The following is a 57671-nucleotide window of genomic DNA, read 5'->3' as shown; positions in this document are numbered from 1 at the left end:
TCCTCCGACCGAGGTGGAGCCGAACTGCCGCTGCACCGTGGTCTCTCCGGGCGTGGCCACGAAGAGACCCGCCTGGGCGGTCTCCCGCAGTCCGGCGAGCCGCGCCGTGCCGACCTTCGTCCACGTCGAGCCGTCGGCCGACTCGTACGCGGTGAACTCCTCGCCCGAGCGGGTCAGTCGCACCCAGTGCGGCCGGTCACGGGAGACGGTGCCACCCGCGGTGTCGTGGGTGAAGTTGGACTGGAGCCGGACCCCGTGCTCCGGTGTGATCATGGCGGCCGCGTAGGGCGATCCCGGTTTCGTGCTCTCCTTGATCACCACTCCGGCCTTGGCCCACGGCTCGGCCGCCCGTCCTTCCCGGCCGCTGAGCGGGGACACCCGGGCGGTGATGCTGCCGTCGCCGGTCAGCGGCCGGTGGACGAAGGGAAAACCGTCGGAGACGACACCACCGTCCGGTCCCACCGGGGGTGGGGGGCGGTCGCCGCCGACGTCGCTGCCGCCGCTGAAGGCGGAGAGCAGCGAGACCAGCACCGTGATGACCACGGCGGCGAGGAGGGTGAAACCCCACCTGCGCACGGTGCGCAGCTTGGTCCACTCGGCGTGCAGCAGTTGCGGGAACCCGTCGCGCGCGGGGGGGAGTTCGGAACGGTAGGGGGTGACGGTGGGCGTGGTCATGAGCGGGTCCCCTCCGTCTCGTTCGGCGCGGCCGTGTCCGTGCCGGCCTCGACCGTGCGGAACTCGGCCGCGTCACGCGTCAGTTCCATATACGCCTCCTCAAGCGTCGCCCGGTGGGCGCCGACCTCCGAGAACGGCACCTGGCCCGCCGTCAGCAGCGCGACGATCCGCTCCGCCGGCATGCCGGTGACGGTGAGCGACCGCGGCCCGTCCGCCGCGACCGTCGCGCCCGCACGGGCCAGCAGCCCCATCGCCTCCGTACGCGCGGACGTACGCAACGCGACCCGGTCGCCCGAAGCGGCCGTCAGCAGCTCGGCGACGGAGGTGTCCGCGATGAGCCGGCCCCGCCCGACGACGACGAGATGATCGGCGGAGTCCTCCAGCTCGCTCATCAGATGGCTGGAGACCAGCACCGCGCGTCCCTCGCGCGCCAGCCCGCGCAGAAAGCCACGGATCCACCGGATCCCTTCCGGATCAAGGCCGTTGACCGGCTCGTCCAGCAGCAGCACCGGTGGGTCGCCGAGCAGCGCGGCCGCTATTCCCAGCCGCTGCCGCATGCCCAGCGAATAACCCCCCGCCCGGCGCCGGCCCGCCGACGCGAGGCCGACGCGCTCCAGCAGCTCGTCGACGCGCGAGGCCGGGAATCCGTGCGAGTGCGCGAGCCACAGCAGATGGTCCCGGCCGCGCCGACTCGGGTGCACGGCCGCCGCGTCCAGCAGCGCCCCCACCTCGGTCAGGGGCCGGCGCAGCGTCGCGTACCGCCGCCCGCCGATCAACGCCTTCCCGGAATCCGGCGCGTCGAGGCCCAGGAGCATACGCATGGTGGTGGACTTTCCCGCGCCGTTGGGTCCGACGAATCCCGTGACCTGACCCGGCCGCACGGTGAAGGACAGACCGTCGACCGCGACGGTCTGCCCGAACTGCTTGCGCAGCTCCTGAACTTCGATGGTTGCCTGCATGCTCAAAAGGCTAGGGAGCGGGGGTGCCCCGGGTCGTCACGCGACAGAGCGCACTTCGGCACCCCTGGCACGGGGGAGGAACCGCCGCCGGTATCGCTCGCGTGGGGGATGCGAAGAGGGCTGGTCAGGGGGACGCCAACGAGCCCTGGCGCCGGGAGAATGGTGGACGTGAGGCAAGAGATCAAGCGCGTGGCGAAGAGGATCGCCGGGTCGCCCGACCGACAGGTGGCGACCGGGGCGGGGCTCGCGCTGCTCGCGTGCGGGGAGACCGCGGTGCGCGGGGGAAGTATCGACACCGATCTCTCGTTCGCGCTCACGCTCGCGATCAGCACCACGACTCCGGCCGGGCTGCTGCGCACGCCGCTGGCGACCGCCGCCACCGTCGGCCTCACGGCCGCGGGTGTGGTGTCGCTCGTGAGTTTCCACCTGTTGACCGTCGGCGGGCTCGTCGCGCAGTTGCTCGCCCTGCACTGGCTGGCCCGCCGCGGCTCCCGCCGCCTCGCCGTGCTGCTGGTGCTCCCCTATGTCGCTACGGCCCTCGCGGGCCCGCAGATCAACGGGATACGGGTGTACGGGGTGGTGACGGCCGTGCTCGCGGCGGCGACGGTCGCGGACGGCACAGGCCGTCGTGCGCGCGCCGAGGAGGTGGCGCGTGACGCGAGCGAGCGGGCCGTCGCCGACACGCTCCACGAGCATGTGGCGCGGGGTGAACGGGCGCGTATCGCACGCGAATTGCACGACGTCGTCGCGCACCACATCTCGATGATCTCCGTGCAGGCGGAGACGGCCCGGCTGACCACGCCCGGTATGCCCGAGGCCGGGGCCAAGCGGCTGCGGGACATAGGTGACACGGCTCGCGCCGCGCTGACGGAGATGCGGCGGCTGCTCGGCGTGCTCCGTGAGGACGCGGGCACCCCGCCCGTCACCCGTCGGCCACAGCCGGGGCTCACCCAGCTCAACGAGCTGCTGGACGAGGCGCGTGAGGCGACCGGCGCCGCCACGCGGCTGATCGTCAGCGGACCGGTGGCACTGCTCGACCCGGGCATCGAGCTCACGACGTACCGCATAGTCCAGGAAGCCCTCACCAATGCCCGCCGGCACGCTCCGGGGGCGGCCGTCGATGTCGAACTGCGTTACCACCGGGAGGTGCTTGAGGTGCGGATCAGGGACAACGGCCCGGGACCACCGCCGGGATCTGGAGAGCGGTCCCCGGGGCACGGGTTGTTGGGCATGCGTGAGCGTGTCGCCGCGGTCGGCGGCGAGCTGCGCGCGGGTCCGGCACCCGGTGGCGGCTTCCTGGTGGAGGCGAGGCTGCCCCTCGCGGCGCCGGAGGCCGTCCGATGAGCACGCGCATCGTCATCGTGGACGATCACGAGCTGGTGCGGGCCGGCTTCGCCGGACTGCTCGCCACACAGGACGACTTCACGGTGTCCGGCACCGCGTCCGACGGCGCCGAGGGAGTGCGGGTCTGCCGCGAGCAGCGCCCCGACGTCGTGCTCATGGACGTCAGAATGCCGGTCATGGACGGCATCGAGGCGACCGAACGGATCTGCGCGGCGGCGGAGGACGGCGACGGTCCGCGCATCATCATCCTGACCACCTTCGACCTGGACGAGCATGTCTACGACGCCCTTGGCGCGGGGGCCAGCGGCTTCCTGCTCAAGGACGTCGCGGCCGAGCGGCTGTTCGACGCAGTGCGGGTGGTCGCCGCAGGGGAGGCGCTGCTCGCGCCGACGATCACCCGCCGCCTCATCGGCGAGTTCGCCCGGCTGCGCCGAAAGCCGGCCGCCGCGCCTGCCGCGTCGCTCGACGCGCTCACCCCGCGCGAGACGGAGGTGCTGCGGCTGATCGCCGAGGGCCTGTCCAACCCGGAGATCGCGGCCCGGCTGTTCGTCAGCGAGGAGACGGTGAAGTCGCACGTCAGCCGTGTGCTCAACAAACTCGGCCTGCGCGACCGCACGCAGGCGGTGGTCGCGGCGTACGAATCGGGCCTGATCGTGCCGGGCGTCGGCGGACAGGAGGGGTGAGGGATGGGCGGGAGGAGCGGACCGGGCAGCGGCCGGGACGTCGCGCCGCCGGACCGTGGACGGGTCAGGCCGGCAGGGGAGCGCCGAATACCTCCGGCTCGGCGGCGTAGGGCAGGGCTTCCAGCGGGCGGTCGGTACAGAAGCGCGCCATCAGGTCCGCGAAGTCGGCGATGCGTTCCACCGGGGCGAGGTGGTCCGTCTCCTCGATGGTCATGAACCGGGCCGCCGGCAGGCACGCGGCCATCGTGCGGCCCATGGCGGGTGTGGTCAGGGTGTCGTGCTCACCGGTGACGACCAGGCTGGGGACGGCGGGGGTCGGTTCGGGGCGGTACCACTCGTGGCGCATCAGCCGGGAGTTGTGCTCCGCGGACATGCGCAGCTGCTCGGGGTTCTGCGCCGCGATCTGCTGGTAGACGAGGCGGGCGACGGCGGCCTTCTTGCGTACGTGCCCGGTGCCGGGAGGCGACATGAAGCGGTCGGCGAGCTCACGGGCGATGGGCTCCGTCTCACCGCGTCGGATCATGCCGTCCCAACGCTCCATGGCCACCGCGTAGTCGGCCGGAATGACGGTGGTCATCCCGACGAGCATCATCCGTGCGAGGAGGTGGGGATAGTGCTGGGCGAACCGTACGCCGATGGCTCCGCCGTAGCAGGCGGCCACCAGGTTGACGCGGGGGATGCGGAGTTCCTGGACGACGTGGCGTACGGCGGCGGCGAGGAAGTCGACGCCGTACTTCGCGGGCAGGAAGTCGGCGGTCCCGTAGCCGGGGAGGTCGATGGTGATGACCGAGCTGAGGGGGGTGAGCCACTTCTCGTGCCGTTGCCACGAATGACGGTCCTGGGAAGACCCGCCCAGGATCACGATGGGCTCGGTGTCGAGCCGGCCCTGGCGGGCGACGCGGCAGGTGTAGCGGAACCCGCCGAAGGTCAGATCGTGTTCGACGATTTCCGCGTGCTGCCCGGCCCCGTCGGCCGTTCCGTCGGTGGACTGGGTCGGGAAGGAGAGGGCGGCGTCGGCGGTGGGGGTGCGTGAGCTGGTGATCGCGTCGGTGGGCACAGGCACAGGGTGGCTCCAAGGACTGAGGTGGGGGTCTCGCCGTCCGGCAAGTGCCCCTGCACGTCCCGCAGTGGCGGCACACCGGATCCGGACGCGAGCGAGCAGGAGCATTTCCGCTTCACTGCTCCTACCAACGACCAGAATTCGCCACGAAATCATCTGGGGACGGGTCTTGGGCAGAAAGTGGAACGGGATTCCCTCGTACGAGTTCCAGGAATTCGCGCACACCTGCGCCTTGCGGCCGGGTGCCCCACCGTTGGCCGGCTGTGACGGGCGCCAGTTCGACGGCGGAACGCGGGAGCGGAAAGAAAGGGGTGGATTGCCGGGTGACCTGGCGACGTAGGTTGACGGGCGTGGACGGACGGGGGCGGGGCTATCGGTATGTGGGGCCGGCGGATCTCGCGGCGGCGGTGAGGCGGCCGGGTCGCGAGGGCCGGGCGATCCGTTCGGCGGACGACCTCGACGACTGGCTGTCCGAACAGCCGGCGCCGGAGCGGCTGGAGCCGTTCACCTTCGTCGTCGACCTGGCCGGTGGGCTGCGGCTGGCGCCGCGCCGTAGCGAGCATGTGGCCTGCGCGGGCGGCGGCGACGAGGGGGACGAGGGGGACGGCGGGGGCACCGCGCGGGTTCTGGGCGCGGGGGAGATGACCTTCGGCCGCGAGGCGGGTCGTTGGGTGGTCACGGAGGTGAGCAACCAGTCGACGGGGTACTGCCCGGACGTCAGTTCGTGGCCTGCGGTCGCGGCGGCGGTCGAACGGGCGGAGGTCGCGCACCCGGGCGGGTACACGTACGAGGTGGTGTTCCGGCGCTGTCCGGGGTGTGGGGAGATCGGCATCGTTCGAGAGGGCGACTTCGTGTGCGTCTTCTGCGGCGGTGATCTGCCGAAGGTGTGGAACGTGGGGTAGTCGTTCGGCGGAGCTGGCCGGGTGGTGGCTGTTCTGTACATGTCGATGCGTGATAGGCAGCGAACACCGGAGGGCGGTGGCCTGCGGCTCCGTCCGTGGACGGAGCCGGTACGGCGACCAGTGCGTGACGACCGTGAGGAGTGGCCTCTCGTGCGGGAACAGGCGTGGGAGCGAGGATTGACGTCCGCGCTGTCCGGGGCCGGGCAGGAGCCGGCGCTGGTGTTGGTCGAGGGCGACGCCGGTATGGGGAAGAGCAGACTGGTGCACCGGCTGCTGGAGTTGCCACAGGCGCGGGCGGTGGCGCGGCTGGTGGTGGCCTTCCGGGCCTCGGGCGGCTTCGTGGTCGCCGATCCGCTAGGCCCGGACCCGCGGCTCACGCCGCACCAGGCACTGGAGGCGCTGCTCGCCTCCGCCCGCCCCGCCCTCCTCGTCGCCGAGGATCTCCATCACGCCGACGACGACTGTCTGGCTCTGCTGCGCGGTCTGCTGAGGGAGCCGCCCGCGCCCTTCGCGGCGGTGCTGACCTACCGGCCCGAGCAACTGCCGTGCCCCGGGCTGCCGTTGGGCCGGGCGGTGGACTATCCGGCGCGGCTGTCGGTCGTGCGGTGGCGGCTGGAGCCGATGGACGAGGGGCGTGTGCGGTGTGTGGCGGGGGAGTTGCTGGGGGCGCGGAGATGTCCGCAGGAGTTCGTGGGGCGGCTGCGGCAGCGTTCCGGCGGGGTGCCGCAGGTCGTCGTGGACCTGTTGCGGATGCTGCGGGACACCGCTGCCGACCAGCCGACCGGGCGGGAGTGCTTCTCCGCGCGGGACGTGGACGAGGCCGGGGTGCCGGTCCGGCTGGCGGAGTTGGTGTTGGACAGGACCGCCGCGTTGCCGGAGGCGTACCGCCCGATCGTCTGGGCGGCGGCGGTGCTGGACGAGCCGGCCGGGGCCGAGGACCTGGCGGCGGTCGCGGGCTGTCGCGGGGACGCTGGCCGTACGGCGCTGATCGCGGCGCTGGAGGGCTCGGCCCTGCGGGAGACGAGCGAGGGGCGGTACGGATTCGCGGTGCCGCTGGCGGCGTCGGCGCTCTACGCGGAGCTGCCCGGCCCGGTGCGGGAGCGGCTGCACCACCGGGCGGCGGCGATCCTCGCCGCGCACGAGCCGGTGCCGTGGGCGCGTATCGCACGCCACTGGCGCGGCGGCGGTCGCACGGAGGACTGGCTGCGGGCCGCGGAGCATCTCGTGAACGACGACGAGGCGGCGGTCACGCTGCTGGAAGAGGCGCTGGACGTGGGCGGCCTCCCGCCGGACAAGCGGGGGCGGTTGGCGCTGACGCTCGCCCGTGGCGCCGTGTTCGGCTGCCGTTCGGAGGGGACGGCCCGCGTCTTGCGCGGGATCGTCGAGGACCCGGCGCTGCCCGCCGCCGACCGGGGCGAGATACGGCTCGAACTGGGCCTGCTCCTGCACAACCGCAAGAGACGCTTCGAGGAGGGGCGTACGGAACTGCGCCGGGCGGCACACGAGTTGGCCGAGGCCGAGCGGCCCGCGCTCGCCGCGCGGGCGATGGCGGCGCTGGCGAACCCGTTCTTCCCCGGCGCCTCCCTGGCCGAGAACGTGACCTGGCTGGAGCGCGCGGAGGCGGCGGCCGACGCGTCGGGGGACCGCGCGGCACGCACGGCGACCGGCGCCTGCCGGGCGACCGTACTGATGAACACCGGCGACCTGGAAGCCTGGCGACTGATCGCGCGGCTGCCCCGCGACAGCGCGGACCGGGCCAGCCGTCGGCAGGTGGCGCGGGGCCTGTGCAACACGGCGAACGGCGCGGTGTATCTGGGCCACTACCGGCGCGCGGACGAACTGCTGACGGAGGGCATCGAACTGGCGGCGCGCAGCGGCGCGCCGTTCCTGGAGCGGGTCGGACGTGGGACGGCCCTGTTCCGTGACTGGTTGACCGGCCGCTGGGAGGGCCTGGCCGAACGGTGCACGGGCCTGGTCGCCGAGGACGGCAGTGCGAGCGACGCCCGCGTGGTGCTGGCCCTGCTGGCGCTGGCGAAGGGGGACTGGGCGGCGGTGCGGGACTGGCTCCCCCGAGGCGACCCGCCGTCGCCGCGCGCGCCGTGCGGCACCGGCACCGGGGCCGGGACGGGGGCCGGGACCACGACGGACGACGCGTACCAGACCTACCAGGCCTACCGCGCGTACGAGACCTGCGAGGCCCCGGTGGCGGCCACGGCGGCCGGCGCCCACATCCGGCTCCTGCTGGCCCGGCAGGACGTGGAGTCCGCCACCGAAGCCGCCACGTCGGCCTGGGCGTGGCTCGGCAGGAAGGGGGTCTGGGTCTGGGGCGCCGAACTGGCTCCGTGGGTGGTCGAGGCCCATACCCGCGCCGGGCGGCGGGAGTCGGCGCAGCGGGTGGTGGCCGAGTTCGCGGCCGGTCTGACCGGGCGCGACGCCCCGTCGGCGACGGCGGCCCTGCTCTGGTGCCGGGCCGTGCTGGCGGAGGCGGACGGCGAGTTGGCGGAGGCGCGGGCGCGTTTCCAGCAGTCGGGCGCGGCGTACGCCGGGCTGCCGCACCCGTACGCCCACGCGCTCATGACCGAGGGCGCGGGCCGTTGCGCGCTCCTGCTCGGCGGCGGCGAGGTGGACGAGGCCGTCGGGGAACTCACGCGCTGCGTGGCGGAGTTGACCGACCTCGGCGCGGTCTGGGACGCCGCGCGCGTACGGGCGACGCTGCGCGCCTACCGCCCCGCCGCGCAACGGCGGCCGCCGGGCCGGCCGGCGTACGCGGAGCGCATGTCCCCGCGCGAGGGGGAGGTGGCGGAACTGGCGGCCACCGGGCTCACGAACCGCGAGATAGCGGCGACGCTGTATCTGTCGCCGCGCACGGTGGAACAGCACGTGGCGCGGGCGATGCGCAAGCTCGGCATCGCCAGTCGGCAAGGCTTGGCGAAGGAGGTGGCGCGGGTCCGCCCGACGTACGGCGACGATGGAGTCAACGATGGTGGTCGCGCGTAGAGCGGAACCAGGAGGCGAGCGAACGAAGGGCGGGCCGACCGTCGTACGTGGTCGGCCCGCCCCACCGGCGAGTGCCGGTCAGTTCGAATGACGAGACATCAGCTGCACATGGTCGTGCGCATCACATCGGCCTGGCTCGCCCAGCTCGCGCAGCCGGTGCCCGAGTGTCCGTACCAGTTGTGGCCGAACTCGTGGGCGGCGAGCAGAGCGAAGTCGCCGACCATGGTGGACAGTTCGATGCGCTGGCCCGCGCCCCAGTTGCAGCCCACGACGTTGCCCGCGCCGCAGCCCTGCACGTAGCCGCCGACACAGGAGACCGGTGTACCGCTGGAGGCCGTCTCGGTCCCGGCGCCCCAGTAGTTGGCGCCCTGGCGTATCGCGCCTTCGCGACCGCTGCAGGACGAGGTGATGTGGTAGCTCCACGCCGGGACGCGGACGTCCCGCTTGTTGGCGTTCACCGTCGGGAGGTCCGACAGGTTGCCGGCGTCACCGGTCTCGAAGCGCGGCGAGGAGGGGGTGGGGTCGGCGACGGAGGCCTGAGCGGCCTGCGTCACGGCGGCGGGACGGGCGTTGTCAGTGTTCTCGACGGCGTTGGCCGACGTGGGGAGCGCGAAGAGAAGGGCGGCTGCTACGGCCGATGCCCCAGCGATTCTTCGGATTGACGAGAGCATGACATATCTCCTTGTGGGGGGAGCGGCGCACATTCACGTCGGTACGACCAGTCACGCCGGTACGACCCGTCGTGGACGACGCCGCGAGACTCGGGCCCGTGGGGCGGGCCCCGTACATGGGGGGATCGCGAGCAAAGTACGTGCGCCCGTGCCCGCCGCCTATCCGGGTCGCCCGACATACGGATACGCAAAGAACCCCCGACGACGGCGTCGCCGGGGGTACGGGCAAGACACCGCCTAGGCCCTCAGCGGAGGTTGAAGCGTTCCGCCCAGGAGATGACGTCCGTCGTGGTCGCGTTGCCGCCGCACAGCACCAGGCCGAGGCGCGCCTCGCCGCCTACGCGTTCCAGTACGCGGCGGGCGGCCGGGACGAGACAGCCGGCGGCCGGTTCGGCCCAGACCTTCGCGTGGTTCGCGAGGTCGAGCGTGCCCTGGACGGCCTCGGCGTCCGAGACCACGAGTACGTCGCTGACCAGGGCGGTCACATGGTCGTAGGTGAGCTGCGAGACCGTGGGCGCGCTGAGCGTGGAGACGATCGACGACAGCCGCACGGGTTGCGGCCCTCCGGCCGCCAGCGCCTCGGACATGGCCTGCGCGCCCTCGGTCTCGACACCCCAGATCCGTACGCCGGGCAGGCGCGCGTGCAGAGCTGCCGCGACGCCGGAGATCAGCGCGCCGCCGCCGATGGAGACGAGCACATCCGTGATCTCGGCGGGGGCGTCCTCGGCGAGTTCGAGGCCGACCGTGCCCTGTCCCGCGACGACGACCGGGTCGTCGAAGGGGTGGACCATGGTCAGTCCCTCGGCCTGGAGCTGGGACATGAGTGCGAACGCGTCGTCCATCGTGTCGGTCAGCCGCACCGTCGCGCCGGCCGCCTCCGCGATCTCCACGGCGCGCGCGGGCGCGGACTTCGCCATGACGACGGTGGCTTTCACGCCCAGCGCCTCGGCCATGACCGCGACGGAGATGGCGTGGTTGCCGCCGCTCACCGCCACCACCCCGGCCGCGCGATCGGCGTCGCTCAGCGACAGGAGCTTCGCCGTCGCGCCGCGAGCCTTGAAGGAGCCCGTGCGCTGCAACAACTCCAGCTTGGCGGTGACCGGGACCCCGAGCAGCGCCGACAGTCCGGGGCTCTCGACCGTCGGCGTACGCACGACATGTCCGGCGATCAGTCGCGCCGCCGCTTCGATGTCCGAGATGCCGATCACGACACGTACCTCCTGTTGACGCCCGCTGTGACGATCGGTTGCTTACGCCCGATCGCCGCCGCCTCAGGAGAGACCGTACAGATCGCCGTCCGCGCGATCGGCCGGGGGTGCGGATACCGGGGCTTTTGCGGACACGGCCAGGTCGTGCCGGACACGGCCTAGTACTGCAGTGCCGTCGCGACGTCCCTGCCGATGCGGTCGACCGCGCCGAGGTCGAGGCCGTAGTGCACGTAGCGGCCGTTGCGTTCCGTCCGTACGAGTCCCAGGTCGCGCAGCGCGCGCAGATGGCGTGAGACCTGGGGGCGGGTCATCGACAGCCGGTCCGCCAGGTCCGCCGTGGTCATCGACTGGCGGGCGATCAGCCGGCACAGCCGTACGCGGCTCGGATCGGTCAGCGCGAGCATGCGGCTGCGGGCCAGCGTCACGCCCACCACCGGGGCGTCCACCGGGAAGTGCACGACCGGGGGCAGGCCCGGCTCGTTCTTCACCACCAGGTGCGGGGCGCCGTAACGGGTGGGGATGAGCAGCACCGGCGTACGGGCCGGGGAGATCACCGCGTGGTGCACCTTGTCGAAGATGACGCGCGGCGGGTCGGCGAGCCGGACGCTGGACGGGCTGAGCGCGGCCAGCGCCGCCGCGGGGCCGTCGTCCGCGAGCCGCTGCCGTACGCGGTGCGCGGCGCGGGCCAGGAGGGGTTCGGTCTCGGCCCACAGGGCGCCGAAGAAGACGGGGCGGCACAGGTCGAGGAAGGCGAGCACGTCCGCGCGCAGGGCCTCCGGGTCGCGCAGCAGGGCCTCGGCGAGTTCGAGGTGCGGTTCGGGGAGGCCGGAGGCCGCGTGGTGCAGGGCGGCGGCCTGGGCGGGGTTGTGGAGGACGCGGTCGAAGGTGTAGCCGAGGTAGCCGCTGGCGCAGGAGTACGCGGTGAGCTCGGCGAAGCGGTCGACGGGCAGGCGGGACAACGGGGACAGGGGAGAGGGCGGAGGGGGTGGGGAGGGTACGGGCGGGGCGGATAACGCCGTCGACCGTCGCCCGGTCGCGCTCCCGCTCCCTGACCTCGGCGACCCGACCGACCCAACCGCCCCAGCCGATCCCGCCGACCCCTCCAACCCCGTGTAGAACCCGCGCCACCGCAACGCCGTCCACAGCGGTGAGAAGCGCCGCAGCCCGGCCCGGAAGGCGGCCGGCGCGGAGCCCGCCACCTCCCGGGCCCAGGGCGCGTGTTCCGCGTGGTGGTCGTGCCCGGTCAGCACGTGCAGGCTGGCGGCCAGCTCGGCGAGGGGCGATACCGCGACCGTGAAACGGCCCGCCCCCGCCCCCTCCAGTACGACTACGACCGACATGGCCGGATTGTACGAGCGCCGCCCGGGTGACCGTAGGCCGCGATGACCTCCAGGATCTCCTCGTCGTCCTCCGCCTCCTCGGCCTCTCCCGCCTGCGCCGCGTCGAACTCCGCCCGCGCCGCCGCCAGGAACTCCGGATCCGAGACCAGATCCGTCACGACCCGGGCCAGCCCCGTCGCCGCGACCTGGGTGCGGTCGTGCGCGAAGTCGGTCGCCGCCGCGTCCCGCATGGCGTCGGAGTGGCTGGGCGTACCGAACTCGGCGGTCTGTACGTACGGGTGGATGACGGGCAGCAACTGGGAGAGGTTGCCGATGTCCGACGAACCGGCTGGCTCGTGCGGCGCGCCGGGGGCGATTCCCACGCCCAACGCCCTTACCGTGGCGCCGAATCGGGCCGCGATCACCTCGTTGTTACGGCGCTCCGCGTACAGCGCGCCGGTCTCCGTGACCGCCGCCTCCGTCCCGGTGGCGAGCGCCGCGCCCCGCGCCGCCGCGCGGACCCGCTCGACGAGCGCCTCGGTGGCGGCCGACGTCGTGTCCCGTACGTAGAAGTCCACCGCCGCCCGAGCGGGGACCACGTTCGGGGCCTGGCCGCCGTCGGAGACGATCCCGTGCAGCCGGGCGGTCGGCGGCATGAACTGCCGCATCGAATCAAGCGCGTTGAGGAAGAGCTGGGCGGCGGCCAGCGCGCTGCGCCCCTCCCAGGGGGTCTTCGAGGCATGCGCGCTGACACCGATGAAGTCGGCCCGCAGATGCGCGGCGGCCAGCGCGTGCTGCGTGGTCGCCGAACGGTCGGCCGGGTGGAACATCACCGCCGCGTCCACCCCGTCGAAGACCCCGGCGTCGGCCAGCAGGACCTTGCCGGCGCCGCCCATCTCCTCGCCGGGTGTGCCGATGACGGCGATCGTGCCCGCGTGGTCGGGCAGCGCGCGTACGGCGGCGATGGCGGCAGCCGCGCCGCCGGCCGCGATGAGGTTGTGGCCGCAGCCGTGCCCGACACCGGGCAGCGCGTCGTACTCGGCGAGCACGGCGATGTACGGACCGGGCCGGCTTCCCTCGTGCACCGCCACGAACGCGGTGTCGACCCCGCCCACCCCCGTCTCGACCGCGAAGCCCGCCTCCGCGAGCCAGCCGGTCAGCACCTCCAGGGCGTGGAACTCGGCGAACTTCAGCTCCGGCCGCGCGTGGATGGCGAGGCTGACCTCCTCCATGCGGGGCCGCAGCGCGGTGAGTTCGCCGGTCAGGCTCTTCAAGGTGGGCACGGGCACAGGCACGGGCGTGGGCGTGGGCTCGGGTGCGGGGATGGGGCCGGTGGTCGTTCCGGACATGGGGACTCCCGTCGTACGAGATCGAGTTGAGGTGTCTCCGACCACGCGGCCGGACACGACGAGCTTGCGTCCGCCGTCGCCCGTCCGGTCTCCGATTACCGCGCCCCAGGTAACCCCGCTCCCTGCCCCCGCCCCGCTCCGTGCGCCGGACAGGACCTACGCGTAGACGCCCGCCTTCGCCGCCGCCGCGGCCGCTTCCGCCGCACGTACCCCCGCCGCCTCGTCGAGGGGCGCGTCGCTGGTCAGCAGGCGGTAGTAGAGCGGGGCCGAGACCGCGCGGATCACCTCGTACGGGTCGGTGCCTACCGGCAACTCGCCCCGCCGCACGGCCTGTTCGGCGCACGGCGCCCACTCGGCGACCCGGATCTCGTAGAAGCGGTGCAGGGCTTCGGCCGTCCTCGCGTCCGTCGTGGCCGCCGCGATCACCGCCTTGAACAGCGCGCCTTGGCGTGGGTCGGCCAGCGTGCGGCGTACGAGTTCGGCGTTGGCCCGCAGATCGCCGAGCAGTGAACCGGTCTCGGTACGCGGCAGCGACTGCTCCGCCATGTCCGTCAGCAGGTCCGCGACGAGGCCCGCCACCGTCCCCCAGCGGCGGTACACGGTCGACTTCCCGACGTCCGCGCGGCGCGCGACATCGGCCAGGTCGAGGTGGGCGAAGCCGTGCTCGGCGAGGAGGTCCCCGGCGGTGCGGAGCACCGCCGCCCGCACTCTCGCTGTACGGCCTCCGGGGCGGACGGTCCCGGGATCGCCACAGGCATCGTCGTTCTCCTCGGCAGCCATAACGGGACTCCAGTTTCATTAGTTGCGCTTCGGTGTTACGTTGAGGCCATACTAAAGGGACGGAAGTCCCGTTAGGAACTCATGGAGGGGCGATCATGGAATACAGGCAGTTGGGCGCGTCCGGGCTCAAGGTTCCGGCTCTCAGCTTCGGGGCGGGCACGTTCGGCGGCCGGGGGCCGCTCTTCGGCGCGTGGGGCAACACCGACGCCCAGGAGGCGCGCCGTCTCGTGGACATCTGCCTGGAAGCGGGCATCTCGATGTTCGACACGGCGGACGTGTACTCGGCGGGCGCGTCCGAGGAGGTCCTCGGCCGGGCGATCAAGGGGCGCCGCGACGAGGTGCTGCTGTCGACCAAGACGAGCCTGCCGATGGGCGACGGGCCGGGCGATGCCGGCTCCTCGCGCTCGCGCCTGATCCGGGCGACGGAGGACGCGCTGCGCCGGCTCGGCACCGACCACATCGACCTCTTCCAACTGCACGCGTTCGATGCCGGGACGCCGGTCGAAGAGGTGCTGTCCACGCTCGACCAGCTCGTACGGTCCGGGAAGGTCCGCTACGTCGGCGTCTCCAACTTCTCCGGCTGGCAGCTGATGAAGTCGCTGGCCGCCGCCGAGCGCCACGGCTACCCGCGCTATGTGGCGCACCAGGTCTACTACTCGCTCGTCGGCCGCGACTACGAGTGGGAACTGCTGCCCCTCGGTCTTGACCAGGGCGTCGGCGCGATGGTCTGGAGTCCGCTGGGGTGGGGGCGGCTCACCGGCAAGGTGCGCCGTGGCCGGCCGCTGCCCGAGGGCAGCCGGCTGCACGAGACCGCCGACTTCGGGCCGCCGGTCGCCGACGACCATCTTTTCCGTGTGGTCGACGCGCTGGACGAGATCGCGGCGGAGACCGGCAGGACCGTCCCCCAGGTGGCCATCAACTGGCTGCTGCGGCGCCCCACCGTGTCCTCCGTCATCATCGGCGCCCGCAACGAGGAGCAGCTGCGCCAGAACATTGGCGCCGTGGGGTGGGAGCTGGCGCCCGAACAGGTGGCCCGGCTCGACGCGGCGAGCGCGAAGGTGGCGCCGTATCCCTACTTCCCGTACGAACGCCAGGAGGGCTTCGCCCGCCTCAACCCCTCACCGCTCGTTCGCGGGTGAGGGTGAGGGTGAGGGTGAGGGTGAGGGCCGAACGTCTCTCGACCTGGCCGGTCAGCCTCCCCCGTCACCCCGCCTCGACTGTGCGACGGTGAACGGGGGTAACCGGACCGAGCACCGGCAGTGACGACGTGACGGAGAAACCCATGCGGCAGGCGAAGGCGAAGGCGATGGCGAAGCGCGATGGCGACACCGTGCTGACCGAGGAAGAAGTGACCGCTCTCGACGCCCACTGGCGTGCGGCGAACTATCTCGCCGTCGGTCAGATCTATCTGATGGGCAACGCGCTCCTCACCGAGCCCCTTCGGCCCGAGCACATCAAGCCCCGGCTTCTGGGGCACTGGGGCACTTCCCCGGGACTCAACCTCGTCCACACCCATCTCAACCGGCTCATCAAGGACCGGGATCAGTCCGCGCTCTGCATCTGGGGTCCCGGACACGGCGGACCGGCCGTGCTGGCGAACTCCTGGCTGGAGGGGACGTACGCCGAGACGTATCCCGACGTGAGCCGGGACGCGGCCGGCATGGACCGGCTCTTCCGGCAGTTCTCCTTCCCCGGCGGCGTTCCGAGCCATGTCGCCCCCGAGACACCCGGCTCCATCCACGAGGGCGGCGAACTCGGCTACTCCCTCGCGCACGCCTACGGCGCCGCACTCGACAACCCCGACCTGCTCGTCGCCTGCGTGATCGGCGACGGCGAGGCCGAGACCGGGCCGCTGGCCGGGTCCTGGCACGCCAACAAGTTCCTCGACCCGGTCCACGACGGCGCCGTCCTGCCGATCCTGCACCTCAACGGCTACAAGATCGCCAACCCCACCGTCCTCGCCCGCATCCCCGACGACGAACTGGACGCCCTGCTGCGCGGATACGGCCACGAGCCGCTGTACGTGACGGGCAGCGACCCGCGCGAGGTCCACCGCGCCATGGCGGCGGCCCTCGACCGCGCGGCGGACCGCATCACCGAGATCCAGCGGGGCGCGCGGGACGGAGCCACCGACGAGCGGGCCGCCTGGCCCATGATCGTGCTGCGCACGCCCAAGGGCTGGACCGGCCCCGCCGAGGTCGACGGGCTGCCCGTCGAAGGGACGTGGCGGTCCCACCAGGTCCCGCTCTCCGGAGTACGCGAGAACCCGGCCCATCTCGCCCAACTGGAGGCGTGGCTGCGCTCGTACCGCCCCGACGAACTCTTCGGACCGGACGGCCGCCCCTCCGCGCAGGTCCTCTCCTGCGTCCCGGCCGGCACCCGGCGTCTCGGTGCCACCCCGCACGCCAACGGCGGCATTCTGGTCCGTGACCTGCCGGTCCCGCCGCTGGAGGACTTCGCCGTCCAGGTGGACAAGCCCGGTGTGGCCCTGCACGAACCCACCCGCGTCCTCGGCGGGATGCTGGCCAGGATCATGGCCGACACCGCCGAGCGCAGGGACTTCCGGGTCGTCGGCCCGGACGAGACCGCCTCCAACCGGCTGGAGGCGCTCTTCGAGGCCACCGGCAAGGCCTGGCAGGCACGGATCCTGCCCACCGACGAACATCTGGCCCGCGACGGCCGGGTGATGGAAGTCCTTTCCGAGCATCTGTGCCAGGGCTGGCTGGAGGGCTACCTCCTGACGGGTCGTCATGGGCTGTTCTCCTGTTACGAGGCGTTCGTGCACATCGTGGACTCGATGGTCAACCAGCACATCAAGTGGCTGAAGACCTCCCGGGAGTTGGCCTGGCGCCGCCCGGTCGCTTCTCTCAACTACCTGCTGACCTCCCATGTCTGGCGCCAGGACCACAACGGCTTCTCCCACCAGGACCCGGGCTTCGTCGACCACGTACTCAACAAGAGCCCCGAAGTCGTACGGGTCTACCTGCCGCCGGACGCCAACACCCTGCTCTCCGTGGCCGACCATGTGCTGCGCAGCCGCGACTACGTGAACGTCGTCGTCGCCGGCAAGCAGCCCACCTTCGACTGGCTCACCCTGGACGAGGCACGCGCGCACTGCGCCCGTGGCGCGGGCCTCTGGAAGTGGGCCGGTACGGAGGACGGGACCCGGGAGCCGGACGCCGTCCTGGCCTGCGCGGGAGACGTCCCCACCCAGGAAGTCATCGCCGCGGCGGGCCTGTTGCGCGAGCATTTGCCGGAGTTGGCCGTCCGTGTGGTCAACGTCGTGGACATGACCCGGCTGATGCCGCGCGAGGAGCACCCGCACGGGATGACCGAGGCCGAGTACGACGACCTGTTCACCACGGACAAGCCGGTGATCTTCGCCTACCACGGCTACCCCTGGCTCATCCACCGTCTCGCCTACCGCCGCGCCGGCCACGAGAACCTGCATGTCCGCGGCTACAAGGAGATGGGCACCACGACCACGCCCTTCGACATGGTCGTCCGCAACGACCTCGACCGCTACCGCCTGGTGATGGACGTCATCGACCGGGTCCCGGGCCTCGGCGTCCGGGCGGCCGACGTACGCCAGATGATGGTGGACACCCGGACCCGTCACCACAGCTGGATCCGCGAACACGGGGTGGACCTGCCCGAGGTCTCGGACTGGAGCTGGGCGGGCTGACGCCCGGCGGGGCGTTCGCCGCGGTGGCGGTAGCGGCGATGATGGCGGTGTCGGCGGCGGGCGGTTCGGTCAGATGCGCTGCCGCGCGGCTCGTCGGGGACGGCGGCGGCGACCCTGACCGCGACGGCCACGGTGCTCGCGGTCATCGCGTGACCGCACGCGCACGATCACGTAAGTGACGACGGACAGCACGACCAGGACGAGAACCGCCTTGGAGACCACCCCGACATACGTCTCCACCAGATGCCACTGGTCGCCCAGCCAGTAACCGGCCAGCACCAGGACCGAGTTCCACAGCAGGCTGCCGAGCGTGGTCAGGGATATGAAGAGCGGCAGCCGCATGCGCTCGACTCCGGCCGGCACCGAGATCAGACTCCGGAATATCGGGACCATGCGGCCAAGGAAGACCGCCTTGGTGCCATGCCTGGCGAACCACTCCTCCGTACGCACCAGATCCGCGTCCTTGACCAGCGGCAGCTTCGCCCAGATCGCGTGCATCCGCTCGCGGCCGAAGAGCATCCCCACCCAGTACAGGACCACCGCCCCCACCACTGAACCGAGCGTGGTCCAGAAGAGCGCGGACGCCAGGCTGATGACTCCCTGACCCGCCGCGAAGCCGGTCAGCGGCAGGATGATCTCGCTCGGCAGCGGCGGGAAGAGATTCTCCAGCGCGATGGCGAGCCCGGCGCCCGGAGCCCCCATCGTGTCGACCAGATCGGCGGCCCAGCCCGCGATACCACCCGCAGGTTCCTGCGGGAGGGCGAGCAGTACGACATCCATGAGCTGTCTCCAAGCCGACGGTGAGGGAGCGAGAGGGAGCGAGAGGGAGCGAGGGGGAGAAGGGAGAGAACGGAGAGAGGGGAGGGCAGGGAGGGAACGGGGACGCCGAGGCCGGTCGCTTCAGCGCCCACGTCGCCTTTCCCCCACAACACTAGAAAGGGCAGGCCAGCCCCGGTATGCGGGTTCCCTCCCGGCTCGCTGCGGCTTTCCGCAGCCCGCACCCTGTGGTTTTCCGCAGGGCACCTGTCATAGCTGACCGATCGGACAGTTATGGTTGGGCGTATGGCACGCCCCGCCTCCGCCCTGCGCGGACACATCCTGGAATCGGCGCTGCAGCTGTTCGCGACGCGCGGCTACGAAGGCACGTCACTGCATGACATCGCCTCCACCGTCGGCTGCTCGAAGGCGTCTTTGCTCTACCACTTCACCAGCAAGGACGCGATCCTCACCGAGCTGCTGACCCCCGCCGGCGAAGGACTCGCCGGGCTCGACGCCCAACTCGTCGCCCTCGACGGGCGGGAGGCGGCGGAGGCCGCCGTCACCGGGTACATCGATCTCGCCATGCGCTTCCGGCGCGAGATCAAGATCCTCTTCGCGGACATCCCCGGTATGACCACCCATCCTGCGCTCGGCAGCATCCCCGGCACCGTCGACCGCCTGCTGGACGCGCTCGCCGGCCGGTCCACGGAAGTGCGGGACTTGGTCGCGGCCCACATGGTCCTCGGGGCCGTCTTCGTCACGGGCGCCAGCGACATCGACGTACCGGACCAGGAACTGCGCGACGAGTTGATCCACGGCGCGCTCCGCACCCTGCGCCCCGACCCCGACCCCGACCCTGACCCCGCCCCCGAGCACCACTGACCCCGCCCCGGCTCACCACCCATCACCGACCACCGAGAAGAGAAACCTTCGCCATGGCTTCCCTGCTGTACCGGCTCGGCCGGTTCTCCTTCCGCCGACGCAAGCGCGTCGTCGCCGTATGGCTGCTCCTGCTCGTCGTGCTGGGCGGAGCCGCCGCCACCCTCATGGGCCCCACCAGCGACAAATTCACCATGCCCGGCACTGAGTCGCAGCGCGCGCTGGACTCACTCCAGGAGCAGTTCCCGCAGGCCAGCGGTACGACCGGCACGATCGTCATAGCCGCGCCCGAGGGCGCGAAGCTCGACAAGGCCGCCGTCGCTCCCGTTGTACGCGAGGCCGCAGCCGTGGACGGTGTGGTCGGCGCGGTGGACCCGTTCGAGGCGGGCGCCGTCTCCGAGGACGGCCGATACGCCCTGGTCCAGGTGCAGTTCGAGGCCGGCGCGGACGAGGTGACCGACGCGCAGCGCGCGGCGTACGAGAAGGCCGGCGCCTCCGCGGCTGACTCCGCCGCAGGGCTGCGGGTCGAGCACGGCGGTGAAGTCCTCAGCGCCGAGGTCGAGGTGGGCTCCACCGAGGCCATCGGTGTGCTGATCGCCGCAGGCGTCCTCGTCGTCACCTTCGGCTCCCTGGTGGCCGCCGGTATGACCCTGCTGAACGCGCTCGTCGGCGTCGCGGCGGGGATGGCCGGGCTGTTCGCACTGAGCAGCGTCATCGAACTCACCAGCACAGCACCCATCCTGGCGCTGATGCTGGGTCTCGCCGTCGGTATCGACTACTCGCTGTTCATCACCTCCCGCCACCGCCAGTACCTCACCGAAGGTATGGACGCCGAGGAGGCCGCCGGACGCGCGGTCGGGACCGCCGGTTCGGCCGTGGTCTTCGCGGGCGCCACCGTCGTCATCGCCCTCGCCGGGCTGACCGTCGTCAACATCCCCTTCCTGAGCGTCATGGGCCTCGCCGCGGCGGGTACGGTCGCGGTCGCCGTCGTCGTCGCGCTCACCCTGCTGCCGGCGCTCCTCGGGTTCGCCGGCGACCGCGTACTGCCCCGCAAGCAGCGCGCCGGGCACCCGGCGGCGGCGGACACTTCGACAGACACCTCGACACAGACCTCGACGGACACCTCGACCGACGCCGCCCCCGAGACCGGGCCCCGCGAGGGCTTCGGCTTCCGCTGGGGCCGTACCGTCACCCGCTTCCGCGTCCCGGTCCTCCTCGTCGGCATCCTCGGCCTCGGCGTACTCGCCCTCCCCGCCGCCGACATGCGCCTGGCGCTCCCGGACGCGGGCACTGCCGCCGCCGGCTCGGCGACCCGTGAGGCGTACGACCTGACCAGCGAGGGCTTCGGCCCCGGCTTCAACGGCCGCCTGATCGCCGTCGTCTCCGGCGACGACGCCGCGAGCACGGCCGTCGCCGCCAAGGAAGCCACCAAGCGCATCCAGGGGACGAAGGACGTACTCGCCGTCACCCCACCGCTGTTGAACAAGCAGGGCACCACCGCGCTCCTCACCGTCATCCCCAAGGCCGGTCCCACCGACGAGGCCACCGAGGCGGTCGTGCACGCCGTCCGTGACCGCGTCGCCGACATCGGCGACTTCGCGGGCGCGGAGGGCACCGACGTCGCGCTGTCCGGCACCACGGCGGTCGGCATCGACGTCTCCGAGAAGGTCGCGGACGCCATGCTGATCTATCTGCTGCTCGTGGTCGGTCTGTCGATCCTGCTGCTGATGCTGGTCTTCCGCTCGTTCCTGGTACCGCTGAAGGCCGCGCTCGGCTTCCTCCTCACCATCGGTGCCACCTTCGGCATCACCGTGGCGATCTTCCAACAGGGCCATTTCGCCGACCTGTTGGGCGTCGACACCCCTGGACCGCTGGTGAGCTTCCTGCCGATCCTGCTCATCGGCATCCTGTTCGGACTCGCCATGGACTACGAGGTCTTCCTCGTCTCGCGTATGCGCGAGGACTTCGTCCACGGTGCCGGTGCCCAGGAGGCGACCGTCAGTGGCATGGGGCACAACGCACGCGTCGTCACGGCCGCCGCGCTGATCATGACGGCCGTGTTCGGCGGGTTCATCTTCATGCCCGACCCGATCATCAAGTCGATGGGATTCGCGCTGGCCGTGGGTGTGCTCGTCGACGCGTTCATCGTGCGTATGGCGCTGGTCCCGGCGGTCATGTCCCTGCTCGGGCGCGCCGCCTGGTGGCTGCCGCGCCTCGTCGACCGGGCCCTGCCCAACCTCGACATCGAGGGCGAGAGTCTGCAGCGGAAGCTCGTACCGGAGCAGCGGCAGGGCACGGCCGACGAGAGCGAGGAGGCGGACGCGGTCAAGGTGTGAGCCTGTCGGCGCTGATCAGCCTTCGTCAGCCCTCGTCAACCGTCGTCAGCCGACGTCAGCCCTCGTCGGCAGTCGATCGGTGGCTGCCGGTGAGGGTCGCGTACACGACCACGTTGTCGGCGTAGCGGCGGTCGGCCTCGGAGAAGTCGCCGCCGCAGGTGATGAGTCGCAGTCCGGCGTGGTCGAGGTTGCGGTAGACCTCGACCGTCGGGAACTTGTCCTTGGCGTACGTCGCTACGCGGTCGACCGTGAACTCGGCGGTCCTGCCGTCCTTCCGCGTCACCTCGACCGTGTCACCAGGATCGATCCTGGCCAGGTCGAAGAAGACGGTGGGCGCGCCGTCCCAGGTCACGTGGCCCGCGATGACCGAGGGGCCGTTGGCGCCGGGGGCGGGTCCCGGGTGGTACCAGCCCGCCTTGTCCGGGTCCTCGGGCGTCTCCATCGCGCGGGTCTTGTCGAGCCCGAGGCGCTCCAGGGCGGAGTCCACCTTGAGCGAGGGGATCAGGACGCGTACGGGGTCGGACGCGGGGAGGGCGGCGGCCCCCTTCTTGCCGGACTCCGGGGCGGGGCCGGTCGACCGGGGAGCCGAATCCGCCACCGACGGACCGCCCTTGTCGACCGCCCTCGGCGGTGCGGGCTGCTGCCGGCCCATTCCCAGGACCAGCAGCAGCCCGCCGACGACCAGCAGGACCGGGATCGCGACGATCAGTGCCGTACGGCGTCCCGGGCGACCCCCGGCACCCTCGTCACCCTCGCCCGTACCGTTCGACTCACTCACAGGATCAGCCGAGCAGTCGGTTCGTGCCCGAAGCCGTGCCCGAAGCCGTGCCCGAAGTCATCGGCCGCGTACGGCGCTTCACCGCGAACAGCCCGCCCGCGACGAGGATCGCCGCCGCGCCGCCGGCCACCATGCTGGGCGCCTCGATGCCCGCCGCGCCGCCCGGGCCGGCGGCCGTACCGGTCTCGACGCCGCCCACCGGCATCGAGCCGACGGCCGCGCCCTTGACCATGCCGCAGTCGGCGGGTGCGGTGGCCTCCTGCGGGAGCTTCGGGTCCAACTCGCTCTTGCCGGCGCCGAAGTCGTACTTGCCGTCGTCGTTGCGGTCGATGCCGTGCTGCACGACGTGCAGGTCCTTGATGTGGTCGACGACGTCCTGCGACACCTCGATGGTGCGGGAGTAGTCGAGCTTGCCGTCCTTGTCGGCGACCGGCATCCGGTCGACGGCGAGTCCGCTGTCCTTGGACGTGTCGCCCTTCGTCGTCAGGGAGATGTTGATGTCCCCGTACTGCGGCAGGCCCTCGGCGGTGCTGACGATGCCGTCGCCGTCCTTGTCGGCGCTCGCGTCGGGGCAGCTGAAGTCGTGACCGTCGGTGGAGCCGTGGATGTGCTGCGCGTGCGGCTGGCCGGGTACCAGGCCGGTGGCCTCGATCTTCACCGTCAGCTTCGTGCCCTGGAAGCTGACCAGGGCGGCGCCACTGGCACCGGAGTCGTTCAGCGGCTCCAGATCGATCTGGTACGTCTCACCCTCCTTGGCCGTCGACGCGGCCTGGGAGTTGGCCGGCTTGCCGCCGTGCTCACCGTGTTCGCTGCCGGCGCCGCTCGCGAGAGCGGGCGTGGCCGCGACGAGTGTGAGGGCGGCGGGCAGGGTGAGGAGGGCCGTGAATCGTGCTGTGCGCTTGCGTATCACTACGATGCATCCCCTTTGCGACGGTGAGCCTGTGTTGTCGGTGTGCATTCGGTGACCTGGGTCATGCGGATTGGTCCCGGCGGCAAGGCAGTTGTTCTACAGTCCTGTAGAAGTAAGCACGCATCAGGAGATCAGGGAACGAAGGAGGGAACACCTCGATGGTGTTCAAGCGACTGCTCGGTTCACTCGGCGTCGGTGGGCCGACGGTGGAGACGGTGCTGGAGGACGGCGCGGTCCTGCCGGGTGGCACCTTGCGGGGCGAGGTACGGCTGGCCGGCGGGAGTGCGTCGTACGACATCGACCGCGTCACCCTCGAACTCGTCGCCCGCGTGGAGGCGGAGCACGAGGAGGGTGAGAGCGAGGGCCTGGTCGGCTTCGCGCGGTACGAGGTCGGCGGCGGCTTCCGGCTGGGCGAGGAGGACTCGTACCGCGTGCCGTTCGAGGTGACCGTGCCGTGGGAGACGCCCGTCACCGAGCTGCACGGTGAGGCGCTGGGCATCACCCTGGGTGTACGTACGGAGCTGGAGATCGCCGGAGCCAGGGACAAGGGTGACTTCGACACCTTCGCCGTACGGCCGTTGGCGGTGCAGGAGGCCGTGCTGGAGGCGTTCGGGCAGCTCGGCTTCGGCTTCGGGTCGGCGGACCTGGAGCTGGGGCACATCAACGGGAGCGGGCAGCAACTGCCGTTCTACCAGGAGATCGAGATCATTCCCGCGCCGGGTTACGCGGACCGGCTGAACGAGATCGAGGTGACGTTCCTGGCTCACGCGGGCGGGACGGAGATCGTCCTGGAGGCGGACGGGCGCGGGGGCACGGGCGTGGACGACGCCCTGAACCGGCACACCGTCGGGCACGACGAGGTGGCGCACACCGACTGGAACACGGTGGTCGGGGGCTGGGTCGAACAACTCGCCGGCCGGTACGCGGCCCGTGGCCGCCACGGCTCCGGCGCGGGCACGGGCGCGGCGGTCGCCGTCGGCGCGGCCGGTCTGGCCGTGGGGGTCGCGGGTGGGATGGTGGCGGCCGAAGTCGTTGACGAGGTGGGCGACTTCTTCGAGGGCGACGAGGAGGGCTAGACCGCGTTTGAGAGGTAGCGCCGTCCCCCCGAGGGCGGGCCGGGTGGGACTCTCCGGACAGGCCCTGGTGCTGTGACCGGAAAGGTTCACCGGGTCCGTCCGGTGGCCGGTTCCGGGTCGGCTCTTGTCGAACGTGTGCGCCCGTAGGCGTTGATCCCACCCTCATGGAGAGGACACTCCCTGTGCGAGTCCGACGTACGCGGTCCGTGTTGGTCGCCGCATCCGCCGCGCTGCTGCTCTCCGGTGCCGTTGTCATGCCCGCTGTCGCCCAGCCGCAGCCCGCAACGTCCGCGCCTGCTGCCGCTCCTGGACTCACCTCGTTGACCGACCTGTTCGCGGAGCGGCTGCTGATCGCCGACAAGGTGGCCGCCGCCAAGTACGGCACCGACCGGCCGATCGACGACCCCGCGCGCGAGCAGATCGTCCTCGACGACGTCGCCGCTCGGGCCGTCGGGCTCGGGCTGGATCCCGGCGTGGTGGTCGCCGTCTTCCGGGACCAGATCGAGGCGAACAAGGTGGTGCAGCGCGGGCTGTACACGCGCTGGGACAAGCATCCTGAGGAGCGGCCCACCCAGCGGCCGGATCTCGACAAGGAAGTCCGGCCGGCACTCGACCGCATCACCACGCAGTTGCTGAGCGCGCTGGCGGCGACGGAGGGCGTTCGCGCCTCGCTGTCGTGCGAGCCGCGACTGTACGGCGCGGCAGCCCTCTCGGCGTACGGCCACAAGCTGAACGTCCTGCATCTCAAGGGCCTGGAACGGGCGTTGCCCTCGGTGTGCGCGCGTGCGGACGATCGCGCGATTCGCCCGCGCGGCCAGCTGTAGCGCGAGCAGCGAGCGATGGTGACGGTTCGTCAGATGTGCTCGCACGCCGTACCCCCTCCGCCCCGGCGAACCGACGAACGACGAACGACACTGAGACGCTGAATGGACGGACACCGACTCACCGCGCCCGCGCCCCCGGCGTCGCCCGCCGACTTCCCCTCAGTGATCGTCTTTTTGCGATGCCTCGATCGAGAGGTTCGGCACGATCCGGTTCAGGCGGGCCGGCATGGCCCAGTTGGCCGGGCCGATCAGGTGCATCAGTGCCGGGACGAGCAGGCCGCGGATGATCAGGGCGTCTACGAGGACGGCGAAGGCCAGGCCGAAGCCGAATTCCTGGAGCACATGGTTGTCGCCGATCAGGAACGAGCCGAACACCAGGATCATGATCCCGGCCGCCGCCGCGATGACGCGGCCGCTCTTCGCCTGACCGTGTGTCACCGCCCAGTGGTTGGCCGCGACTTCGTCCGCGTGTGACGAGGCGGACCGACGCCGATGGCCCCACTCCTCCTGCATCCGGCTGACCAGATACACCTCGTAGTCCATCGAGAGCCCGAAGAGCACCGAGAACAGCAGGACCGGGATGAAGGCGTCGACGGGCCCGGTCCCCGCGATGTTGAAGACCGAGATGCCCCAGCCCCACGTGAACACGGCGTTCATCGCGCCGAGCGCGGCGCCGACGGACAGCAGGTTCATCACGGCCGCCACCAGCGGGATCAGCAGGCTGCGGAACACCGCCACCAGCAGCAGGAACGCCAGGATGACGACGATGGCGATGAACAGCGGCAGTTTCGAGCTCAGCACCCGCGAGAAGTCGATGTTGGTGGGCGTCACTCCGCCGACATGGACGGCGGAGTGGCCGGGGCCCTCGGCCTTGGGCGCCAGGTCGCGGACGGTGCTCACCAGGGTGACCGTCTGTTTCGCCCCGGGGCCGGTGCTCGGGTAGAGGATCGCGAGCGCCACCTTGCCGTTGGGCGAGGTCGTCGGCGGCGTCACCGACACCACGCCCGGCGTCTTGGCGACGGCGGCCAGGTAGGTGTCGAACGCCTTCGCGTCGTCCGGCGACTTCAGCTCCGTCACCAGCTGGAACGGCCCGTTGAAGCCCGGCCCGAACCCCCTGGCCAGGGTGGTGTACGCCTGGTGGGTGGTGGAGTCGGAAGGGTCGTTCGCGGCGCCGGACGAGCCGAGGCGGAGCGAGAACAGCGGCAGCCCGATCACCACGACCAGCGCCAGCGCGCACGCGGCCACCGGCACCTTGCGCCGTTCCACGAACGTGGCCCAGCGCAGCCAGAATCCGCTGGCGTCGTCGGAGACCGGCCCCTTCTCCGTCTGCGCGCGCCGCTCGCGCCGCGAGAGGGTCTTGGGGCCGAGGAAGCCCAGCATGGCGGGCAGGAACGTCAGCGAGCTGGCCATGGTCAGGGCCACGGTGAGGGCGGACGCCGCCGACAGGCCGTACAGGAAGTCGATCCCGAGCGCGAACTGCCCGAGCAGCGCGATGCACACCGTGATCCCGGCGAACAGCACGGTCCGCCCTGAGGTGTTGACGGCCTGCACCGTCGATTCCTCGTACGACAGACCTGTCTTCACCGCGCTGCGATGGCGGCTGATGATGAACAGGCCGTAGTCGATGCCGACGCCGAGACCGATCAGTACGGCGAGGTCGCTGGACACGCTCGGGGTGTCCATGACGTGCGACAGCAGGCTGATGAGGGAGGTGCCGATGAACAGCGCGATGGCGGCGGTCACCAGCGGCATCAGCGAGGCGAACAGGGCGCCGCCGAAGACGATCAGCAGGACGACCAGTGCGGCGATGGCGCCCACCGCCACCGACAGGCCGGGGCCCGCGCTCTCCTCGTTGGTGATGGCCGGGCCGCCGAGGGAGATACGGATGTTCGGTCCGTCGGCGGTCTTGGCGGCGTCGATCAGCTTCCGGGCGTCCGACTTCGTGACATCGGCGGCCTTCATCTTCCAGTTGACGGCGGCGAACGCGATGGTGCCGTCCTTGCTGATCTGCGCCGCGCCCTGCTTGCTGTACGGGCTGACGACCGACGCGATGCCGGGGATGGCGGCCACCTTGGTGAGCGCCGCGGTGACCGGCGTCTTCACCGCGTCCGAGCGGACGGTGTCCCCGCCGGTGGCCTCGATGACGATCTGGTCGCCCTCGCCCGAGGCCGTGGGGAAGTTGTCCGTGAGGAGGGTGATGGCCGCCTGGGCGTCGGTGCCCGGCAGGCTTGCGCTCTCGTTGTACTTGCTGCCGAGCGACTGGCTGAACCCGACGGCGAGGACCAGGACCAGGAGCCAGATGGCCACCACTCTGCGGCGGTGCAGGAAACACCAGTGAGCCAGTCGAGACACGATGCTTCTCCGCCGGGATGTCGAGTGGCCGGACAGGACGGATGAAGATCTACTCGACGGACTCGCTGCGGCGGAGAAACGTCACTCCAACGTGGGCGGGTCACGGGTCATTCGCCCGTGCGACCCGATCCCACTCCGGCATGTCCACGCCGTCATGCCCTCACCGGCCGGCGCCGACCGACGTTCACCGACCGACGTTCACCGGCCGGCGGTCACCGTCCCCGCGAAGGGGACGGACGCGCCCGACGCGCCCGCCGCCGACGCCCCCGCCGGGTGGGTCCACAGCCCGTCGGCCGCCAGCAGCGGCAGCACGCCCTCCCCGAACCAGTACGCCTCCTCGACATGCGGATGCCCGGAGAGGATGAACTCGTCGATGCCCAGCCGGTGATATTCGGTGATGCGCTCCGCGACCTCCCGGTGGCTGCCGACCAGCGCGGTCCCGGCGCCGCCGCGCACCAGCCCGATCCCGGCCCACAGGTTGGGTGAGATCTCCAGGCCGTCGTCGCTGCCGCCGTGCAGCGCGAGCATCCGCCGCTGGCCCTCCGACTCGCTGCGGGCGAGCCCGGCCTGCACCGCCTGTACGGCCTCCGGCGAGAAACCGGCCAGCAGCCGCCGGGTCTCGGCCCACGCGTCGTCGGCGGTGTCGCGCGCGATGACGTGCAGCCGGATGCCGAAGCGCACGGTACGGCCCTGGGCCTCGGCCAGCCGCCTGATCCACGCGATCTTCTCGGCCACCTGGGCGGGCGGCTCGCCCCACGTGAGATACACGTCGCTGTGCCGGGCCGCGACCGCCCCGGCCGCCGGCGACGAGCCGCCGAAGTACACCTCGGGTACGGGGTCGGGCACCCGCGTCAGCTTGGCGTTCTCCACCCGCAGGTGCTCGCCCTCGAAGTCCACCGACTTGCCCTGCCACAACTCCCGGACGATTTCGAGGAATTCGCCGGTACGGGTGTAGCGGGCGTCCTTGTCGAGGAAGTCCCCGTACGCGCGCTGCTCATGACTCTCGCCGCCGGTGACCACGTTGAGCAGCAGTCGGCCCCCGGTGTGGCGCTGGTACGTGGACGCCATCTGGGCGGCCAGTGTCGGTACGACGAAGCCGGGGCGGAAGGCCACCAGGAACTTCAGCCGTTCCGTCTCGCGGGCGAGCATGGCCGTGGTGAGCCAGGCGTCCTCGCACCAGGCCCCGGTGGGTGTCAGGGCGCCGGTGAAGCCCAACTGCTCGGCCGCGCGGGCGATTTGGGTGAGGTAGCCGAGGGTGGCCGGCCGCTCGCCCCCGGCCGCGCCGACGGGCACGCCGTGCCCGCCGCCGACGACGTTGCGGCTGTCCCCGTAGGTGGGCAGGAACCAGTGGAAGGTGAGGCTCATCGGTGTCGTTCTCCGATCGGTGGGGCGGGGCGAGCGGCGGGGGCGAGCAGCGGGCGGGGACTCGGAGGAGGTCGTGGCGCGGGGCTCAGAGCAGGCCGTGGCGCGGGGGTCGGGTGCCGTTCAGGACGTGGCGCCCGATGTGCTGGACCTTCCAGCGGGCCGGGTCGTGCAGGGTGTGGGTGCGGGCGTCGCGCCAGTGCCGGTTCAGGTTGAGGGCGTCCAGCGCGGACCGGGTGCCGGACACCTCGAAGACGGCGCTGCCCGTGTCGACGGCGACGCCCGCGGCGAAGGCCCGTACCGCCGCGACCGCGACGGACGCCTCGGCGGCGCTGTCGTCGGTGAGGTCGGCGGACGCCGCGTCCACCGCCCGGCCCGCCGCCGACAACAGGGCCTCGGCGGCGCGCAGTTGGATCGACAGCTCACCGAACCGCTGGATGAGCAGGGGGTCTTCGTCGGCCCGGTCGAACCCGCTCTCGAACCAGGGCCGGCTCTTGGTCCGTACGAACTCGACCGCCTCCGCCAGCGCGCCGCCCGCGATCCCGACGTCGATCGCCGCGTGCAGCAACTGGGCCACGGCGCCGTGCAGTTGCGGACCCTCGAAGGTCAGATGGTGCGGCACCACCCGGTCGGCCGGCACCGCGACCGCGTCGAGGCGGACCGTACCGCTGGCGGTGGTGCGCTGCCCCATGCCGTCCCAGTCGTCGACCACTTCCAGCCCCGGGGCGTCGCGCGGTACGAACGCGACGTGCAGGTCCTCGTTCGCGGCACGCGCCAGCACCGGGATCCAGTGGGCGAACAGGGCCCCGGTGGCGTAGTGCTTGACGCCGTCCAGCCGGTACGAGCCGTCGGGGAGCGGTTCGAGACGCGTCCGGATGTCCTGGATGTGCCGGGTGCCGGCCTCCGACTGGGCGTTGCCGAGACGGCGGCCCGCGAGCAGTTCGCCGAAGAAGAACTTCCGTTGCTCGTCGGTCCCTTGGCGGCGGAGCACGTTGACGTACGCGAAGTGGCTCTGCGGGATCTGCGCGAGGCTCGGATCGGCGGTCGCCAGCAGCCGGAAGACCTCGGCCAGCGTCTCGGCGCGCACGTCGGCGCCGCCGTACGCGGCCGGGACGGTGACGGCCAGCAGCCCGCTGGCCGTGAGCCGGTCGAGTTCGGCGCGCGGCAGGGTGCGGGAGGCGTCCCGCGCGGCGGCACCGGGCCGGAACTCGTCGGCGAGGGTGGCCGCCGTGCGCAGGGCCTCCGCGTCGTCGGCGATCACATGGGCGGGGGCGGTGGTCACAGAGGTCTCCAACAGAGGTCTCCAGAAGAGGGAGCGGCGAGGGGACGGAACGACGGCGGGCGGCTCAACTCGCCGCGCGGAGGAACACACCGCCCCCGAGGGCCGCGGAGAACTGCGCCAGTACCTGGTCGAGCGCCCCGGCCGTGCTCTCCTCTATCTCCGTCGACCCGTCCGGGGCGGTGACTATGTGCCGGTCCAGGACGAACCAGCCCGGCACGACATGCGTCGCCCCCATCGCCGTGAGGACCGGGCGGAGCGCGTAGTCGATGGCCAGGACGTGCGCGACGGAGCCGCCGGTGGCGAGCGGCAGGACGACCTTGTCGGCGAGGGCGTACTGCGGCAGCAGGTCGAGCAGCGACTTCAGCAGTCCGGAGTAGGCGGCCTTGTAGACCGGCGTACCGACGATGACACCGTCGGCCTGCGCGAACAGCTCGGTCGCGCGCTTGATGTCGGGGTGCCCGAAGTCGGCGCCCAGCAGGGCCTCGGCGGACAGGGTGCGGACGTCGAGGGGGACGACCCGGTGGCCCTGGGCGATGAGCACCGCGTCGAGATGACGCAGCAGACGGGCGGTGCGTGACGTCGGGGACGGACTCCCCGAGACGGACAGAACGGTGGCCATGAAAGCTCGCTTCCGTGTTCGGGTGGGTGGACGTGTGGGCGGGTGGTGGGTGTCCGGCGGCCCGGCTCGGCCCCGGAGGCGCGCACTCGCGCAGTTCTCCGCGGCGGTCGGGGAAGCGGGCATGGCGAAGCACGGCCCAGGCGGGGGAGTGCCGCTCGTGGCTAGGGAGAGAGGGGTGGTGGGGCCTGTCTATCGCCGCGTACGACGCGAGCTACCGGTGGTCGAAGTGGCGCGCCACGCAGGGGAGTTGCCCCTCAGGCTGCGCGACAACAGAAGGCACTGGAGACACGGGCGAGGTCGATGTGACGTCGCCGCGTCAGAATCCGTTGCGCCGGGATCGGCGCCGACTGGGAATGGCCCACGTCATCGAGAGTACGCATACCGGGCCGCCGGGTCGAGACGGTCGGGTGTCCGGGAGGGCGGCGACGGACCCTCGGCCGGTGGCAACGGCACGGGCGAGGACCTGCTGGTCTTCGCCCGCGGGTCCTGTCCTCGGACAGGACCTAGGGCCTGTCTTCAAAGTAGCGCCGTCCGCCCGTAGGGCGGGGCCTGCGGCGTCTGGTGCGGTGCATCGCAAGGCGGAGGATCGTCGTTGTAGATGGCCCGGGCGTACTTGGTCGATTCCGACAACGCAGGGGGCACCCCCGTGGCCCCCTCGGGGCCTACGGGGGAGAGGTGCCGTCCAGGCGTCGCGGGCCAGGCGGGACTTTGAAGACAGGGCCTAGGCGCCGTCCGCCTGTGCTCGCCAGCCGAGCGCCGGGCCGAGGCCGGTGGCGATGTCGGTGAGTATCTGGACGTAGTCGTCGTGGTCGAAGGTGAACGGCAGCGCGAACGCGACCTCGTCGATCTCCCGGAACGCGGCGTGTTCGTAGAGACGTTCAGCGATCTCCGCGGAGGGTCCGACCAGATCGGGCGCGAACATCAGACGGGCCGGGCCCTGGGGTGTGGCCGTACGCGGCAGCCGCGTACGCGCGTACTCCTCGTACTTGGCGCGCTGCGTCGCCGTCGCGTTGTCCGTCGGGACGACGACGAGCCCCTGCGAGACGCGGGCGCGGTCGCCGTCGGGGTGGTGGGCGCGGAACGCGCGGACGGTCGAGAGCTGGATCGCCGCGAAGTCCGGGGCGTCCTGGCCCTCCTCCGCCTTGACGACGCTGCTGGTCAGGAAGTTCATCCCGTGCTCACCGGCCCACCGCGCGGACCGCGTGCTCGCGCCGCCGTACCACATACGGCTGCCCAGACCGGCGGCTTGGGGCTGTACGCGGTCGGAGAAGACCTCGAAGCCCTCGACTCCCCCGGATCCGGTGGCGGGTTCACCGCGTACGTGGGCGAGCAGCCGCCGTACACGCTCGTAACTGAAGTCCTCGGCCTCGGCGGTGTCCGGGTAGAGCGCGCCCTTGACCTGGTCGTAGTGCATGGGCGGGCCGACGCTGACGCCGGGGTTGAGCCGGCCCCCGGACAGGATGTCGACGGTCGCCAGGTCCTCGGCCAGCCGCAGCGGATTCTCCCAGCCGAGGGGGATGACGGCGGTGCCCAGCTCGATACGGCTCGTGCGCTGCGAGGCGGCGGCGAGGACGGCGACGGGGGAGGAGATGCCGTACTGGAGGTGCCGGTGGCGCACCCACGCGCTGTCGAACCCGAGCCGTTCGCCCAGCTCGATGATCTCCAGGGTCGACTCGTGGCCCCGCCGGGGATCGGCGGCGTCGAACAGCCCGATGGTCAGGAAGCCCAGCTTCCGCAACGGCTCCGAGGTCAGCGGCACGAGGCTCCTCCATCGTTCACGGCGTACTGCTTCGGTCTTTGTCGGTGGTGCTCAGCGGGGGCGCCGCCCGGCCGTGGCGCAACGTACACAGGTACGCGCCGCCGGCCGTACCTCCAGCCGCTCGACGGGGATCGCCTCACCGCACACCTCGCACTGCCCGTAGTCACCCTGCTCCAGCCGTTCCAGTGCCTCGTCCAGCCCGAGCAGCTCCTCGCGCGCCTGCGCCAGCAGGGAGGCGACGTGGGCCCGCTCGAAGGCGGTGCTCGATCCGTCGGGGTCGTGCTCGTCGTCGACCGCGACCAGCGTGTTGGCCTCGACGATCGCGTCGAAATCGCGCTCAAGAGCCTCGATCCGCGCATGCGTGTCCGTACGGCGGGCGGACAGCCGCGCGCGTACGGATGCGTGATCGGCGGGGACCTGATGGCTCACGGCTCGAACAACGCCGACCCCGGCCGAGTCATTCCGGCGGACGGATGGGGGCCTCATGCCCGAGGGCCTCGTCGATCAGCGCGCGCAGTCGCTCGTCCTGGAGGATCCCCTCGTAGTTCCACCGTGTCGACAGGCGACGGTCCGACCCGCGCGCGGTCAGCAGCGCGGCCCGGATCGCCGGGCTGACCTCGCCCATGCGGATCAGGGCGTGGAGCGCGTCCTGGAGGAGGCCGGGAGTGTCGAGAACGCCGAGACCGTCACCGCCGCCGGCGACCGGCAGCACGTACTCCTCCAGGACCCCCATGGTCGGCTCCGTCCGGCCCGTGATCGACCAGAGCGTGATCGCCGCGGTCAGCCGTGTCCCGTGCGAGCTTCGCTCCATGACCGAGCGGACGCGGTCCGCGTACGGCGCCGCGTCGGGACCGAAGTCGGCCAGGGCGCCGACCGGCCCGTATACGGGCGCTTCGCCCGCCAGGACCGCGTCGCCGAGGAACCGGAGCGCCGCCGCGCGGTCTCCGGTGATACGCATGGCGGCCGCGGCGACCGCGGCATGGTTCCCGGGGTGGTCGAGCACCCGGCAGGCGCGCAGGGCCGGCTCGGCGGAGGCTGCGGCCGGGCCCATCGCCGTCAGCACACCGATCACCGGGATCGAGGTGCGGGTGCTCGCGAGCAGCGGCAGGAGATCCGGCAGCGCCGGCAGCGCGTCCTGGCCCCAGGCCTCCAGGACCCGCAGGAAATCACCGGTCGCACCGCCGGTGGCCCCGCCGTGCCGGATCGCCTCGCGTACGGCGGGCAGCAGCGTGCCCGCGTGTGCGCGCAGAGGGATCAGGACGTCCGGGATGTCCGGCAGTCTCGGATCACCGCTGCCGTAACTGCGGCTGTAGTGCTGCTCCCTGTAGGGCGCGTACAACTGCTCGACAAGCCCCGGCAGGGCGCGCGGATCGCCGATCCGGGCCAGCGCCCAGCGCGCGAACTCGCCTACCGTGCCTTCGAGATACTCGTCCTCCGCCGTGTCGTGGAGCAGCGCCGCGAGCCGGTCGGCGTACGGGGCCGCCGCCGGGCCGCCGAGCACCGCGAGGATGTTCGCCGCCCGTAGCCGTACGGGGCCGTCCGGATCGGCCAGCAGCTCGCCCGCGTGCGGCAGCAACGTGGCCGCCACGGAAAGCCGTTGGGTCAGCAGGAGCCACGCCAGGTCCAGTGCCTCCCGGAGCAGGGCGGCGTCGCCGGTACGGCGCGCCGCCTCGATCAGGCTTACGGCGAAGGAGAGTTGGGCGCCCGGGATGTGCTCGAACAACCGGGCGGTGGTGCGGACCAGGTCCTCACGGGTCCAGGGGCCCTCGATGCCCGGTGTGTACCAGACCTCCTCGAACCGTGGACGCAGGGCGAGATCGGAGAACACCTCGACCAGCCGGTCCATCTGACGGACCGTCAATTCCGGTTCCAGAGCGGCCGAAGCGTCGAGCGCCGCGACCCACAGCACCGGGTCGCCGCCGCGCAGCACCTCCGCGAGCACCGCCCGCGCGGCGGCGTCCTCCCCCGTACCGGCCGGGGCGCCTGCCGCGGCCTCGCCGAGTGCGAGCAGCACCGGCAGCCGTACGGTCGGGTCCGTCTCCACCCGCCACCGCTCCAGCAGCCGCGCGACACCGCCCGCGAGCGGGATCGCCGCCCGCCGCACGGCCGGATCCGGATCCGCGAGCAGCGCGCGTGCCCCGGCCCGGTTCTCCTTCGCCGGTTCGGGCCCGTCCATGTCCACCAGCAGTTCGACGAGGGTGACCCGCACCGGCACCCGCATGGCCGGGTCGGCGGCGAGTTGGACGACGAACGGCAGCGCGGTGGCCGCGGCGGAGGGGGCCGGCCCGTGCCACGCGGTGAGGCAGTCGTGCAGCGGATGACAGTCCTCCTCCGTCGCCTCCGCCCCGGCGAGGGCGAGCCGGCGGAGCGTCCGGGGTACGACCTCGACGGGGTACAGCGGATGCGCGGTCTCCAGCCCCACCCACACGACGGCGTCCAGCGCCGCGAGCGACATCCCGGCCACGGTCACCCCCTTCCACGCTCACGCCGGACCGCTCGCCGCCGGCCCCCTCCGCGCCGCACCGCTCGCCGCCGGATGCCCGCTTTCGGGTGCGGCCGCCATTGCCCGCGGTAGTCGGGGTGGTCGGAGTAGGGGAGCGCCAGGTCGAGGAGGTCGGGGCAGGGCCAGTCCTCCCCGTCCCACTGGCAGTCGTCGCGGTTGTCCCAGGGCAGCTCGGGGTCGCCGACGGCGGGGCTGAGCGCGTGTCGCGCCAGGACGCGGCGCTTGGCGTCGACGTCACGCAGGACACGGGCGGGGTCGTGCGCGGCCACATGGCGGGCGACGGTGGGGTGGAAGCCGGCCAGCTCCGACTGGCAGAAGTCCACCGTGTGCCCGTGGGCCAGCCACTCGCCGCACTCGTCGGGGCCGCTCCGTGCCGCCAACTCGGCATCCTCGGCCAGGCGTGCGCGCAGGAACTCCACGAGGTCGTCACTCATGCCCCCATCCTGGGCGGGCGCGGGGCAGGCGTCAGCTGATTTGATCCGGCCCCCCGCCGCCGCGCCGGTCGTTGTCAGTGGGCGTCGCTACGGTGGGAGGCGCGCGGTCGGCATCCGAGGTGTCCAACTCCGCAGTGTGGCTGCATCCCTGGTTCTGCTCGGGGGAGGCCCGGGAACAGCCGGGACCCAACCGGCGGCCAGGCTCCGACGATGGCCTGAGCGAGACCTGCCAGCGCCGACCGCGCACCTTCACCGCGCACCGTCACCGCGCACCGTGCACCTTCACCGCGTGTCGCTCGGGCGCCTCAGGCCCGCAACCGCACCCCGTGCCATGTACGCAGCCGGTGGATCTCCCACCACGCCAACGCCGAGACCGTCGCCGGGCCGCCGACCGCCGCGAGGAGCGCGAGGAAGGTCGGGCCCGGGGGCAGACCGCCCACCGCCAGGCTGATGGCCGCGAACTCCCACACCAGTACGCCGGTGAGCAGGGCGGGCAGCGCCGCGTGCACGGGCGCCGTGTGGAACGCCGAGCGTACGACCGTCGGGGACGCGAACGCGACGAACAGCCCCACCCACAGGGCGGGCACCAGCAGCACGATCGCGACGAGCGGGGCGAGCGGGCCCTCGTACAGCTCGTAGTTGACGAAGAGGCCACCCATGAAGAGAAGCGGCGTCGCCGCGAACGCCCCGCAGTACCAGAGCGCCGACCGCAGCGACGGACGGAGCCTGGCCCGCATGCCCGCTCTCGCGGTGGGCGCGGCCAGTCGGATGATGACCGTGATCACCAGGGGCGCGCTGAGAAGCAGCAGCCATGGAGTGATCGCCATCCGGAGGGCGAACTGCTGTATCGCCAGGTCCCAGTCGTCCGGTGTCGCGTACGCGACCATCAGCGCGAAGGTCGCGGCGAGCGCCACCCACGCCCGGGTCTTCTGGATGCGCACCACGTCGGGGAAGTGGACCCGCAGATGGGCGCCCGGCGGGAAGATCCGCCGGGCGTGCGTCCGCGCCGAGCGGGCCAGCGGGTAGCAGATCAGCAGCCCGACGACCGTGGGCCCGAAGCAGCACAACGCGAACAGCCACAGGCAGCCGTGGATCTGACTCGCCGACCGCAGGACTTCCCTGAGCGTCGGCCACTCGTCCTCACGGAACCGTCGCCACAGCGGCATGTGCGGCGGCGGGTACGGCACGTAAGGCGGATACGGCGGCGGCTGCGGTGGCTGTGGGCCGTAAGGACCGTGTCCCCCGTGACTCACGCTCGCTCTCACTCCTCGCTCACTGTGGCGGGTACGCGAACGACCGGCGACCACCCGCCATAAGACGGGCCCCACTCCGCGCAGGAGCTAGGCGGGCGTGGTCGCCGGTCAGGGCCCCGAACTTGCCAGCACCCGGGGGTGTGGGCAGCTTAGGCGTCAACTTCCCTTCGCCGGAAGTGAGTTATGTGAGTGCCGGGGCCGCGCCAGGGCCGTGCCGGGGCCGTGCCGTGCTGTTGCCGGGACGGGAAAGTTCCCGAGCTGGATATTCCCGGCCAAGTGGAGACGGGCGCCCGGCCGTGCCGGTCGGCGGTGAATATCCGCCGGCGCCCGGTCCCATTCTCGAACGCGCGGCCGGTTTTCCGCTGTATGTGCGCGGCACGGTGATAGTCGAGACATCGTCCGTTCACATCAATGACACATGCGGCGGCTTTCCGGAAGCTTTTATTTGGCGTGATATCGTCGCCGCTACCAAGGTAATGTATTGGTAAAGCGTACGGTCTTCCCAGGAGAGCGCCCGGTTCGCGATGTCGCGGTCCGGTGCACTCCAGCCTGCCCGTGACTCTGTGCGGAGACGTCACGGACCAGCAGGTATCTTCCCTTGACCCGACCACACCGCGCCCCGTCCCCACATCGCGGGCGCAGGAGGCAGGCCGCCATGAAATCCCTTATCGAAAACGCCCGTTCCTTTCCGGACCGCGTGGCCGAGCGACGCCAGGAGTTCCGCGTCCTCGCCCACGGACAGCGGCCGGAAGCGCTCTTCATCACCTGTTCCGACTCCCGAGTCGTACCGACACTCATCACCGGCGCACGGCCGGGTGAACTCTTCGAACTGCGTACGGCGGGGAATATCGTGCCCCCCTACGATTCCGACCGTCCCAGCGGCGAGACCGCCACAATCGAGTACGCCGTGCGGGTCCTCCAAGTGCGCGACATCGTCGTGTGCGGGCACTCCCACTGCGGTGCGGTCGGAGCGCTGGTGAGCGGGACGGACCTCTCCGCCGTCCCCGCCGTACGCGGCTGGCTGGACCACTCGGTCGCCGGGCTCCCCGGCGACGCGGGCGTCCCCCACGCAGTACGGCACCATGCCGCCGCCCAGCTCGACACCCTGCGGGGCTACCCGTGCGTCCGGGAGGCGCTCGCCGAGGGCACCCTCGCGCTCAGTGCCTGGTACTACGAGGTCGACACCGGCACCGTGAGCGTCCAACGGCCCGACGCGGGCGGCGCGTTCGTGCCGCTCTGACCGGTACGCGCTCCGCGCCGCCGCCCACGCGGCCGACGCGTCGAGCCGCGCCCGAGTCCGTCTCGCGAGTCTGTCTCCCGAGTCCGTCTCCCGAATCCGCGTCCTGAGTCCACGGCCTGAGTCCGTGTCCCCTCGTCCGCCGCCGTCGGCGGACCGCTCCGCAAGGAACACACCCATGGCTTCACCCCCCTCACCCCCCTCACCCCGCTCACTCACCTCGCTCGTTTCGCAGTTGAAGGAACCTGCCGTCCTACGACGTGACGTCCTCGCCTCGTTCGTCGTCTTCCTCGTCGCCCTGCCCCTGTGCGTCGGCGTCGCCGTCGCCTCCGGTGTGCCGGCCGAACTGGGCCTGATCACCGGCATCGTCGGCGGGCTGCTCGTCGGTCTGCTGCCCGGCAGCAGCCTCCAGGTCAGCGGCCCCGCGGCCGGACTGACCGTCCTCGTCTTCGAGGCCGTCCAGGAGTTCGGGCTCGGTGCGCTGGGCGCCCTCGTCCTCATCTCCGGGCTGCTCCAACTCCTCCTCGGGGCGCTGAAGTTCGGACGCTGGTTCCGGGCCATCTCGGTCGCCGTCGTCCAGGGCATGCTCGCCGGCATCGGGCTGGTCCTCGTCTTCGGCCAGATCTACGCGATGGCCGACGAGACCCAGCCCTCCGGCGGGCTCGCGAAGATCGCGGGGCTGCCCGGTCTCTTCGGCGAAGTCGTCACCGGTGGAACGGCGTTGACGGCCTTCCTGCTCGGCGCCGCCACCATCGCCGTCCTGTTCCTGTGGCCGACCCTGCCCGCCAAGGCGCGCGTCGTCCCCGGTCCGCTCGTCGCGGTCGGGCTGGCCACGGGCGCCGCCGTCCTGCTGAATCTCGATGTCGCCCGGGTCGAGGTCCGGGGCCTGCTGGCGGCGGTCGACCCGCCCGGCCTCGGGGACTTCGGCAGCCTGGCCGGTGTCGCCGCCATCGGCACGATCCTCGCCTTCACCCTGATCGCCTCGGCCGAGAGCCTGTTCAGCGCGGCCGCGGTGGACCGGATGCACGACGGTCCCCGTACCGACTACGACAAGGAGCTGATGGCGCAGGGCATCGGCAACACCGTCTGCGGCGCGCTCGGCGCGCTCCCGATGACCGCCGTCATCGTGCGCAGCGCCGCCAACGTGCAGGCGGGCGCGAAGACTTCACTCTCCCGCGTCCTGCACGGCGTATGGCTGCTGCTGTTCGCCGCGCTGCTCCCGTTCGTCATCGGCGTCATCCCGCTGGCCGCGCTCGCGGGTGTCCTCGTGCACGCGGGGATGAAGCTCGTGCCGGTCAAGGAGATCGTCCCGCTGTGGCGGACACACCGCGGCGACGCCGTCATCCTCGCCATCACCACCGGCACCATCGTCATCGGCAATCTCTTCGAGGGCGTGGTGCTCGGACTGCTCCTGTCCGTCTGCAAGTCGGCCTGGGAGACCTCCCACATACACCTCAACGTCCACGAACTCACCGGCGGACGCCTGGTCGTGGCCATCACCGGCAACGCCACCTTCCTGCGGCTGCCGCGGATCCTGGACCAACTGGAGGCACTGCCCCAGAACCGCCCGATCGAACTGGACCTGACCGGTCTGCGCCATCTCGACCACGCCTGTCAGGTGGCACTGGAGACCTGGTCCCAGCGCCACAACGACGCCGACACGGTCCCGGTCCGCATGGTCCCGCCGCCGGCCAAGGACCCCTCCTCGACCGCGACCGTCTGACCGGTCCGGCAGTCTGACCGGTCCGGCCGGTACGACCGCCGTCCCCCGCGGAGTCCGGGGGACGGCGGTCAGGTCCGTTCCGGGCGTCAGGTGCGCTCCGGGCGTCAGCTCAGCGAAGCGTCTTCAGCATCTCCGCGGCGAACGGCGTGATGCCCTCGGTGCGCCCGCCCAGGGTCTTCACCGGCCACTCGGGGTCGGCGATCAGGGCCCGGCCCACGGCGACCATGTCGAACTCGTCGCGCTCCAGCCGGTCCAGCAGCTCATCGATGGGGGTGACCGCGGAGTCCTCGCCCTGGAAGGCCTTGGCGAAGTCACCGTCCAGGCCGACCGAGCCGACGGTGACCGTCGGCCGGCCGCTGATCTTCTTCACCCAGCCGGCGAAGTTCAGGTCGGAGTCGTCGAACTCCGGCAGCCAGTAGCGGCGGGTCGACGCGTGGAAGACGTCGACACCGGCCTCGACCAGGGGCCTGAGCAAGATGTCGAGTTCGGCGGGCGAGTGCGCGAGCTTCGCGTCGTACGAGTTCATCTTCCACTGGGACAGGCGGAGGAAGATCGGGAAGGAGTCCGACACGGCGGCGCGGCAGGCCGCGACGATCTCGGCCGCGAAACGCGTGCGCGCGACGATGTCGCCCCCGTACGCGTCGGTACGGCGGTTGCTGCCCGCCCACAGGAACTGGTCGATCAAGTAGCCGTGCGCGCCGTGCAGTTCGATCCCGTCGAAGCCGAGCCGTTCGGCGGCGGCGGCCGCGTCGGCGAACGCGCCGATGACGTCGTCCAGGTCCTTCTGCGTCATGGCGCGGCCCTTGGGCGCACCGTCCAGGGACACGCCCGAGGGGCCGACCGGCTCCGCGTCCGCGACCGGCGGGGCGCCCTCGTCCCGTGTGACACCCACATGCCACAGCTGCGGGATGATCGCGCCGCCCGCCCGGTGCACGGAGTCCGCGACATCCGCCCAGCCCGTGAGCGCGTCCTCGCCGTGGAACCGCGGGACCCGGTCGCTGGTGCCGGCGGAGTCGTGGTCGATGTAGGTGCCCTCGGTGATGATCAGCCCTACGCCGCCGGCGGCGCGTCGTGTGTAGTAGTCCGCCACGTCGCGGCCGGGGACGCCGTTGGGGGAGAACTGCCGGGTCATGGGTGCCATGGCGATCCGGTTGCGCGTGGTGAGGCCGCGGACCGTGAAGGGGCGGGCGAGGGTGTCCGCCGAGCGGCGGGCGTTCGCGTCTGTCATGGCCAGTCCTGTTCCTTGGGTGGGGGTGTCCGTCGGGCGGCAACAACCGAAGGTTGCCTCCGCTTCCCGCCGCCGGGCCGATGTGGCGCAGGTCTCCGGACCGGTCGGCGACGGCCCCTGTTCAGGACAGCGTTGTCATACGGTCGCCGGGGCGGCACACGATCCCCACGGACACGCATGTGTCGAGACCTGGGAGATCGTAATGAGCAAGTCCATTCCTTCCGTTCCGGACGGCGGCCTTTCCGGTCCGGACCGCCGGTCGCTGCTACAGGCCGCGCTCGCCGTCCCCGCCGTCGGAGCCACCGCCGCCGTCCTGGGCACGCAGCAGGCACAGGCCGCGCCCGCCGCCACCTCGGCCTCCTCCTCCGGACGAGGCCGCTACGACGAGGACAGCCCGCGCTTCGCGCTGGCCGTGCTGCCGGACACGCAGTACCTCTTCGACGCCGACAGTGCCGACCCGGAGCCGCTGCGCGAGACCTTCGACTACCTGGTCTCGGAGCGCGCGGAGGCCAACATCGCCTTCATGACGCACCTCGGCGACGTGACCGAGCACGGTACGGAGCAGGAGATCACGCTCGCGGCCCACACCTTCAAGACCATCCACGGCAAGGTCCCCTACAGCGTCCTGGCAGGCAACCACGACATCGACGGGAGCAAGGACGACCAGCGCGGGGACTCCGCCTATCTGAAGGCATTCGGCCCCGCCCGGTTCACCGGCATGCCGACCTTCGGCGGCGCCTCACCCGGCGGCTACAACAGCTACCACGTGATCAAGGCGGCCGGCCGGCAGTGGCTGGTGTTCGCCATCGACTGGCGCGCCTCGGACAAGGCCCTGGCGTGGGCGCAGGGCGTCCTCGACGCCCACCCCACCCTGCCCGCCATCCTGACCACCCACGACCTCGCCTGGGCCGAGGAGAACGGCGAGGCGCGGCTGTCGGAGCACGGACAGCGGCTCTGGGACGGCCTCCTCCGGGGCAACGACCAGTTCTTCCTCGCGCTGGGCGGTCACTACTGGCCCTCGGGCCGTACGGTCCTCACCAACGACGCCGGGCACGACGTGCACGTCCACATCACCAACTACCAGGACCGCTACTACGGCGGCGCGGGCATGATCCGCCTCTACGCCTTCGACACGGCGCGCGACGTCGTGGACATCGAGACCTTCGCGCCGTGGTTCCTGCGGCGCGACCCCGCGAAGCGGACACCGCTGGAGGCCGAGACCCTCGAACTGACCGGCCCTGTCGACCGGTTCAGCCTGGACATCGACTTCGCCGAGCGGTTCAAGGACTTCGACGGCGTCGTCCCGCCGAAGCCGCGACCGGCCGGCCGGGTGATGCCGCGGGGCACCGTGGCGTACTGGCGGTTCGACGCCGACGGACTCGCCGGCGCCGGAAAGCCGGGGTCGGTGGTGGGCAAGGGCGCGGTGGCGCGCGACCTCTCGGGGCACGGCAACGACCTGCGCGTACAACTGCTGCACGACAGCGCGGCCGAGGTGCTCACCCGCTCCGCCGACCACCACACCCACCAGCCCGCGCACGCGAGTCTGCGCTTCGACGGCGGCAAGGCACCCGACCGGGGCGCGGTGCTGACCACGAGCCCCACGGCGCCGCTCAACAGCGCCACGTTCAGATCCGGCTTCACCATCGAGACGTTCATCAAGCTGCCGGAGCCGTACGAGGGCAACCACGACTGGATGGGCATCCTCAGCTGGGAGGGCCGCAACGGCGACGCCGGGAAGACGACGGGCTGGTCGACGGACGAGCCCACGTGCAGCCTCAACATCACGCCGGAGCGGTTCCTGCAGTTCGTGCTCTACCCGCACGTCCAGGACGCCGACCCCACGTCGTGGAGCCATGCCCTGCCCGTGGGCCGCTGGACGCACATCGCGATCGTCAACGACGGCCGACGCACGGTGATGTACGTGGACGGGTCGAAGATCGCCCGCAACCCGTCCCAGCGGGCCACGGGCATCGCCACGCTGGGCAAGCCGTTCGCGATCGGCGGCACCCAGTTCGCGGAGGAGTTCGGCCAGGGCTTCTACGGATGGATCGGCGACACCCGCATCGTCGACCGCGCCCTGAGACCACGGGACTTCCTGCTGCCCGTCGAGTAGGCGCCGAGCCGAGTTCCACGACCTGCCCGTAGGTCTGCCCGTCGGTGAGGTAACGGGACACCTCACCGGCGGGCAGGTCGAGGATCACCTCGCCCCGGCGGGCGGCGGTCGCGCCGAAGTTCCGTACGAGATCGATTGTCGTCCGAGAAGCGGCCACAACCTGTCCTCTTGCCCTGAGACTGTTGTCCGTGTCAGAACGCGAGCAGGACAACGTGAACGTGAACGTGAACGACCGGAAGGGCCCGATCACCATGAACGCCACCCCCACCCCCACTCCCGCCCCCGCCCCCACGCCCGACTCGACCGCCGACGCCGAGCGCGCCGATCTGCTCGCCACGCTCGCGACCACGCGAGCCGCCCTGATCAACACGGTGCGCGGGCTCAGCGACGAGCAGCTCGGCGAGACCCCGACGGCCGGCTCGCTCTGTCTGGGCGGACTGATCAAGCACGTCGCGTCCACCGAGGAGGCGTGGCTGCGCTTCGCGGCCGAGGGCCCGTCGGCGATGAGTTTCGACCTGCCGGAGGGCGTCACCTGGGCCGATCTGGCGGCCGGTACCGCCGAGTTCCCCCAATGGGCGATCGCGCGCGAGAACGACTTCCGGATGCTGCCCGACGACACGTCGGCCGGGATCCTCGCCCGCTACGAGGAGGTCGCCGCCGCGACCGAGAAGATCCTGGCCGCCGTGCCCGACCTGTCGGCGACTTACCCGTTGCCGGAGGCGCCCTGGCATGTGCCGGGAGCGGTGCGGAGCGTACGAGGGGTGCTGATGCACGTCATCGCCGAGACCGCGCAGCACGCCGGGCACGCGGACATCGTGCGCGAGTCGCTCGACGGCCAGAAGTCGACCTGACCGATGGCCGTTCGTACCGTGCTCGGCACCCGGGCACTCAACCGCGCCACGCTCGCCCGGCAGTTGCTGCTCGACCGCGCCGACGTGCCGGTCCTCGACGCCGTCGCGCATCTCGGCGGTCTGCAGGCCCAGGAACCGCAGGAGCCGTATCCCGGGCTCTGGTCGCGGCTGCGCGCCTTCGAACCGGCCGTGCTCTCGGGCCTGTTGACGGAGCGGAGCGTGGTGCGGACGCATCTCATGCGCCGTACGGTCCATCTCGTCACCGCCGACGACGCCCTGGCCTGGCGGTCCCGCCACGAGGCCATGCTGCGTCAGCGCGTACTCGGGGTCTACCGCCGCGAGCTGGCGGGCACGGATCTCGACGAACTCGCCTCGGCGGGGCGGGCGTTGACGGCGGACGGCGAGCCGCGCACGATGACCGAGGTGGCGCGGGCGCTCGCCGGCCGGTGGCCGGCGCCGGGGCCGCGGGCGCTGGGCGAGATGGTGATCACCGCGCTCGTGCCGATGATCCAGCTGCCGCCGCGCGGGCTGTGGCGGACGAAGGCGGGCGTACGCAACGTCCCGCTCTCGTTTTGGCTGGGCCGTGCGGCCGACCCGCTGTCCCCGGACGGCTCCGACCCGGTGGGCCAGGCGCTGCTCCGGCGCTATCTGGCCGCGTACGGCCCCGCCGCCTCGGCCGACCTGCGCGCCTGGTGCGGCCTCGCCGGACTCCCGGCCGCGGTGGCCGCGTTGCGCGAGGAGCTGGTCTCCTTCCGCGACGAGCGCGGCCGTGAGCTGCTGGACCTCCCCGACGCGCCGCGCCCCGATCCGGACACACCGGCGCCGGTGCGGTTCCTGCCGGCGTTCGACAACGCGATCCTCGGCTACCACGACCGCGGCCGGATCATCGACGACGAGCACCGCGGCCTGTCGGTCGCGGGCGAGCGCGTCGTCCTGGTCGACGGCCGGGTCGCCGCGACCTGGCGCGTGGAGGCGGGCACGGTGACGGTCGCCCCGCTGGGCCGCCTGTCCCCGGCGGACCGTACGGCCGTCGCCGAGGAGGGCCGGGAGATGGCGTTGTTCCTCTCCGACAAGGAGAACGACGGTGTACGGGTGGCCGCTTCGCCCGACTGAGGTGCGTGGGGAGTACGGGGAGTGGTACAGCTGGCTGTACCCCGGAGTGGCCTGCTGGCCGGATCGTGGCCGACCGGGCATTTTCCTAAGTTGGTGATCACACCGCACGGAGCGGTGGCACCACCAACTCCCAAGGAGTCAGCGGACCATGGCGACCAAGACATTCAGCCGGACCACCTCCCGTGTCGTGACCACCACGCTCGTCACGGCGCTTGCCGCGCTGGGTGTCGCGGTGCCCGCCGCGAGTGCGACGGAGCGGGGGACGGAGACGTCCCGGCAGGAGTCCTTCCAGCGGCAGGTGGACGCCGTTCAGCAGACGGGGACCGTGGGCGTGCTCGCCCGGTCGACCGGGCCGCGCGGGGTGCGGTACGCGACGGCCGGGGTGGCGGACGCGGAGACGAACCGCAAGGCGCGGCCGGGTGACAAGTTCCGGATCGCGAGCGCGACCAAGACGTACGTCTCCACGGTGGTGCTGCAACTGGTGGGCGAGGGAAAGCTCTCCCTCGACGACACCGTCGAGGACCTGCTGCCCGGTGTCGTGTCCGGCAACGGCAACGACGGACGCAAGATCACCGTACGGCAGCTCCTGAACCACACCAGCGGCCTGTTCAACTACACCGCCGACTTCCCGGCGTTGACCGGCATCGCGGCCTACGAGGCCGGCCGCTACACGACCTGGACGGACGAGCAGCTCGTCGGCATCGCGATGCGCCACGAGCCCGCCTTCGAGCCCGGCGCCACCTGGTCGTACTCCAACACGAACTACACCCTCGCGGGAATGATCATCAAGAAGGTCACCGGCCACACCTGGCAGCAGGAAGTGACCAAGCGCGTCGTCCGGCCGCTGGGTCTGCGCAACACCTCGACCCCGACCACGTCCTCCGGTATCCCCGGCTCCCACATGAAGGGCTATTCCGCCTTCGGTGAGGCCGCGCCCGCCATCGACGTCACCGCCATCAACCCCAGCGCGGCCGGCGCCGCCGGGGCCATGATCAGCACCACCGGCGACATGACCACCTTCTACCAGGCGCTCATGCGCGGAAAGCTGCTGAAGCCGGCGCAGCTGAAGGAGATGAAGAAGACGGTGCGGGCCGCGGAGCTGGACGAGGCCTGGCCCGGCGCCCGCTACGGCCTCGGTCTGATGGAAATCCCGCTCACCTGCGGCGGCAGCTACTACAGCCACGCCGGTGACCTCCCCGGCTACGCCACCCGTACCGGCGCGACCCCGGACGGCCGCCGCGTCGTCGTCCTGGAGGCCACGGGCGACGGCTCGATGCCGGGCACCATCCACGCGGCGAGCGACCTCATCGACAAGCAGCTGTGCGCCGACGGCGCCGACGGCGCCAAGTGACTGAAGACCGGTGACCGAAGGCCGGTGAGGGAAAGCCGGTGACGGAAGGCCGGTGAGGGAAAGCCGGTGACGGAAGGCCGGTGAGGGAAAGCCGGTGACGGAAGTGCGCGGGGCCCGTCCGGACCAGGTCCGGGCGGGCTCTCTTCCGATGTCTGACACCATCGGGCCGTGGACCACCTGAACGCTCACGCACCCGGCGCACCCATCCGTTCCGGCATTCCGGAGCACGGCCGTATCCCCAAGTACTACGCGGTCAAGGCCCATCTGAGCGTCCTGGTGGACGAGTTGGGCGAGGGAGGGCTGCTCCCCACCGAGCGGGACCTCGCCCTGCGTTACGAGGTGTCCCGCGAGACCGTGCGCCAGGCGCTGCGCGAACTCCTGCTGGAGGGGCGGCTGCGCAGGCAGGGCCGCGGCACGGTCGTCGCCGGTCCCAAGCTGGAGCAGCCGCTGTCGCTGGCCAGCTACACCGAGGGCGTCCGGCGGCAGGGCCGCCGGCCCGGCCGGAGCCTGGTCGGACTCGACCGCTTCCCGTGCCCCGAGTCGCTCGCCCCCGAGATCGGCGTAGGCCTCGGTGAGCCCGTCTGGCACCTGGAGCGGGTGCTGCTCGCCGACGACGAGCGGGTCGGTCTGGAGAGCACGTACGTCGCGGTCGACCGCGTCCCGGAGCTGGACACGGGGTTCGAGCCGGACTCCTCCTTCTACGCCTACCTCCGCGACCGGCTCGGCATCTCCTTCGGGGACGCGGACGAGCGGATCGAGACGGTGCTGGCGACCCCGCGCGAGGCGCTGCTGATCGGCACGCCGCCCGCGCTCCCGATGCTGCTGATGCACCGGCTCTCGCGGGACACCGACGGGCGTCCGCTGGAGCGCGTACGGACCCTCTTCCGGGGCGACCGGTTCTCCTTCACCACGCACCTGGGGACCTGACCGACCGCGCGCCGCCGCACCTCACTTTCGTAACGAGAAGATAACGGGTCTAGTCCAAGTTTGGCGGGTCGTTCACCGTCCCGTCGTCTCGCGGATCCGTACGGGTCGCCCGCCCCGCCCAGCGTTGGCGCCGTGAGAGTCATCGTCGTAGGAGCCGGCGTGGTGGGAACCATGCACGCCTGGCACGCAGTGAACCGCGGCCACGAGGTCGTACAGATCGAGCGCGAGAGCGAGGCACGCGGGGCGTCACTTCGTAATTTCGGGCAGATATGGGTCAGTGGCCGGGCCGGCGGCGAGGAGTTGGCGACCGCCCTGCGGGCCCGGGAACTCTGGCAGGGACTCGGCGAGCGGGTGCCCGGTCTCGGCTTCCGCGCCTGCGGTTCCCTGACCCCGCTCCGCAACGAGCTGGAGACCGCCGTGGCCGAGGCGGCCGTCGCCCGGCCCGACGCGGCGGACCGCGGCTACAAGCTGCTCACCGCCGACGAGGCCCGCGTGCTCAACCCCGCGCTGCGCGGCGACTTCACCGCCGCCCTGTGGTGCGAGCGCGACGCGGCGGTCGAGCCGCGCACCGCCCAACTCGCCCTGAAGGAAGCCCTGTCGGCGTCCGGTCGTTATGCGTACCTCGGCGGCCGCGAGGTCCGCGAGGTCGTGGGCACCGCGTCCGTACGTGACGACCACGGCGACATCCACACCGGCGATGCCGTCATCCTGGCCACCGGCGCCTGGCTCGGCGGCCTCGTCCGAGAGCTGGCCGGCCCCGACCTGCCCGTATGGCGCGTCCGCCTCCAGATGATGCAGACCGACCCGCTCGGCGAGGACCTCACCACCTCCGTCGCCGACGCCGACAGCTTCCGCTACTACCCCGCCTACCGCGGCGCGGCGCTGGACGCCCTCAACTCCGGTCAGCCACAGGCCCCGACCGCCGCCGAGCACCGGATGCAGCTGCTGATGGTCCAGCGCCGGGACGGCGGACTGACCATCGGCGACACGCACGAGTACGAGCACCCCTTCGCCTTCGACACGGTGGAGGAGCCGTACGAGCACCTCACCCGGGTCGTGGAGTCCTTCCTCGGCCGCCCGCTGCCGCGCGTCCGGCGGCGCTGGGCCGGGGTCTACGCCCAGTGCGTGGACACCGGCCGCGTCGTCCACCGCCAGGAGGTACGGGACGGGGTCTGGCTCGTCACCGGGCCCGGAGGCCGGGGCATGACCTGCTCGCCCGCCATCGCCGAAGCGACCGCCGACCAACTGGACTGGTGACGAACATGCCTGACACCGACACCGACACCGACACCGACACCGACACGCTGAAGCTGATCGTTCTCGACATGGCCGGTACCACCGTGGCCGACGGCGGCCTCGTCGAGCAGGCGTTCTCCGCCGCCGCCGAACGCCTCGGCGTGACACCCGGCTCCGCCGACCACGCCGACCAACTCGCCTATGTCCGCGCCACCATGGGCGAGTCGAAGATCTCCGTCTTCCGCCATCTCTTCGGCGACGAGGACCGGGCCCGGCGCGCCAACACCGCCTTCGAGGAGGCGTACTTCGAGCTCGTCGCCGCCGGTCGTATCGCCCCGGTCCCCGGCGCCCGGGAGGCCATCGAGACGCTTCAGGACGCGGGCCGTACGGTCGTGCTGACGACCGGCTTCGCCCGCACGACGCAGGACGCGATCCTCGATGCCCTCGGCTGGCGGGACCTGGTCGCCCTGACGCTCTGCCCGGCCGACGCGGGCGGCCGGGGTCGCCCGTATCCCGACATGATCCTCGCCGCGTTCCTGCGCACCGGCGCGGTGGACGGGGTCCGGCGCGTGGTCGTGGCGGGGGACACCTCGTACGACATGCTCAGCGGCGTCCGGTCCGGCGCGGGGATCGTCGCGGGTGTCCTCACCGGCGCCCATGACGAGGAGCAGCTGACCGGCCACGGCGCCACGCATGTCATCGCCTCCGTCGCCGAACTGCCGGACCTGATAGCGCGGGCCGAGGCATGACGGGCGCCGGCGCCGTACCGGGCGGCATCAGGTTCGACCAGGTCAGCGTCGCGTACGACGGCAACACCGTCCTCGACCGGCTCGACCTGACCGTCGAACCCGGCGAGGTCATGGCCCTGCTCGGGCCCTCGGGATCGGGCAAAACCACCGCGCTGCGCGCCGTCGCCGGCTTCGTCCGGCCCTCCAACGGGCGGGTGTTCCTCGGCGGGCGCGATGTCACCGGGCTGCCTCCGCACAAGCGTGGCATCGGGATGGTCGTCCAGCAGTACGCGCTCTTCCCGCACATGCGGGTCGCGGACAACGTCGCCTTCGGACTCAAGGCCCGCAAGGCACGGAAGGCCCCCAAGGCGCGGAAGTCCGAGATATCCCAACTGGTCGCCGACGCACTCGAACTCGTCGGCATGGCGACGTACGCCACCCGCTATCCGCGCGAACTCTCCGGCGGCCAGCAGCAACGCGTCGCCATCGCCCGCGCTGGCGACCCGCCCCGGTGTCCTGCTGCTCGACGAACCGCTCTCCGCGCTCGACGCCCAACTGCGCTCCGGAATGCTCGCCGAACTGGCCAGACTCCACCGTGAACTGCCGGACGTCTCCATCCTGTACGTCACCCACGACCAGGTCGAGGCGCTCACCCTCGCCGACCGGATCGCCGTCATGGACCGGGCGCGGCTGCGGGACTGCGGTACGCCGCAGGAGCTGTACCGCCGGCCCCGTACGGAGTTCACCGCGTCGTTCGTCGGGAACGCCAACCTGCTGCCGGTCACCGTCGCCGGCGGCCGCGTCGATTTCGCCGGACACCAACTGACTGTTCCTACGGGCGACTTGGCGGCCGGAGTCACCGCCACCCTCTGCGTCCGCCCCCACCTCGTCGGGCTCGGCGACGGGCCCAACGCCCTGACCGGCACCGTCTCCGAGGTCCAGTGGCGCGGCTCGACGCACCGTCTGTACGTGGATGTCGAGGGCCACCGGGTGAAGGCCGACCTGCGCGAGCTGCGCGAGACCCCGGCGATCGGCGCCCCCGCCACCCTGCACTTCGCCACCGAGGACGCGGTGCTGCTTCCGGTGGGGGCGGGCGATGAGTAGCGCCGGTCTCGCGGGGGCGAGGCGGGTCCCGCGCTTCGTCTGGGCGCTGCCGCCCGTGGTCGTCCTCGCGCTCGCCTTCCTCTATCCGCTGGCCCTCGTCGTGCAGCAGTCCGTCTCACCGGACGAGGGCGGCACCTCACTCACCCCGTACGCCGACGTGTTCGCCTCCGAGTCGTTCCGCGACGCGCTCGCCACCACCGTGTGGCTCGCGGCGGGTTCGACCGTCGGTTGCCTCGTCCTCGGGTTCACCCTCGCCCTGATCATCGCCTTCGTGCCGTTCCCCGGCGGCAAGGCGGTCGCCCGGTTCATCGATGTCTTCCTCTCCTTCCCGTCGTTCCTGATCACGCTCGCCCTGCTGTTCATCTACGGCACGGTCGGCATGGCCAACGGCCTCTGGACGGACGTCACCGGCGCCGCCGACGGACCCTTCCACTTCCTGACCACACCCTGGGGCGTACTGCTCGCCGAGATCACGTACTTCACGCCCTTCGTGATGCGCCCCCTGCTCGCCGCGTTCTCCCAGCTCGACACGGCCCAGTTGGAGGTCGCCTCCTCGCTTGGCGCCGGACCGGCCCGGATCGTGCGGCGGGTGATCCTCCCCGAGGCGCTTCCGGCGCTCGCGGCCGGCGGCAGCCTCGTCCTGGTGATGAGCCTCAACGAGTTCGGGATCGTGCTGTTCACCGGCGCGAAGGACGTCACCACACTGCCGATGCTCGTCTACGGCAAGGCGATCCTGGAGTCCGACTACCCGGCCGCCTGCGTCGTCGCCGTCGTCAACATCGCGATCTCCGTCGGTCTCTACAGCCTCTACCGGATGGTGAGCCGCCGTGTTGGCGCATAGCCCGTTGATCCACAGCCGAGCCGGGAAATGGGCCACCTGGGCCGTCTTCCTCCTGCTCTTCGTCCCGCTTTTCGCCGTGCCGCTGCTGGTCGTCGTCGCCGCGTCGTTCACCACGAACTGGTCCGGAGCCTTCCCCTCCGGAGCGACGACCGAGCACTACGCCGCCGCCACCGGCGGCGACTCCCTCAAGGCGCTCACCACCAGCCTGGTCACGGCGGTCACCGCCAGCCTCCTGGCGCTGCTCGTCGGCGGCTGGGCCGCGCTGGCCGCCGCCTCGCTGCGTACCCGCGGCAAGCGGTTCCTCGACGTGCTGTTCATGCTGCCCGTCGCCGTGCCGTCCGTCGTGGTCGGCCTCGCCGTGCTGGTCGCCTTCAGCCGGCCGCCGGTCCTGCTCAACGGGACGCGCTGGATCGTGATCCTGGCGCACACCGTCCTCGTCACCGCGTTCGCCTACCAGTCGGTCTCGGCCGCGGCGGCGCGTCTCGACCCGATGTACGAGCAGGCCGCCGCCAGCCTCGGCGCCCGCCCCTCGTACGTCCTGTGGCGGATCAGGCTGCCGCTGCTGCTGCCCTCGCTGACAGCGGCCACGGGGCTCTGTTTCGCCCTGTCCATGGGCGAGTTGAGCGCCACGATGATGCTCTACCCGCCCGACTGGACACCGCTGCCGGTACGGATCTTCGCGGCCACCGACCGCGGTTCGCTCTTCACCGGTGCGGCGGTCGCCGTGGTCCTGATGGCGACGACGCTGCTCGTGCTGCTGGCCGTGTCCCGTATCCGGACGAGGGCGTCGTACCGCTGACCCTTCGCTCAACTCCCCGTAACCGCTGATCGTTTCCGACTGTTTCCCGGAGGACCCCGCCCATGCGCAAGAACCACATCCAGCCCGTCGCCGCCGTCTGCGGCACCTTCGCCCTCGTCGCGGGCCTCGCCGCCTGCGGTGGCTCGTCGAGCGCCGCCGACGAGAAGGTCGTCACCGTCTACAGCGCCGACGGACTCAAGGGTGAGAACGGCGACGGCTGGTACGACAAGGTCTTCGAGGACTTCGAGAAGGAGACCGGCATCAAGGTCGAGTACGTCGAGGGCGGCTCGGGCGAGATGGTGCAGCGCGCCGTCCGCGAGAAGTCCAACACCCAGGCCGATGTCCTCGTCACGCTGCCGCCGTTCATCCAACAGGCCGATTCCAAGGGCCTGCTCGCGGCGTACGAGCCGGCCGGCGCCGACCAGGTCGACGGCGCGGACAAGGCGTCCGACGCCAAGTGGACGTCCGTCGTGAACAACTACTTCGGCTTCGTCTACAACAAGAAGGAGCTGACGAGCCCGCCCAAGAGCTGGGAGGAGCTGCTGGACGGGAGGTTCAAGGAGAAGATCCAGTACTCGACCCCCGGCGTCGCGGGTGACGGTACGGCCGTCCTCATCAAGGCGATGCACGACTTCGGCGGCGAGGAGCCGGCGATGGCGTATCTGAAGAAGCTCCAGACCAACAACGTCGGCCCGTCCGCCTCCACCGGCAAGCTCGCGCCCAAGGTCGACAAGGGCGAACTCCTCGCCGCCAACGGCGATGTCCAGATGAACTTCGCGCAGTCCAAGGACATGCCCAACCTCGGCATCTGGTTCCCCGCGAAGGGCGACGGCCGCCCCACCAGCTTCGCGCTCCCGTACGCCGCCGGGCTGATCGGCAAGGCCCCGCACAGCGCCAACGGCAAGAAGCTGCTGGACTTCATGCTCTCCGAGCAGGCGCAGCAGGACGTGAGCGCGGTCGGCGGCGGCTTCGCGGCCCGTAAGGACATCAAGGCCACCGACCCGAACGCCACGGAACTCACCGCGCTGATGGACGGCGTGGAGATCTTCGAGCCGGACTGGTCGGACATCGGCGCCAACCTGGACGGCTACGTGGACGCGTGGAAGTCGGCGACGGGCAGCTGACGCGCGCCTCTTTCGTAACGGGTCTGGACCCATGGACCCATGTGACGCCGTATCACCCCATCCAATTCCCTTGCTCGGAACTGAACTCGGAGGCCCTTCGTGTCATCAAGTCTGTCTCGCCGCAAGCTCCTCATGGGCGCGGCCGCCCTCGCCACCGCCGCCGGACCACTCACCACCGGACCACTGGCCGCGGCGACCGCCCACGCGGCGGCCCGTACCCCCAAGGTCCTGGTCATCGGCCTGGACGGCGCCCTGCTCGGCCGGATCAGGGACGCCGCCGCCCCGCGCCTCGACGCGCTGATGGCGAGCGGCCTCACGTCGGTGAGCCCGCTCCCCGCCAACCCCATGGCGCCCACGGTCTCCGGGCCGGGATGGTCCACGATCATCACCGGTGTCTGGCCTGACAAGCACGGCGTGAAGGACAACAACTTCACCGGCAGCCGGTTCGGCCAGTACCCGGACTTCCTGACCCGTATCGAGACGGCGAAGCCCGCCCTGTCGACGTACGCCGTCGCGTCCTGGAACCCGGTCACCACGACGATCTTCTCGTCCGCGGTCGACACCCGGGTGTCCACGCCCGCCGCCGAGTACGACACCGGCACGACGGCACGGGCCGTGGCCGAACTGCGCGACGGCAACCGCGACGCCGTCTTCGTCCACCTCGACAACATCGACCACGCGGGCCACAGTTACGGCGCCGCCTCCGCGCGCTACCTGGAGGCGATCCAGGACGTCGACGCGCAGGTGGGGCGGATGGTCGACGCCGTACGGGCGCGTGCGACGTACGGCTCGGAGGACTGGCTCATCATGGTCACCACCGACCACGGGCACACCGACGCGGGCGGCCACGGCGGCTCCAGCAGTGCCGAGCGGCAGACGTTCCTCATCGCGAGCGGCGGCTCCGTCACCGCGGGCTCCACCCGCCATGACATCAAGATGCCCGACGTCGCCGCCTCCGCCCTCGCCCACCTCGGCATCCCCATCGCCGCCGCGTGGGGGCTGGACGGCCGTCCGCTCCAACAGCCCGCGCCCGATGCCTTCGACGCCCTGCGCCCGCTGCTGACGGGCCGCGTCGACGAGACCGGCATCCCGGCCGGGACGCTCGGCTTCACCCACACCCCGCCCGCCGGCTGGTCGGTCGAGAACGGGGCGATGGGGACGGGCGGCATGACCGAATGGCGCGGCTGGGCCTTCACCACCGACGAGTTCTGGACCGCCGCCGAACGCGATCAGTGGCGCGAGAACAACGTGCGCGCGCGGAACGTCTTCGCCGTTGCCGACGGCGACGAATGGGTCGACAAGGCGTACGCCGGCACCTTCGACTCCACGCTCGTCAGCCCGGCCTGGCCGGTCACGGGAGGCCGCGCCGCCACCCTCACGTACACGACGCACTACCGCCACGAGTCGCCGCAGCGGGGCGAGGTCCTCGTCTCGTACGACGACGGCGCCCCGGTCCCGGTGAGGACCTACACCGCCGACGCCTTGTCGCGGGTCGAGTCGATCACCCTTCAGGTCCCGTCGGGAGCCCGGACGGCGCGGGTCCGGTTCCGCTGCACGGCGGGCAACAACTGGTACTGGACCGTCGACCAGGTTGGTATCAGCGGCAGTTGAGCCGCCAGCGGATTGACGGATTGGTGTCAGGCCGCGTTGGGCAGTGAGGAGGGGAACTTCGTGTCATGTCCACGACCCTGGTCCAGGACTCCGGTCCACGACCCCTCGTCCACGACTCTCTCCCCCCAAGGAGGTCGACCATGCACATCCGTAAGTTGACCGGCGGACTCGTTGCCGCCCTGGCTGTCACGTTCTCCCTGATGAGCGGCCAGGCCACGGCTGCCCCGGCTCCGGCCCCCGCCGCGGACACCGCCGTCGCCGCACGGATCGTCACGTACGACGCAAGCGGTTCGGCGGAGTTCAGGTCGGCGGTCGACCGGGGCGCGGCGATCTGGAACGAGAGCGTCAACGCCGTCGAACTCGTCCCGTCCGCGGCCGGCCAACGCGCCAACATACGCGTCCTGGCGGACAACGGCTGGCCCCGCGCCCAGACCACCTCACTGGGCAACGGCACCGTCTGGATCGGCCGCCAGGCCGTGACCGAGGGCCACAACACGATCCGCATCTCGTCCCACGAACTGGGCCACATCCTGGGCCTGCCGGACATCAAGCCCGGCCCCTGCACCAGCCTGATGTCCGGCTCCACGGCGGGAACCTCGTGCACCAACGCGTACCCGAACGCGGCCGAGAAGTCGGCGGTCGAGGGCTACTTCGGCGGCGCGTTCGCACGGACGGCCGGAGAGGCACCGCTCAACACCATGATCGTGGACTGACGCACAGCGCGTAATCCCACGGCGCGGTGCCCGTACGCCCCGGAGCGTTGAACCAACGCTCCGGGGCGTACGCGGTCCTGGACCTCAAGCGGCCCTGAACCCGTTGACGAGATTGACGACTGCCCCCAGCAGCACGAACCACCCGATCACCAGATACACCCGCCCGGCCATCCGTTTGCCCTTGCTGGGCGGCGACTCGGCCACCAACGCGTCGCCCACGCGCACGGACTTGTCCGGAGAGAAGACACCACGGCCTGTCCGGCGCTGGGTCCGGCCGATCCAGATGAGGACGACGGCCACGAGGAGACAGAAACCCGCCGTCTGGAAGTACGTCTCGGGCGGGGACAACTCAGCCGCCGTGTAGTGGTGCGTCAAGACCGACCTTTCCTGGCACATATCGAACAAGTGAGTGTGCCACGGCCACCGGCCGTCCCGTCGGTCGCGGGGGCGGTGCGCGGGGGCGGTTGGGCCCCTGGGTGGGTCTGTGGACCCTGCGAATTGGGCCTTCCGTTTCCGTACGGTGACGACGGTGACGACGCGTGCGCTACGGCTGGACGCCGGTGGCGGAACGTCTTGAGCAGTGCGGTGGAAGGGTTTCCAATGTCCGACCCGGGTGTCCTGACGTTCCACGGCGTCGCGCCGCGGCTGTCCGACGGTCGCAGGGAGTTGCCGCGATCACTGGCCGCGACTCGGGTTCTGTTGTATTTGATGTTCGGGCTGACGCTGCTGGGTGGCGTGGGTGTGCTGAACTCGTTGTTGGAGCTGGGCACTCGCGTGTCGGTGACGGTGGGTGTGGCGGCGGTGTACGCGGTGGTGCCGGGTGTCGCCGCGGTGGTTCTGGCGGGACGTTTGTGGACCGGCGGGAGGGTGGTCTGGTTCGCGTTGGTCGCTCTGCAGGCGTGGTTGCTGGTGGGCGGCGTCGCGAACTTGTACGGGGGGTCGACGCGGGGTATCAGCCAGCTGTTGCTGCCGGGTGCGCTGCTGGCGTTGGTGAGTGTGGGGGCGAGCCGGTCGTGGTTCGATCTGCCGGCGGAGCGGCGGGTGGTGAGGCCGCGGTGGTCGTTGGAGCGGTTGCGCCGGGAGGCGGTGCCGTCGGTTCCGCATCTGATCACCTGGCGTCGTAACCGGGGGCAGTCGACGGTCGAGTACGTGGGCATGGTGGGTCTGGTCGCGCTGATCGTCGGGACGCTGCTGTTCAGTGGTGTGGCGCCGCAGATCGGGGAGGGGCTGCGGACGCAGGTCTGCAACATCCTGGGTGGTGACTGCGAGTCGACGACGGTCGCGGGCGACGGCGACAACGGCGGGGGCAACAACGGCGGCGGCGCCAACGGCGGGGGCGGGGGTGGCGGCGCTAACGGTGGGGGCGGTTCGAACGGCGGCGGTGGGAACAACGGCGGTGGAGGCGACTCCGGCGGTGGTGGTTCCAACGGCGGCGGTTCGAACGGGGGCGGTTCGAACGGTGGTGGCGCCAACGGGGGTGGTGAGTCCTCCGGCGGTGGGAACAACGGCGGTGGCGACTCCGGCGGTAGCGGTAACAACGGCGGCGGTGACAACGGCGGGGGCTCCTCCTCAGGCGGGGGGTCCAACGGCGGTGGCAATTCCGGCGGCGGCTCGAACAGCGGTGGGTCGGATGACGATGACGACGACACCGGCGGCGCCTCCAACGGTGGCGGTTCGTCCGGTGGTGGTTCCTCCAGCGGGGGAGGGAACAGCGGCGGCAGTGACTCCGGCGGCTCCTCCAGCAACGGCGGCTCCAACAGCGGCGGGTCGGATGATGACGACGATGACACCGGCGGCGTCTCCGGTGGTGGTTCCTCCAGTGGCGGTGGTTCCAACGGTGGCGGTTCGTCCAGTGGTGGCTCCTCCAGTAACGGTGGCAGCTCCAACTCCGGCGGGAGTTCGAACAGCGGTGGCTCCTCCAGCGGCGGATCCTCTGGTGGCGGTTCCAACAGCGGCGGCTCTTCCGGGGGCTCGTCCGGCGGCAGCTCCAGCGGCGGCAGCTCCAACTCCGGTGGTTCGTCCGGTGGCGGTTCCAACAGCGGTGGTTCCAGCGGCGGTAGCTCCGGTGGGAGTTCCAGTGGTGGCAGCTCCAACTCCGGCGGTGGATCCAGTGGCGGCGGCTCCAACTCCGGCGGCAGCTCCAGCGGTGGCGGTTCCAACGGTGGCGCCGGCTCCATCGGCGGAATGGCCAGTGGCGGGCTCATCGGCGGACTC

47 protein-coding genes and 2 pseudogenes (1 of these 49 running past the window's edge) are annotated in these 57671 nt (G+C 71.5%); 26 read left to right on the top strand and 23 right to left on the bottom strand.

The features are described from left to right. Window positions 1-675, bottom strand: the 5' portion of a protein-coding gene (locus ACFT9I_RS20400; protein ID WP_382566078.1) for an ABC transporter permease subunit. 852 nt of this gene lie to the left of the window's left edge; 675 of the gene's 1527 nt are visible here — the first part of the coding sequence; the start codon lies at window positions 673-675; its stop codon lies beyond the left edge, outside the window. Next, window positions 672-1634 carry an ABC transporter ATP-binding protein gene (locus tag ACFT9I_RS20395; protein ID WP_382566076.1) on the bottom strand — a complete coding sequence of 321 codons (963 nt, stop codon included), beginning with the start codon at window positions 1632-1634 and terminating at the stop codon, window positions 672-674. The genes ACFT9I_RS20400 and ACFT9I_RS20395 overlap by 4 nt, the downstream gene beginning before the upstream one ends. 168 nt (window positions 1635-1802) lie before the next feature. Here ACFT9I_RS20395 and ACFT9I_RS20390 point away from each other — a divergent pair, with 168 nt between their 5' ends. Further along, a complete protein-coding gene (locus ACFT9I_RS20390; protein ID WP_382566075.1) occupies window positions 1803-2978 on the top strand; it encodes a sensor histidine kinase in 1176 nt (391 codons plus the stop codon). Continuing rightward, window positions 2975-3661, top strand: coding sequence for a response regulator (locus ACFT9I_RS20385; RefSeq protein WP_382566073.1), 687 nt, complete (start codon window positions 2975-2977; stop codon window positions 3659-3661). The genes ACFT9I_RS20390 and ACFT9I_RS20385 overlap by 4 nt, the downstream gene beginning before the upstream one ends. A 64-nt stretch (window positions 3662-3725) precedes the next feature. Here the strand turns inward: ACFT9I_RS20385 and ACFT9I_RS20380 are convergent, their stop codons facing one another. After that, window positions 3726-4718, bottom strand: a complete 993-nt coding sequence (locus ACFT9I_RS20380) for an alpha/beta fold hydrolase (RefSeq protein WP_382566071.1) — start codon at window positions 4716-4718, stop codon at window positions 3726-3728. A 353-nt stretch (window positions 4719-5071) separates the two neighbouring features. Here ACFT9I_RS20380 and ACFT9I_RS20375 point away from each other — a divergent pair, with 353 nt between their 5' ends. Next, entirely contained in the window at window positions 5072-5623 is a 552-nt protein-coding gene (locus ACFT9I_RS20375) for a hypothetical protein (protein WP_382566070.1), read from the top strand. A gap of 177 nt (window positions 5624-5800) precedes the next feature. After that, window positions 5801-8620 carry a LuxR C-terminal-related transcriptional regulator gene (locus ACFT9I_RS20370; protein WP_382566069.1) on the top strand — a complete coding sequence of 940 codons (2820 nt, stop codon included), beginning with the start codon at window positions 5801-5803 and terminating at the stop codon, window positions 8618-8620. 98 nt (window positions 8621-8718) lie between these two features. Here the strand turns inward: ACFT9I_RS20370 and ACFT9I_RS20365 are convergent, their stop codons facing one another. From ACFT9I_RS20365 to ACFT9I_RS20345, 5 genes are all read right to left on the bottom strand, one after another. Then, on the bottom strand, window positions 8719-9291 hold the full coding sequence (locus ACFT9I_RS20365) for a hypothetical protein (RefSeq protein ID WP_382566068.1): 573 nt from the start codon (window positions 9289-9291) through the stop codon (window positions 8719-8721). A gap of 245 nt (window positions 9292-9536) precedes the next feature. Continuing rightward, on the bottom strand, window positions 9537-10499 hold the full coding sequence (locus ACFT9I_RS20360) for a threonine/serine dehydratase (RefSeq protein ID WP_382566066.1): 963 nt from the start codon (window positions 10497-10499) through the stop codon (window positions 9537-9539). Between the two features lie 158 nt (window positions 10500-10657). Continuing rightward, window positions 10658-11839, bottom strand: coding sequence for a DUF5937 family protein (locus tag ACFT9I_RS20355; RefSeq protein WP_382566065.1), 1182 nt, complete (start codon window positions 11837-11839; stop codon window positions 10658-10660). Continuing rightward, window positions 11827-13167 carry an amidohydrolase gene (locus ACFT9I_RS20350; protein ID WP_382566064.1) on the bottom strand — a complete coding sequence of 447 codons (1341 nt, stop codon included), beginning with the start codon at window positions 13165-13167 and terminating at the stop codon, window positions 11827-11829. The genes ACFT9I_RS20355 and ACFT9I_RS20350 overlap by 13 nt, the downstream gene beginning before the upstream one ends. Before the next feature lie 156 nt (window positions 13168-13323). Beyond that, window positions 13324-13947 carry a TetR/AcrR family transcriptional regulator gene (locus ACFT9I_RS20345; RefSeq protein WP_382566062.1) on the bottom strand — a complete coding sequence of 208 codons (624 nt, stop codon included), beginning with the start codon at window positions 13945-13947 and terminating at the stop codon, window positions 13324-13326. A 95-nt stretch (window positions 13948-14042) separates the two neighbouring features. Here ACFT9I_RS20345 and ACFT9I_RS20340 point away from each other — a divergent pair, with 95 nt between their 5' ends. Both ACFT9I_RS20340 and ACFT9I_RS20335 read left to right on the top strand, forming a co-directional pair. Continuing rightward, window positions 14043-15086 carry an aldo/keto reductase gene (locus ACFT9I_RS20340; RefSeq protein ID WP_382566061.1) on the top strand — a complete coding sequence of 348 codons (1044 nt, stop codon included), beginning with the start codon at window positions 14043-14045 and terminating at the stop codon, window positions 15084-15086. A gap of 167 nt (window positions 15087-15253) precedes the next feature. Beyond that, the gene (locus ACFT9I_RS20335) at window positions 15254-17632 is read left to right on the top strand and encodes a phosphoketolase (RefSeq protein WP_382566147.1); all 2379 of its coding nucleotides are present in this window, start codon (window positions 15254-15256) and stop codon (window positions 17630-17632) included. A gap of 69 nt (window positions 17633-17701) precedes the next feature. Here ACFT9I_RS20335 and ACFT9I_RS20330 read toward each other — a convergent pair whose 3' ends face one another. After that, a complete protein-coding gene (locus ACFT9I_RS20330) occupies window positions 17702-18412 on the bottom strand; it encodes a DedA family protein (RefSeq protein ID WP_382566060.1) in 711 nt (236 codons plus the stop codon). Window positions 18413-18694: 282 nt separating this feature from the next. On the opposite strand from ACFT9I_RS20330, the gene ACFT9I_RS20325 reads away from it, so the two are divergent. Both ACFT9I_RS20325 and ACFT9I_RS20320 read left to right on the top strand, forming a co-directional pair. Continuing rightward, window positions 18695-19273 carry a TetR/AcrR family transcriptional regulator gene (locus ACFT9I_RS20325; protein ID WP_382566059.1) on the top strand — a complete coding sequence of 193 codons (579 nt, stop codon included), beginning with the start codon at window positions 18695-18697 and terminating at the stop codon, window positions 19271-19273. Window positions 19274-19326: 53 nt separating this feature from the next. Then, window positions 19327-21606 carry an MMPL family transporter gene (locus ACFT9I_RS20320; RefSeq protein ID WP_382566057.1) on the top strand — a complete coding sequence of 760 codons (2280 nt, stop codon included), beginning with the start codon at window positions 19327-19329 and terminating at the stop codon, window positions 21604-21606. Between the two features lie 55 nt (window positions 21607-21661). On the opposite strand, the gene ACFT9I_RS20315 is transcribed toward ACFT9I_RS20320, so the two are convergent. Beyond that, complete coding sequence (locus ACFT9I_RS20315; RefSeq protein WP_382566056.1) at window positions 21662-22384, bottom strand: class F sortase; 723 nt, start codon at window positions 22382-22384, stop codon at window positions 21662-21664. A 4-nt stretch (window positions 22385-22388) separates the two neighbouring features. Continuing rightward, the gene (locus tag ACFT9I_RS20310) at window positions 22389-23294 is read right to left on the bottom strand and encodes a hypothetical protein (protein ID WP_382566055.1); all 906 of its coding nucleotides are present in this window, start codon (window positions 23292-23294) and stop codon (window positions 22389-22391) included. Between the two features lie 158 nt (window positions 23295-23452). Between ACFT9I_RS20310 and ACFT9I_RS20305 the strand changes: the two genes are divergently transcribed. Continuing rightward, window positions 23453-24370: a sporulation protein gene (locus tag ACFT9I_RS20305; RefSeq protein WP_382566053.1), complete on the top strand. Its 918-nt coding sequence runs from the start codon at window positions 23453-23455 to the stop codon at window positions 24368-24370. 320 nt (window positions 24371-24690) lie between these two features. Then, window positions 24691-25194, top strand: a complete 504-nt coding sequence (gene aroQ / locus ACFT9I_RS20300) for a gamma subclass chorismate mutase AroQ (RefSeq protein ID WP_382566051.1) — start codon at window positions 24691-24693, stop codon at window positions 25192-25194. A 159-nt stretch (window positions 25195-25353) separates the two neighbouring features. On the opposite strand, the gene ACFT9I_RS20295 is transcribed toward aroQ, so the two are convergent. The 10 genes from ACFT9I_RS20295 to ACFT9I_RS20250 all read right to left on the bottom strand — a co-directional run bounded on the left by ACFT9I_RS20295 (window position 25354) and on the right by ACFT9I_RS20250 (window position 36692). After that, the gene (locus tag ACFT9I_RS20295) at window positions 25354-27546 is read right to left on the bottom strand and encodes an MMPL family transporter (protein ID WP_382566049.1); all 2193 of its coding nucleotides are present in this window, start codon (window positions 27544-27546) and stop codon (window positions 25354-25356) included. A gap of 198 nt (window positions 27547-27744) precedes the next feature. Continuing rightward, entirely contained in the window at window positions 27745-28911 is a 1167-nt protein-coding gene (locus ACFT9I_RS20290; protein ID WP_382566048.1) for an LLM class flavin-dependent oxidoreductase, read from the bottom strand. Between the two features lie 85 nt (window positions 28912-28996). Then, the gene (locus ACFT9I_RS20285; protein WP_382566046.1) at window positions 28997-30190 is read right to left on the bottom strand and encodes an SfnB family sulfur acquisition oxidoreductase; all 1194 of its coding nucleotides are present in this window, start codon (window positions 30188-30190) and stop codon (window positions 28997-28999) included. Window positions 30191-30254: 64 nt separating this feature from the next. Continuing rightward, window positions 30255-30809: an NADPH-dependent FMN reductase gene (gene ssuE / locus ACFT9I_RS20280; protein ID WP_382566044.1), complete on the bottom strand. Its 555-nt coding sequence runs from the start codon at window positions 30807-30809 to the stop codon at window positions 30255-30257. Window positions 30810-31063: 254 nt separating this feature from the next. Continuing rightward, window positions 31064-31189, bottom strand: coding sequence for a putative leader peptide (locus ACFT9I_RS20275; protein ID WP_382566043.1), 126 nt, complete (start codon window positions 31187-31189; stop codon window positions 31064-31066). A gap of 341 nt (window positions 31190-31530) precedes the next feature. Beyond that, on the bottom strand, window positions 31531-32568 hold the full coding sequence (locus tag ACFT9I_RS20270) for an LLM class flavin-dependent oxidoreductase (RefSeq protein ID WP_382566042.1): 1038 nt from the start codon (window positions 32566-32568) through the stop codon (window positions 31531-31533). A gap of 51 nt (window positions 32569-32619) precedes the next feature. Further along, the gene (locus tag ACFT9I_RS20265) at window positions 32620-32997 is read right to left on the bottom strand and encodes a TraR/DksA family transcriptional regulator (RefSeq protein ID WP_382566041.1); all 378 of its coding nucleotides are present in this window, start codon (window positions 32995-32997) and stop codon (window positions 32620-32622) included. A gap of 28 nt (window positions 32998-33025) precedes the next feature. Next, window positions 33026-35032 carry a HEAT repeat domain-containing protein gene (locus ACFT9I_RS20260; protein ID WP_382566040.1) on the bottom strand — a complete coding sequence of 669 codons (2007 nt, stop codon included), beginning with the start codon at window positions 35030-35032 and terminating at the stop codon, window positions 33026-33028. Window positions 35033-35034: 2 nt separating this feature from the next. Next, window positions 35035-35505: a DUF6221 family protein gene (locus tag ACFT9I_RS20255; protein ID WP_382566038.1), complete on the bottom strand. Its 471-nt coding sequence runs from the start codon at window positions 35503-35505 to the stop codon at window positions 35035-35037. Between the two features lie 305 nt (window positions 35506-35810). Further along, window positions 35811-36692 carry a hypothetical protein gene (locus ACFT9I_RS20250; RefSeq protein ID WP_382566037.1) on the bottom strand — a complete coding sequence of 294 codons (882 nt, stop codon included), beginning with the start codon at window positions 36690-36692 and terminating at the stop codon, window positions 35811-35813. A gap of 721 nt (window positions 36693-37413) precedes the next feature. Here ACFT9I_RS20250 and ACFT9I_RS20245 point away from each other — a divergent pair. Continuing rightward, window positions 37414-37998, top strand: coding sequence for a carbonic anhydrase (locus ACFT9I_RS20245; RefSeq protein WP_382566036.1), 585 nt, complete (start codon window positions 37414-37416; stop codon window positions 37996-37998). Between the two features lie 175 nt (window positions 37999-38173). Then, window positions 38174-39718: a SulP family inorganic anion transporter gene (locus ACFT9I_RS20240; protein ID WP_382566034.1), complete on the top strand. Its 1545-nt coding sequence runs from the start codon at window positions 38174-38176 to the stop codon at window positions 39716-39718. 109 nt (window positions 39719-39827) lie between these two features. On the opposite strand, the gene ACFT9I_RS20235 is transcribed toward ACFT9I_RS20240, so the two are convergent. Further along, window positions 39828-40946, bottom strand: coding sequence for an NADH:flavin oxidoreductase (locus ACFT9I_RS20235; protein WP_382566033.1), 1119 nt, complete (start codon window positions 40944-40946; stop codon window positions 39828-39830). A gap of 202 nt (window positions 40947-41148) precedes the next feature. On the opposite strand from ACFT9I_RS20235, the gene ACFT9I_RS20230 reads away from it, so the two are divergent. The 13 genes and pseudogenes from ACFT9I_RS20230 to ACFT9I_RS20170 all read left to right on the top strand — a co-directional run bounded on the left by ACFT9I_RS20230 (window position 41149) and on the right by ACFT9I_RS20170 (window position 55457). Further along, the gene (locus tag ACFT9I_RS20230) at window positions 41149-43059 is read left to right on the top strand and encodes a LamG-like jellyroll fold domain-containing protein (protein WP_382566032.1); all 1911 of its coding nucleotides are present in this window, start codon (window positions 41149-41151) and stop codon (window positions 43057-43059) included. Between the two features lie 251 nt (window positions 43060-43310). Beyond that, window positions 43311-43910 carry a DinB family protein gene (locus ACFT9I_RS20225; RefSeq protein ID WP_382566146.1) on the top strand — a complete coding sequence of 200 codons (600 nt, stop codon included), beginning with the start codon at window positions 43311-43313 and terminating at the stop codon, window positions 43908-43910. 3 nt (window positions 43911-43913) lie between these two features. Further along, window positions 43914-45023 carry a winged helix DNA-binding domain-containing protein gene (locus ACFT9I_RS20220; RefSeq protein ID WP_382566030.1) on the top strand — a complete coding sequence of 370 codons (1110 nt, stop codon included), beginning with the start codon at window positions 43914-43916 and terminating at the stop codon, window positions 45021-45023. 148 nt (window positions 45024-45171) lie between these two features. Beyond that, window positions 45172-46374 (top strand): serine hydrolase domain-containing protein, encoded by a 1203-nt coding sequence (locus ACFT9I_RS20215; RefSeq protein WP_382566028.1) that lies wholly within the window; start codon window positions 45172-45174, stop codon window positions 46372-46374. Between the two features lie 168 nt (window positions 46375-46542). After that, window positions 46543-47301, top strand: coding sequence for a GntR family transcriptional regulator (locus ACFT9I_RS20210; protein ID WP_382566026.1), 759 nt, complete (start codon window positions 46543-46545; stop codon window positions 47299-47301). A 132-nt stretch (window positions 47302-47433) separates the two neighbouring features. After that, a complete protein-coding gene (locus ACFT9I_RS20205) occupies window positions 47434-48558 on the top strand; it encodes a TIGR03364 family FAD-dependent oxidoreductase (protein ID WP_382566025.1) in 1125 nt (374 codons plus the stop codon). 5 nt (window positions 48559-48563) lie between these two features. Next, window positions 48564-49286: a phosphonatase-like hydrolase gene (locus ACFT9I_RS20200; protein ID WP_382566023.1), complete on the top strand. Its 723-nt coding sequence runs from the start codon at window positions 48564-48566 to the stop codon at window positions 49284-49286. Continuing rightward, window positions 49283-50369, top strand: a pseudogene (locus ACFT9I_RS20195) (ABC transporter ATP-binding protein). The gene ACFT9I_RS20200 and the pseudogene ACFT9I_RS20195 overlap by 4 nt, the downstream one beginning before the upstream one ends. Then, window positions 50362-51210 carry a 2-aminoethylphosphonate ABC transporter permease subunit gene (locus ACFT9I_RS20190; protein WP_382566021.1) on the top strand — a complete coding sequence of 283 codons (849 nt, stop codon included), beginning with the start codon at window positions 50362-50364 and terminating at the stop codon, window positions 51208-51210. Before ACFT9I_RS20195 ends, ACFT9I_RS20190 begins: the two are co-directional and overlap by 8 nt. 7 nt (window positions 51211-51217) lie before the next feature. Further along, on the top strand, window positions 51218-52009 hold the full coding sequence (locus tag ACFT9I_RS20185; protein ID WP_382566144.1) for an ABC transporter permease: 792 nt from the start codon (window positions 51218-51220) through the stop codon (window positions 52007-52009). Window positions 52010-52071: 62 nt separating this feature from the next. Then, entirely contained in the window at window positions 52072-53133 is a 1062-nt protein-coding gene (locus tag ACFT9I_RS20180; RefSeq protein WP_382566019.1) for a 2-aminoethylphosphonate ABC transporter substrate-binding protein, read from the top strand. Window positions 53134-53265: 132 nt separating this feature from the next. Then, entirely contained in the window at window positions 53266-54744 is a 1479-nt protein-coding gene (locus tag ACFT9I_RS20175; protein WP_382566142.1) for an alkaline phosphatase family protein, read from the top strand. Window positions 54745-54884: 140 nt separating this feature from the next. Further along, window positions 54885-55457, top strand: coding sequence for a snapalysin family zinc-dependent metalloprotease (locus ACFT9I_RS20170; RefSeq protein ID WP_382566017.1), 573 nt, complete (start codon window positions 54885-54887; stop codon window positions 55455-55457). 84 nt (window positions 55458-55541) lie between these two features. On the opposite strand, the gene ACFT9I_RS20165 is transcribed toward ACFT9I_RS20170, so the two are convergent. Continuing rightward, window positions 55542-55832, bottom strand: coding sequence for a hypothetical protein (locus tag ACFT9I_RS20165; protein ID WP_382566015.1), 291 nt, complete (start codon window positions 55830-55832; stop codon window positions 55542-55544). A 225-nt stretch (window positions 55833-56057) separates the two neighbouring features. On the opposite strand from ACFT9I_RS20165, the pseudogene ACFT9I_RS20160 reads away from it, so the two are divergent. Beyond that, window positions 56058-57671 (top strand): annotated as a pseudogene (locus tag ACFT9I_RS20160) (hypothetical protein); the annotation flags it as partial.

This window comes from Streptomyces sp. NPDC057137 (genome assembly GCF_042670825.1).
Lineage (GTDB): Bacteria > Actinomycetota > Actinomycetes > Streptomycetales > Streptomycetaceae > Streptomyces.
Note: the sequence above shows the minus strand (reverse complement) of the source record. Positions and strands in the feature narration are given on the sequence as shown.

Excerpts from the sequence above, each read along its gene's own strand:
- ACFT9I_RS20395 (WP_382566076.1), bottom strand. The coding sequence starts at position 1,634 with ATGCAGGCAACCATCGAAGTTCAGGAGCTGCGCAAGCAGTTCGGGCAG.
- ACFT9I_RS20385 (WP_382566073.1), top strand. The coding sequence starts at position 2,975 with ATGAGCACGCGCATCGTCATCGTGGACGATCACGAGCTGGTGCGGGCC.
- ACFT9I_RS20365 (WP_382566068.1), bottom strand. The coding sequence starts at position 9,291 with ATGCTCTCGTCAATCCGAAGAATCGCTGGGGCATCGGCCGTAGCAGCC.
- ACFT9I_RS20355 (WP_382566065.1), bottom strand. The coding sequence starts at position 11,839 with ATGTCGGTCGTAGTCGTACTGGAGGGGGCGGGGGCGGGCCGTTTCACG.
- ACFT9I_RS20350 (WP_382566064.1), bottom strand. The coding sequence starts at position 13,167 with ATGTCCGGAACGACCACCGGCCCCATCCCCGCACCCGAGCCCACGCCC.
- ACFT9I_RS20345 (WP_382566062.1), bottom strand. The coding sequence starts at position 13,947 with ATGGCTGCCGAGGAGAACGACGATGCCTGTGGCGATCCCGGGACCGTC.
- ACFT9I_RS20340 (WP_382566061.1), top strand. The coding sequence starts at position 14,043 with ATGGAATACAGGCAGTTGGGCGCGTCCGGGCTCAAGGTTCCGGCTCTC.
- ACFT9I_RS20335 (WP_382566147.1), top strand. The coding sequence starts at position 15,254 with ATGGCGAAGCGCGATGGCGACACCGTGCTGACCGAGGAAGAAGTGACC.
- ACFT9I_RS20330 (WP_382566060.1), bottom strand. The coding sequence starts at position 18,412 with ATGGATGTCGTACTGCTCGCCCTCCCGCAGGAACCTGCGGGTGGTATC.
- ACFT9I_RS20325 (WP_382566059.1), top strand. The coding sequence starts at position 18,695 with ATGGCACGCCCCGCCTCCGCCCTGCGCGGACACATCCTGGAATCGGCG.
- ACFT9I_RS20320 (WP_382566057.1), top strand. The coding sequence starts at position 19,327 with ATGGCTTCCCTGCTGTACCGGCTCGGCCGGTTCTCCTTCCGCCGACGC.
- ACFT9I_RS20305 (WP_382566053.1), top strand. The coding sequence starts at position 23,453 with ATGGTGTTCAAGCGACTGCTCGGTTCACTCGGCGTCGGTGGGCCGACG.
- ACFT9I_RS20290 (WP_382566048.1), bottom strand. The coding sequence starts at position 28,911 with ATGAGCCTCACCTTCCACTGGTTCCTGCCCACCTACGGGGACAGCCGC.
- ssuE (WP_382566044.1), bottom strand. The coding sequence starts at position 30,809 with ATGGCCACCGTTCTGTCCGTCTCGGGGAGTCCGTCCCCGACGTCACGC.
- ACFT9I_RS20275 (WP_382566043.1), bottom strand. The coding sequence starts at position 31,189 with ATGCGTACTCTCGATGACGTGGGCCATTCCCAGTCGGCGCCGATCCCG.
- ACFT9I_RS20255 (WP_382566038.1), bottom strand. The coding sequence starts at position 35,505 with ATGAGTGACGACCTCGTGGAGTTCCTGCGCGCACGCCTGGCCGAGGAT.
- ACFT9I_RS20245 (WP_382566036.1), top strand. The coding sequence starts at position 37,414 with ATGAAATCCCTTATCGAAAACGCCCGTTCCTTTCCGGACCGCGTGGCC.
- ACFT9I_RS20240 (WP_382566034.1), top strand. The coding sequence starts at position 38,174 with ATGGCTTCACCCCCCTCACCCCCCTCACCCCGCTCACTCACCTCGCTC.
- ACFT9I_RS20235 (WP_382566033.1), bottom strand. The coding sequence starts at position 40,946 with ATGACAGACGCGAACGCCCGCCGCTCGGCGGACACCCTCGCCCGCCCC.
- ACFT9I_RS20230 (WP_382566032.1), top strand. The coding sequence starts at position 41,149 with ATGAGCAAGTCCATTCCTTCCGTTCCGGACGGCGGCCTTTCCGGTCCG.
- ACFT9I_RS20225 (WP_382566146.1), top strand. The coding sequence starts at position 43,311 with ATGAACGCCACCCCCACCCCCACTCCCGCCCCCGCCCCCACGCCCGAC.
- ACFT9I_RS20220 (WP_382566030.1), top strand. The coding sequence starts at position 43,914 with ATGGCCGTTCGTACCGTGCTCGGCACCCGGGCACTCAACCGCGCCACG.
- ACFT9I_RS20215 (WP_382566028.1), top strand. The coding sequence starts at position 45,172 with ATGGCGACCAAGACATTCAGCCGGACCACCTCCCGTGTCGTGACCACC.
- ACFT9I_RS20200 (WP_382566023.1), top strand. The coding sequence starts at position 48,564 with ATGCCTGACACCGACACCGACACCGACACCGACACCGACACGCTGAAG.
- ACFT9I_RS20190 (WP_382566021.1), top strand. The coding sequence starts at position 50,362 with ATGAGTAGCGCCGGTCTCGCGGGGGCGAGGCGGGTCCCGCGCTTCGTC.
- ACFT9I_RS20180 (WP_382566019.1), top strand. The coding sequence starts at position 52,072 with ATGCGCAAGAACCACATCCAGCCCGTCGCCGCCGTCTGCGGCACCTTC.
- ACFT9I_RS20175 (WP_382566142.1), top strand. The coding sequence starts at position 53,266 with ATGGGCGCGGCCGCCCTCGCCACCGCCGCCGGACCACTCACCACCGGA.
- ACFT9I_RS20170 (WP_382566017.1), top strand. The coding sequence starts at position 54,885 with ATGCACATCCGTAAGTTGACCGGCGGACTCGTTGCCGCCCTGGCTGTC.